Consider the following 57,671-nt stretch of genomic DNA (forward strand, 5'->3'; position numbering starts at 1 on the left):
GGTTGTTATTGAATTCCTCTTCACCATTGGCAAGGACTTCTGTTATGAAAAAAATCGGTATTAACGGCTTTGGACGTATCGGTCGACTGGTTCTGCGTCGCCTGCTGGAGCAAAAAGAACCCGTTGAAATTGTTGCCATTAACGATCTCACCTCACCAGAAATGCTGGCTTACCTGCTGAAGTATGACTCCAACTATGGCGCATTCCCGGCGACCGTGAGCGCGGAGGGGCAGAACCTGGTGGTCGGCGGCAACAACATCAAGGTGTTTGCCGAAAAAGAAGCGAAGAACATTCCCTGGGGCGATCTCGGTGTGGATGTGGTGATTGAATGTACCGGCTTCTACACCTCGGCGGAAAAAGCCCAGGCGCACCTGGATGCCGGGGCCAAAAAAGTGCTGATCTCAGCCCCGGCCGGGGAGATGAAAACCATCGTCTTCAACGTCAATGACGACACCCTGACCGCCGATGACACCATTATCTCGGTGGCATCCTGCACCACCAACTGCCTGGCTCCGATGGCGAAAGCGTTGAACGACAGTTTTGGTATTAAGGTTGGCACCATGACCACCGTGCACGCCTATACCGGTACCCAGGCGCTGGTGGATGGGCCACGGGGTAAAGATTTCCGCGCTTCCCGCGCAGCGGTGGAAAACGTGATTCCGCACACCACCGGGGCGGCTAAAGCCATTGGTCTGGTGATCCCGGCGCTGTCCGGCAAGCTAAAGGGCCATGCGCAGCGCGTACCGGTCAAAACCGGTTCTGTGACTGAGCTGGTGTCGGTGCTGGATAAAAAGGTGACGGTGGCGGAGATCAATGCCGCGCTGAAGCTGGCATGTGAAAACAACGAATCCTTTAATTACACCGAAGACCCGATTGTCTCTTCCGATGTGATTGGTCTGCCGTTTGGCTCGATTTTTGATGCCACCCAGACGGAAATCAGCGAAGCGGGCGATGTCCAGCTGGTGAAAACCGTGTCGTGGTACGACAACGAATACGGATTTGTCACCCAGTTGGTGCGGGTGCTGCATAAGTTCTCTAATCTGTAATTGCCTGACGCGCGATAAATCGCGCCGCTACAAACTGGCAGGCTTTCAACGCGCGATGCATCACGCCGCGACAGACTGGCAGGCTTTCAACGCGCGATAAATCGCGCCGCTACAAACTGGCAGACTTTCAACGCGCGATGCATCACGCCGCGACAGACTGGCAGGCTTTCAACGCGCGATGCATCGCGCCGCGACAGACTTGCAGGCTTTCAACGCGCGATGCATCGCGCTTTTTTATCACATGATTGTCCACTAAATCGTTACACTGATTGCAGATTGACGTAATTGTTCGGCAAATTTGTTTACCTTAATCTGTGTTCAACGAAGGGAAACAACCCCTTTATCCGGTTAAACACAGAAGATTAAGGAGCAAATCATGATTGAACAACGCCTGTCAGAACAACGTGGTGTCGGTGCCCACGGCTGGTTGCATTCACACCATACCTTCTCATTCGCCAACTATTGGGACCCGAAACAGGTGGGCTTTTCTGACCTGCTGGTGATTAATGATGACCGGGTGGCAAAAGCCCGTGGATTTGGCGCTCACCCGCACAGCAATATGGAGATCATCTCCTATGTGCTGGCAGGGGCGCTGGAACATAAAGACTCAATGGGTACCGGCTCGGTGATTGTCCCCGGTGATGTGCAACTGATGAGCGCCGGTAGCGGCGTGACGCACAGCGAGTTCAACCACTCCAGCGAAGACGGGGTGCACTTCCTGCAAATCTGGGTGGTGCCGGATGAGAAAAATACCCCGCCGGGCTACCAGCAGATCTCGGTGCCAGAGAATGAAAAACGCGGCAATCTGCGGCTGATTGTGTCACCAGAGGGTGAGCAGGGCGCACTCAGCATCCGTCAGGACGTGCGGATTTATGCCGGGTTATTCGATGCCGGCGAGCAGCAAACCATCACGCTGGATGATGATCGTTACGCCTATATTCATGTGGCACGCGGTAACGTTACCGTAAATGGCGTGACCTTCAAAGCCGGAGATGGCGCGCGAGTACGTAATGAGAAGACACTGACGTTTAGCGAGGGTGAGGCCGCAGAAGTGTTGTTGTTTGATCTGCGCCCGCTGGAAGTGAACCATCCTTCCCGTTGATAATGTTCCGTGGCGGCGCGATTTATCGCGCCGCCACGTATCAGACCTTAACGTTGCAGAAACGCCAGCAGGTCTTCATTCAACTGATCCTGATGGGTCACGGCGAAGCCATGTGGGCCATTGTCGTACACCTTCAGTTCAGCACCGGGAATCATCTCCGCCGCCACTTTACCGGTCGTCGCAAACGGCACAATCTGATCGTTACTGCCGTGGATCACCAGCGTCGGCACATCCACTTTGGCGATATCGGCGCGGAAATCGGTTTCAGAAAACGCCGTGACGCAATCCAGCGTGCCTTTCAGCGAGGCCAGCAGGGCGATATTCAGCGTCTGGGTCAGCACCCCTTCAGAGACAGTCTGGCCAGCATTGGTGCCATAGAAAGGTGCAGCAAAGTCTTTGATAAACTGGGCGCGATCTTTACGCAAACCGTCGCGAATACCGGCAAACACCGACAAATCGACGCCTTCCTGGTAATCTGCCGCTTTACCGAAAATAGGGGTCACCGCGCCCAGCAGCACCAGGCTGGTGACGCGCGCGCTGCCGTAGTTGCCGATATAGCGGGTCACATCGCCACCGCCCATCGAGAACCCCACCAGCGTCACTTTATCCAGGCCCAGATGGTTGATCAGATCGTTAATGTCGGAGGCGAAGGTATCGTAGTCGTAGCCCTGCCACGGTTGATCGGAACGACCAAAACCGCGACGGTCAAAAGCGATAACGCGATAGCCACGTTCGGCCAGGAAATTCATCTGGCTGTCCCACATATCTGCATCCAGCGGCCAGCCGTGACTGAACAGCACCGGCTTACCCTTGCCCCAATCTTTAAAATAAATCTGCGTACCATCTGTGGTTTTAAACGTGCTCATTGCATGGACCTCTTATTGCTGTTGTGGGTTGATATGTCAGGGTTGCGGCGTCATGCCGGAGCAACCAGATAACGAACTTCGGGCAAACTTTCGCCCTGATGGAAGGCGTAAACCCGGCTCTGGATTTTGCGGTCGTTCATGGTGTAGCGCTCCTTTTCACGCAGGTGCTCCATCCACGAACCGACGACAAAGGTTTCCACGAAAATGCCCGGTTGCAGCACGTCTTCATAAATCGACCAGTTGATGGCCCCGCCTCGACGGCGTACCCGGCGCATATCCTGCATACACACCGTGAAATCATGGGCATCTTCATTGCGGATCACATATTCATAGCTGACCATCACCGGGCCACGGTTGTGGTGGATCTCGGGCGTCGGGTTGTTGTCGGTGTCGTTAAGGATCTCCAGATTTAAATCCGGGTCCTGATCGAGCCGCCAACGCCAGACGGTCGCGCAGGAAAGAAACATGCCGACGGCGGCGAAGGTCAGCGACAGCGGAATGGAGAAATGGGCCGCCAGTTGTCCCCACACCGCACTGCCGACGGTCATTGAACCGAAAAACACCGTCAGGTAAACCGCCAGCGCCCGCGCTTTCACCCACTTTGCCGCGCTCCGCTGCGCGCCGAGGTTGAGGGTAGAAAGCACCGCAATCCAGGCAAAACCGGTAAAGAACTCACAGGCGTTAAGCCACCAGAAATGGCGGATAAAGGCCAGCGCCAGCATTGTCAGACCAAACAGCATGCTGGCGAGCACCATCAGGCGGTCGGCACTGAATTTTTTGCGTAAGCCTGGCAGCAGCACCGCGCCACAGATGGCACCAACGCCGATACAGGCCAGCATAATGCCGTAACCGCCAGGCCCCAGACCGAGTTCACGCCGGGCGACCAGCGGCAACAATGCCCATCCGGCGCTACCAAACAGGAAGAAGGCAAAGGTGCGTACCAGCACGTTACGAAACACCGGGGCAGCGTGGACGTAGCGCAATCCCACCCGCACCGCCGGGAAGAAGTGTTCTGGCGGCAGGCGTTGGATGCTGGCGGGCGCTTTCCAGCGATACAACACCCAGGCCACGCCCAGCACCGACAGGGCATTGAGCAGGAACACCATCCACGGACCGGCAAAGGAGAGGATCAGACCACCAAGCGCCGGACCAATGGCGCGGCTGATATTAATGCCGAGCGAGTTCAGCGCGATGGCCGGTCCCAGTTCATGTTTCTCCACCAAATCCGGCACGATGGCCTGAAAGGGTGGTGAACTCATCGCGGCACCGGTACTGAGCAGGAAAGCCGCCACCAGCAACACCCACGGCGTCACCAGACCCAAAAAGGAGAGCAGCGTCAGACCGGCGGCAGCGATAAACACCCACAGTTGCGAAAACAGCAGATATTTACGGCGATCGACGATATCGGCCATCACCCCGGAGGGCAGCGCGAACAGGAACATCGGCAGGCTGCTGGCGGCCTGCACCAGCGCCACCGACAGCGGATCGGCGCTTAACGTCAACATGCTCCAGTTAACGCCGACATCGTTCATCCATGACCCGATGTTGGAAACCACTGTCGCCAGCCACAGCATACGGAAAACCGGCTGCTGCAACGGTTGCCACGGCGAGGCGGCTTGTGCCGGGAGTTCCGTTACCACCGCGCTGTGCATATCATTAACCTGAGCCATGACGCAGCTCCTGTTTTGCTTTGACGCCGATACGCCAGCCACCCGGCCCGGTGAGCGCCAGGGTAGTGAAGATGATCAGCAACAACCAGCCAAACTGACCGTCAGCAATCGTCCAGTCCGGGTGCACCACCAGCATCGCCACCAGCAGCACGCCGATGATTGGCAGGCAAGCCAGTCGTGACCACCAACCCAGAATGATCAGGATCGGGCAGACAACCTCGGCGATGATCGCCGGGATCAGGCTCATATACGGCCCCATGCCGAACGGGTCTTCAATGCGCGTCAGTTCCTGCTGGAAATGAAACACCTTGGGCAGACCATGTACATGCAGCAGCAACAGGCTGCCGGTCAGGCGCAGGAAGAACAGCCCCAGATCGATCCGGGGCGGGAATGAGAAAACCGATGACGTTTTCATAAGTTTAAAATGCAAAGCAGCTGCAACCGAGCGCGCCCCAGAAGGCGTTGTCTTCGGCTACCGGAACGTTAGCGCCACGGGCGATATCATGCTGGTGGCTGTGCACACCGCAAGGGCCGCTGCAATGGTGCGCCTGCGGCATAATGCCAACGCGGGTGGTGGCACCGGGAGGCGCACTGCGGTAGTGGCCCGGTACCTTCACCACCGGCGACCACTCCGGCAGTACCGGCAGGGTCGGTGGCGCTTCGCTGCTGAACGTCCCGGCGGCATACACTACGTTACCATCCACCACCGTCAGCACGGATTCGATCCCTTTGATCTCCTCCTCGGGCACGCTGAAGAAGTCTTTGCTCAGCACCGCCATATCCGCCAGTTGGCCGACTTTGATCTGGCCTTTTTTGCCTTGCTCACTGGAGAACCAGGCACTGCCTTGCGTCCACAGCATCAGCGCGGTGTCACGGTCGAGACGCGCGTTGACGTCATACATCTGCATGCCGCCCACGGTACGACCAGAAACCAGCCAATACAGCGCGGTCCACGGGTTATAACTGGCGACGCGAGTCGCATCAGTGCCCAGGCCAACCGGTACGCCGGTTTCCAGCATGCGCGCCACCGGCGGGGTATGGCGGGTAGCTTCGATGCCATAACGTTCCGCAAAGTATTCCCCCTGGAACGCCATACGATGCTGCACCGCAATGCCGCCGCCGAGGGCTTTGATACGGTCGATATTTTTCTGCGTCACCGTTTCGGCATGGTCAAAGAACCAGTGCAGGCCGTTAAACGGAATCTCGCGATCCACCTTCTCAAACACATCCAGCATACGGCTGATGGATTCGTTGTAGGTAGCGTGCAGGCGGAACGGCCAGCGGTGTTCCACCAGATGACGCACCACGCGCTCCAGTTCATCTTCCATACCGGGAGCCAAATCCGGGCGCGGCTCAAGGAAATCTTCGAAGTCGGCGGCGGAGAACACCAACATTTCACCGGCACCGTTATGCCGGAAATAGTCGCTGCCCTGGCCTGGCGTCAGCATATCGGTCCATTTTTCAAAATCTTCCAGTTCATGACCGGGACGCTGGGTAAACAGGTTATAGGCGATTCGCACCGTCATCTGCTTTTTGCTGTGCAGCTCGGCGATCACTTCATAATCATCGGGGTAGTTCTGGAAACCGCCTCCGGCGTCGATGGCGCTGGTCAGGCCAAGACGGTTCAGTTCACGCATAAACTGACGGGTGGAGTTGATTTGCAGCTCCAGCGGCAATTTCGGCCCTTTCGCCAGCGTGGCGTAGAGGATCATCGCATTCGGACGCGCAATCAGCATGCCGGTCGGGTTGCCGTTGCTGTCGCGCTGGATTTCGCCACCCGGTGGGTTGGGGGTGTCTTTGGTGTATCCCACCACTTTCAGGGCGGCGCGGTTGAGCAGGGCGCGATCGTACAGGTGCAGGATAAACACCGGCGTGTCGGGTGCAGCTTCGTTGATCTCTTCCAGCGTCGGCATGCGGCGTTCAGCAAACTGAAACTCGGTCCAGCCTCCCACTACGCGTACCCACTGCGGCGATGGCGTGCGCAGCGCCTGTTCTTTCAGCATACGCAGTGCGTCGGCCAGTGAAGGCACGCCTTCCCAGCGCAGTTCGAGGTTGTAATTGAGACCGCCACGGATCAGGTGCAGATGCGAGTCATTCAGGCCAGGCACCGCAGTATGACCTTTAAGGTCGATCACCTTCGTACCTTCGCAGTGATGTTCCATCACTTCCGCCTGACTGCCCACCGCCAGAAATTTTCCTTCGCGAATCGCTACAGCGTCGGCTACCGGGTTGGCGCGGTCGACGGTGTGGAATTTGCCGTTGATTAAAATCAGCTCTGCCTTACCGAGCGTCACCATAGATCCTCCTGAACTGAGATGTCCGGGTTGGCCGGACGGGAAGTGCGCGGTCGCACCATCAGCTCAGGATTATGGTAAGCGGGGAGAAACACCGTCTAGTTATACAAAGGGATACCTATACGAACGTATACCTATACACAGAGATAATGGTCCGGCCCTCCCATGCCGCCTAAACTCAGATCGGACAGTGACCAGCCGGTGACTGCCACTTTTGCTCCGTATCTTTGTTCGCGGAAATCCAGTTACTAACCTCAATGGGTAAATTCATGTCCAACTCAAAACTTGAAGTTCTGACCCCGCTTAACAGCCAGATTATCTTTATCGATCAGCAACCGCAGATGGCGTTTGGCGTGCAGTCAATCGACCGTCAGGTGCTGAAAAATAACACCGTCGCGCTGGCGAAAGCGGCCAGGGTTTTTAACATCCCGACGATTATCACCACCGTCGAAACCGAAAGTTTCTCCGGCTATACCTACCCTGAGCTGCTGGACGTGTTCCCGGGGCTGGATATTCTGGAACGTACCTCGATGAACTCATGGGACGACCAGAAAGTACGTGATGCGCTGGCTGCAAACGGTAAGAAGAAAGTGGTGGTGTCTGGCCTGTGGACTGAAGTCTGTAACAACAGCTTTGCGCTGTGCGCCATGCTGGAAGGCGGCTACGAAATCTATATGGTGGCTGATGCGTCTGGCGGCACCTCAAAAGAAGCCCATGACTATGCCATGCAGCGCATGATCCAGGCAGGCGTGATCCCGGTGACCTGGCAGCAGGTGATGCTGGAGTGGCAGCGTGACTGGGCACACCGTGATACCTACGACGCAGTGATGAAGATCGCCAAAGAGCACTCCGGCGCATACGGCATTGGCGTGGATTATGCCTACACGATGGTGCACAAAGCACCTTCACGTCAGGAGAGCGAGCACCGCACCCTGGCACCGGTTCCGGCACGCTAATTCCCTGCGATTGACCGGCACCTGTTGTGCCGGTCACAGGAGGATCATGATGAATCCGTTGATCATTTCTCTTGGGGCGGGCGTGCTGGTGGGGCTGTTTTACGCGCTACTGCGGGTACGATCGCCAGCACCGCCTGCGATTGCGTTAGTCGGCCTGTTGGGCATGATTATTGGTGGGCAGATTATGGCGCATGTCAAGCCACAGCCGCAGGCCAGCACCATCACCACCCACGTTGATAAGGTCGGCTGAACATGTTGAAATCCTACGTTATCTCGTTGGGGGTAGGTGTTCTGGCCGGTGTGATCTACGGCCTGATCGATGTGAATTCCCCGGCGCCACCGGTGATTGCCTTGCTGGGATTGTTTGGCATGCTGGTGGGGGAGCAACTGGTGCCGCTGGCGCAACGGCTGATTCGCCGTCAGCCGGTGACTCTGGCCTGGTTCCGCCACGAATGTGTGCCAAAAATCAGTGGCACACCGCCGCCCGAAGGAGAGAAGGAACCCTAAGGAACATCCTCACGCTTGCGTGAGGATTATCGGAGGATTACAGCATGACGCTGCCACAGCATATTGTTATCGTTGACGACGAACGCTCAGTCCGTAATGGCCTGAGCAATTTACTGCATTCTGACGGATACACCACCAGCCTGTACGAATCAGGCGAAGAACTCCTCTGCGATGACAAAGCGTTAACCGGCGCGGCCATGTTGATCATCGACGTCAGACTGAAGGGGATGAGCGGTTTTGAGCTGTTCGCCATCCTGCAACAACAATCCGTGACCTTGCCCGTGATTTTTATCTCCGCGGAGCAGGAAGAGGCGGTGCAATGGTATGCCATTGCGCTCGGCGCGGTGACCTTTTTGCGCAAGCCTATTGATGTTGATACGCTCCTGACCATCATACGTAACGAACTGTCTCACGGGGAAACACGCTAATGGGCATTATCTCGCTCCCGCAGGAAGGCAACGAAGAACAGAAAATCACCTTGCCGGACGAGATGGTGCTGACCCCACTGGCGCAGGATGGCAGCATCGCCTGGCTAATGGGACGAGAGACGACCGGTGAAGCCTTTATAATCGCTACCGCCGCCAGTGACGAACTGGCATTTCAGGGGACGCAGCTACTTAAAAATGAGCTGACGCTGGCCCCGCATCTGGCAACCCGCTGGGCGGTAAAACCCCTCGGCCACACCCGCTATCAGGGACACTATGCGCTGGTGTACCCGGCGTTTCCTTATCGCACGCTGGCGGGGATAATTGCGATGCCGCCCGAGCAGATTGCCGATTACCTGCGTAATGCCATCCAACTCTGTCTGCCATTAAGCCAGGCGCATCATCAGGGCATTGTGCATGGCGATATCAAACCGGCGCATCTGTTCCTGAACAACGATGGATCTTTTCGTCTCGGGGGCTTTGGCCTTGCCTCGGTGACGCTGGATTCGCAACTGAAAAATTCGCTGCGCGCCTCCGGTGGCACGCTGGCATACATGTCGCCAGAACATACCGGGCGCACCCCTTTTCCGGTCAGCAATCTGAGTGATCTCTACAGCCTCGGCGTGGTGCTGTATGAAATGCTGACCGGAAAGTTACCCTTTGGCTCACCGCAGGCTGGCCAGGCGGAGTGGATCCATCACCATCTGGCCACCGCACCGCGCCCACCTGAAGCGATTCGCCCCGATGTACCGGCCATGTTGTCGGCCATTATCCTGCGTTTGCTGGCAAAATCGCCGCTGGATGGCTACCAAACCATTGATGGTTTACTGGCTGACCTGCGACGCTGCAAAGCGACCCTGACGCCACAAGGCACCATCGCTGCCTTTACCCTCGGACTTCAGGAGCGTTTCACCAGCAATTATCGTGTCGAAACGCTGTTTACCGGCCATGCCCAGGCTCGGGTGTTACTGGATGCGCTGGATGAAGTACAACGCAGCGGCACGCATCATCTGGTGATGATTGGGGGCGCGCCGGGGGCAGGGAAATCAGCAATTATCGCGTCGGCACTGAAAAAGCTGCAACACAAGCCGATTCTGCTCACGGTCGGCAAAGCGGATCAACATTCGCCGCAGGTGCCTTATTCGGCGCTCAGCGCCGCGTTCCGAACGCTCACCTTATATCTGCTTGGCTTGTCTGCCGCCGACGTGATGGTCTGGCGCGCGCGTCTGCTGCGCGCGTTGGGTGATGATTGCGATCTGGCTATCGAACTGGTGCCGGAATTGCGTCAACTGCTGGATATCCCTCAGCCGGTGCTGACCACCGATACATTAAGCGATGCGCGCGAACGTTTTCATCAGATGGCGTGCGCATTGATCAAGGCGTTTGCCTCATCTGGCAAAGCGCTGGTGATGTTAATTGACGATGTACACTGGGCCGATCAGGCCAGCCTGCAACTGCTGGAAAATGTGTTTCAGCGTAATGATCATCTGCCTTTTTTGCTGGTGATCGCCCACCGTGACGCAGAATCGATGCCTTGCCCACAGGTAGCGGATTTTCTCACACGTATCCGTGGCGCGGCCGCACGCCTGACTGAGATCACCCCTGAGCCGCTGAATGCCAAAATGGTGGCGCGCTGGCTGGCCGGGATGTTGCATACCCGCAGCAGCGGAACGACTGAACTGGCGCAGCTGATCCATGAGAAAACCGGGGGTAATCCGCTTTTTTTACAGGAATTTTTCAAGCAGGCGATCGCTGACGGGTTGATTTTCTATACCCAGGACCCGCTGAAGTGGCATTACGATCAAGGTGCTTTGCGGGCACGTCATTACACCGATAATGTCGCCAGTCTGGTGGTACGACAACTGGAACGGATGCCAGAGCCGACACGCCAACTGCTGGGGAGCATGGCCTGTCTCGGTGCCAAAGGGCAACTGGGACTGCTCAGCCAGATTCTCGGCACCCGCCCGCATCATGTTCAGCAACGGTTAAGACCGGCGCTGGCGGCACGGTTTATCACCATTACCGATAATGACTACGCCTTTACCCACGGGCGAGTTCATGACGCGGCGTTTTTATTGATCGGTCCCAGACAGAAATTGCTTATCCATCAGCAGGCGGCAGCGCTGCTGGCTGCATCCGCACCGCGTGCCGAAGGCAATGAGATGCTGTTCCGCGCGGTGCATCATATTGCGATGGCGACGGATATGCCGGTAGACGCGGTGCAACATCGTAACTACTTTCACCTTAGCCTGACGGCAGCGCAGCGCGCCAAACGGGCAGGGGATTATGCCTCTGCGTTACGCTATTTGCGCACCGCGCGTGTGTTGAATGATCAGCGCGGCGAGGGCGAGCATTTCCTGCTCGGCTTTGAAGAGGCGGAGTGCCAGTTTTTGCAGGGTAATCTTAACGAGGCGCAAACGCGCTGTACCGCGCTGCTCGGTATGCCCGGCAGTTTGACCGAGAAATCGGCCGCGGCCTGCCTGTCGGCGGAAATTCATATGCGCCAGTCGGACAACTTTCTGGCGCTGGAGACAGCCCTGGCATGGCTTTCGGTATTTGGTGTGCACTTTAATCGCTATCCCGACGAAGAGGAGTGCAATGCGGCCTGGTATGCCCTGAAAGCCCGGCTGGGGCCAGACCCGGCGGCCACACTGGGCGTATTGCCGCTGATGGCGAATCGCGAAAAAGAGTCGGTGCTGAACCTGATGGCCAGCACCATCTTTGCGTCGTCGTACGATTGTCCCCAACTGCACCTGCTGCTGGTGTGCAAAATCCTCGATATGACGCTGGATCATGGCATTGCCGGGGCCTCGGTGTTCGGCCTGTCGTGGTTTAGCGTGCTGATTACTGACCGCTACCAGGAATATCATTACGGCTTTAAGTCCGGGCTGCTCGCCAGCCAACTGGCTGAGAAACATAATTTTTTACGTTTTAAAGCCCGCACGTTGCTGCCTCTTGATCAAGTGGGGATCTGGACGCAACCGCTGGCCTTCGCAATCGATTGCGCGAAGAAAAGTTTCAATGTGGCGCTGGCGCATGGCGACAAATCCTTTGCCTGTCTTTCATTGCGTCATCAGGTGATGAACTACCTGACGCGTGGCGATCATCTGGAGTCGGTGCAGACCACCATTGAACGGGGGCTGGCGTTTACGCAGAAATCGTTTTATCCCGATGTGGAAAACGTGTTGTTGATGCAAAAGCATCTGGTGATGCATCTGCGCGGCAGCCGTCGGGAAAAATTTAGCGGTGTCGATGCCTTTCCAACTCACCTGGTCGGCAGCGAGCCTGGCCCCGTTTCCGGGCCAAAAGCGATGGTGTTGTTCTGGTCGTGGCTGTATCGCGGTATGGCGCATTTCTATGCCGGTGAATATACGCAGGCCACCCCCTGTTTTGCCGAAGCCGCGCACCTGGTCAACGCCGTACCGGGTTATATCTACCTGATGGATTTACATTTCTTCAGCGCCCTGACGCTCACCGTCCCACTGGCAAGCGGCCAGGCGAATGCTGCGTTGCACAAAACCGTCCACGCGCATTTTGAGCAGCTGGTGCAGTGGTCGGTGCTGAATCCCGAATTGTTTGCTGACAAGGTAGCGCTACTGGCTGCTGAACTGGCGCGTCTGCGTGGTGAAGTGGGCGAGGCGCTGAGTCAGTACGAAATGGCGATCAATCTGTCGCGCAAAGCAGGTTACGTGCATATCAATGCATTGGCTTACGAGCTGGCGGGGGATTGCGCCAAGACCTGGAACCTGAATGTCCCGGCCGATGCCTATTTAAAAGGGGCCATCAGCGGCTGGGAAAACTGGGGGGCGCTCGCCAAAGTGCGGCAGCTTGAGCAACGCTATCCCCAACTGGCGACGCAAAAACCGGGCAATGCCTTCACCACCATTCCGTTTGAGGATGAATCGATTCGCGACCTCGAGAGCGTGGTCACGGCGGTGCGCGCCCTGACGGAGGAGATCAATCTCGACCGGTTGATCCATATCCTGATGCGTATGCTGCTGGAACGCGCGGGCGCACAGCGTTGCCTGTTGATTCGCGTGCTGGATGGCAATATCCCGGAAACGGAAGCCTGGGCGGAAGCGAATGCCGATGGCGTCAAAGTCAGGATCGTTAAACAACGCCCGACAGCCAGCGATTTACCGTTGTCGGTGCTTTCCGCGGTGATCCGCACCGGGCAGGAGATCCGTACCGGCAAGCCGGAGGATTTCAGCCCCTTCAGTCAGGACCCGTATCTGGTTTCCTCGGGAGCGGCGGTGATGTGCGTTCCGATGTTCAAACAGGCCAATATGGTGGGGGTGTTGTACCTCGAAAACCGCCTGATGCCGGATGTGTTTACCGCCGAGCAATCGCATATCGTGAAAACCCTGAGCGCCCAGGCCGCCGTTTCAATCGAAACCGCCCGTTTATATGCGGAATTGCTGGAGGAGAACATCCATCGCCGCCGGGTGGAGAAGCAATTACGCGCCAGCCAGACCTCGCTGATGCTGGGGGAGAAAATCAGTCATACCGGCACCTGGAGTTGGGAGATCGAGCAGGATTTAATGTCGGTATCGGATGAGTACCTGCGTATTCTCGGCTTGCCGGAACAACCGAAAACGCTGTCGATGGCGGATTTTATGACCTTCGTGCACCCCGATGACCATCAATGTATCAACGACCTGGTCAGCGACAGCGTACAGAACGGCATCAGCATGCAGGCGGAATTTCGTATTATCCGCCCGGATGGTGAATGTCGTTACATCAAAGGGATCGGCGATCCGGTGAATAACTGGCCGGAGGTGAAAGAATATTTCGGCACCATTTCGGACATCACGGTACAACGCCGGGCTGAAGATGCCGCCCGGATGGCGCAGGCGGATTTGGCGCGGGTTTCGCGCGCCACCACCGTCGGTCAGTTAACCGCGTCAATTGCGCATGAAATCAACCAACCGCTGATGTCGATTGTCGCGCATGCCGGTGCCAGCCTGCGCTGGCTGAAACGTGAGCAGAGCCATATTGAGAATGCCTGCTTCAGCCTTGATGAGATTTTGCAGGAAGGCAAACGCGCCGGCGATATTATTCGCGGCTTGCAGGCGTTAACCCGGAAACATGACTCGGTGTATGCCAAAGCCAACCTGCATTTAATTGCACGCGATATCCTGGCGCTTTCACGGGCCGAGATTGAACGTAAATGGATCTCACTGGAGCTGAAGCTGCACGCCGAGCACGCGGAAGTCTATTGTGACCGTATCCAGATTCAGCAGGTGCTACTGAACCTGGTGGTGAACGCCATTGATGCTATGACCGGCATCGAAGATCGTGGACTGGTCCTGACGCTTGCCACCGCTAACCCCACACCGGATACCATCCGTTTTGAGGTGCGGGACACCGGTTCAGGTATTCCTGACGCGGTGAAGGAACATATCTTTGATTCGTTCTATACCACGAAAAAAGAGGGCATGGGCATGGGCCTGACCATCAGTCACGGCATCATTAAAAAGCACTGTGGTGAGCTGAAAGGGGAAAACCGGGCTGACTGCGGCAGTGTGTTCTGGTTTACCTTACCCACCGAACCGCCAGCCAGCGTATAAGATTAGCGACGGCGCGTGCTGAGAATATTCAGACGTTCGGCAGCACGCACCAGGTCGGATAACGAACGGACATTCATTTTTTCCATCACCCGACGTTTGTGTACCTTGGCGGTGATTTCACTGATACCCATCTCAGCGGCGATTTGCTTATTGAGCAGGCCGCTGATCGCCAGCAACATCACCTCACTTTCACGCGGCGTCAGCGATTGATGACGAGACGTGATATCGTATTTTTCCTGCGAGGAAGCCAGATTCTCTTCCGCGATCGCCAGCGCCTCGGCCACCGCTTGTAATATGCGATCCGGATCGACCGGCTTGGTCAGGAACTCACAAGCGCCGGTTTTCATCGCCCGCACCGTAACCGGAATGGTGCCGAAACCGGTGAGAAAAATGGTTGGGATAACATGACCACGCGCATTCAGCGCATTCGCCACGGCAAAACCATCGGCACCCGGCATATTAATATCCAGAATCAGACAACCGGGAACCTGTGGAAACGCATAGTCAAGAAAGGCCTGGGCGGTAGAAAAAACGATAACGTCATAATTTTCTGAGCTAAGCAGGTTACTCAGAGCAGAACGTACCGACTCGTCATCATCAACAACGTAAACTATGTGATTCATAGAAGGTCTCTTCTCAACCTGAATTTCACGGATGTTTAAAAGTCGTGCTCAATAGCCAATATAGTGCGAAAAAAGGCAGGTTCAACCTGCGCGAGATGTATGGTAGTTAGAATACCTGTGTATGTTAGCACAATTGTTAACATTATCATCAGGTAATGTTGATAGCGGCGTGAATTATCGCGCTGTTTTCTGGCGGGTTTTAATGCCCAGGATAAATCACGCATCAAAGGCCAGGGCGCGCGATAAATCGCGCCGCTACAGGGGAGGTCAACTGTTTTTACTGAGGGCCAGGAATCCGGATTTGAATTTCACTTTACCCACGGTGCGATTGTAATTAATGACCAGTTGCGCTAACTGAAATTGTATGGCGGCATTCAGGTTATCACTATCTTCTTGTGATGGTTTGTTTTTTTCAATTTCAATCGCCATCTTTTGCATTGCCTGAGAAATGTCATCAATACAAACCTGGAAAACGTCTTTATCCAGATTCAAATATTCAGCCTGCACTTTCGCCATATAATCATCAGCGAGTTTACTTAACTCCAGGACTTCAATATTGGTTATGGTTTCATCTTTTTCATATTCAGCAAGTTTTCCTTGCAATGCGGGCACGTCTGACTTGAGAGAAAGTCTCATGTTACACCTCTGGCTTCGGTTATATTTCAACAGCGACACATATTGAAATTTAGTCGGGAAAGGGTGTTTGTCAATCAGGCTTTTTATTGAAAAAATAGTCTATTTTTCATCTATTTAATCAGCTTGCCATGTATTGCAGGCTTATCATATCAATTGCTATTAATTCTTATCATGATAAATAAAATTTGATGCCATAGCGGAATGTTATTTACAGGAAAACACAATAAAAAACAGGCAGGGAAATATGATTAACTTCCTCTGCCTGATTCATCTGAATTAACCGCTTCGATAATAAAACTAGGCGCGAATAAACGCCAGCAGGTCGGCGTTGATCACATCAGCGTGGGTGGTGTGCATACCGTGAGGGAAGCCGGGGTAAATCTTTAAGATGCTGTTTGGCAGTAACTCATCCTGCAACAAGGCGGCCGCTTTATAGGGCACCACCTGATCGTCATCGCCCTGCAACACCAGGGTGGGAACGGTGATGGCCTTTAAATCTTCCGTCTGATCGGTTTCCGAAAAGGCTTTGATCCCTTCGTAATGCGCTTTGGCGCTGCCGATCATCCCCTGACGCCACCAGTTCTGAATCGTTCCCTGGGAAATCTCTGCACCTGGACGGTTGAAACCATAGAAAGGGCCGGAAGCGACATCAAGGTAGAACTGCGCACGGTTTGCCGCCAGCGCGGCGCGAAAACTATCGAACACCTCCAGCGGGGTGCCATTGGGATTGCTGGCGGTTTTTAACATCAACGGAGGCACCGCGCTGATCAACACCGCTTTGGCAACACGCCCCTGCGGCTGGCCATATTTGGCAACATAGCGGGCCACCTGACCACCACCGGTAGAGTGGCCGATATGCACCGCATTATGCAGGTCAAGATGTTCCGCTACCGCTGACGCATCTGCTGCGTAATGGTCCATATCATGTCCGTCACTGACCTGGTCCGAGCGACCATGACCGCGACGATCAATCGCAATCACCCGGTAACCTTGCGCCAGAAAGAACAGCATCTGATTGTCCCAGTCATCCGCCGTTAACGGCCAACCGTGATGGAAAACAATCGGTTGAGCCTCTTTGGGGCCCCAGTCTTTAAAGAAAATATTCACGCCATCTTTTGTCGTTACAAATGCCATAGAACAGACTCCTCATTGATACTTAAGGTTTTCTTCATCAGCCCCGGGGGTGGCACACGATTTTTCCCCCGCGAAAGTATAGTCAGAGAAGCCTGTCACTGTCGGGCCACAAGCCTGTCCCGGCGGCCTTGATTACCGGTTGGCTTAAGGATTTTTCAATTGCATTTCATAAGGTTGCATCGATTAATGCAGGGCGGGAGCACGGCTCAATTTGTACATGAGAGACGGTGTTACCGGGTGTATTTAATCAACTCTGCGCCAGGCTCGATATGATTCACATAACGCTCACTGTCGACTTTCCAGGTAGCTCCGGCTTCTTTCGACTGCATCACGACCCGAGCGGCGGCATCATCCAACAGGGTGCTGCGGGCCGGTGCGCTTTGTGCCACATTGACCACCAAAAATAGCAGGGCAAGACTGGCAATAATAATGTTGAAAGATTTCATGATGATTTCCTGTGTGATCCAATTTATAAGCAGGTTTGTCTGCGATTGGATAAATTGTAAACACCGGGGCGAAGTAACAAAATAGCGGATACCTGGCGAAGTCTTTCAGATAATTTGAAGGAATAACGGATCATCAGGGCAGCGTGAGCAATTATATCTTCGTATAACTATCCTTCTGTATAACTTACTTTTTTTCCATCCCCCTCAGATAATTGACGCGTTTCTTTCAGGGGAGGGGTAAATGAAGCTCACAACACTGGCGCTGTTAGCACCTTGGATTTTTATCGGCAGCCACGCCTCAGCGGCCGAAATTTATAACAAAGATGGCAAAAAATTAGACTTATATGGACTCGTGTCCGGCTTGCGCTATTTTAGCGATGATAAAAGTCAGGACGGCGATCAATCCTATATGCGCGTCGGCTTCAAAGGGCAGACACAGATTTCTGATCTGCTTATCGGCTATGGACAATGGCAAAGCCAGTTCAATACCAATCAGGCCGAAAGTGAAAGCGATTCGATGTTTACTCGCCTGGGGTTTGCCGGGATCAAAGCCGGTAAATATGGTTCCTTTGACTATGGGCGCAACGTTGGGGTGCTATACGACGCACTCAGCCTGACCGATATGCAGCCCGAGTTTGACGCCCTGACCTACAATACCGACCAGTTTATGTTCCGGCGCGGCAACAGCCTGGCGACATACCGCAATACCGGTTTCTTTGGTGTGGTTCAGGGGCTGGATTTTACCCTGCAATATCAGGGTAAAAATGATGGCGGTGAAGAACCCGGCGCGCGCGATGTCCTGCGACAAAATGGCGACGGCTACGGGATGTCAGTTGCCTGGGCGTTTGGCGATGGCTTTAAAGCCGTCGGTGCCTTCACTCATTCCGACCGCACCCGCGAGCAGAACAGCACCGCCAGCGGCATCATGGGGCGGGGCGATCATGCGGAAGCTTACTCGGCCGCACTGAAATATGATGCGCATGGCTGGTATGTCGCCACCATGTACACCCAGGCGTACAACGCTTCACGCTTTGGTTCCCGCAGCGGTTCTGACATCTATGGCTATGCCAACCAGTCGCAAATCTTCGAAGTTTTTGCTCAATACACCTTTGACTCAGGCTTTGTTCCGTTTATCGCCTATAACCAGGCTCGGGCTAAAGATCTCGGTCTGGCGGGTAATGGCAAGCTGTATGGCAATCAGGATCTGGTGAGATTTGTCGATTTCGGTACGTCATATCTTTTCAATCAAAATATGCTCGCCTATGTCGACTATAAGCTGAACCTGATCGATAGCAGCGATTTCACAACCGCAGCGGGTGTCTCAACTGACGATGTCCTCGCCATCGGTCTGGTGTATCAGTTTTAACCTTAAGGAGAAAACGATGAAGTTTGTCACATTAACCTGTAGTTTGCGCAGTGGTTCGGTGAATGCCGCCATCGCCAGTACCTTACCGGAACTGGCTCCCGAGGGCGTGGTGTTTGAGGCACTGGGTTCGCCTGGCGAATTCCCGCATTACAGCATGGACACCGAAATGGCCGGATTCCCGGCGGCGGTGGTCGCGATGGCTGAACAGATTAAGCAGGCCGATGGTCTGGTGATCATTACGCCGGAATACAACCATTCGATACCGGGTTTGCTGAAAAACGCACTCGACTGGCTGTCACGGGTCAATCCCCAGCCACTGGCCGGGAAACCGGTGCTGATTCAATCCGCTTCGCCGGGCAAATTAGGCGGGGTGCGGGCGCAGATGCATCTGCGGCAAATCCTTGGCTATTTCGACGCCAAAGTTCTGAATAAGCCAGAAGCGATGATCGGCGATGTCGGCCATAAGGTGATTGACGGTGTGCTGGTGGATGAAGACACCAAACGCTTCCTGACACGGCAACTGGTGGCCTTTACCGAGTTTGCCGGACACTAATTTTCGTCAATGATGGGTTATGTTGGTGCATAATCCCTGATTTCCTGCCCCATATTGGTTCAATCCCGCCTCCGTTTTTCAACTGCGCCGGTTCTTTCTGACGTGAATTATCAGCAAAGATAAAATTGGCACACTTAATGCTTAATCATTGTTGAACAAACAACACCAGAGGCTCCACTATGAAAACGATGTTACGCATGGCCTGTCTTGCCGCACCTGTGTTTTTCAGCGTGGCCCAGGCTGCCACCCTTGTGCCCGGTAGTCTGACCATTGGCTCTGACCTGACGTATCCGCCGTATAACTTCCTCAAACAGGATAAACCAGCGGGCTTTGATGCCGAGTTTATTGACCTGATCGCCTCACCGATGAAGCTCAAGCCGGTGGTGAAGGACACCCGTTTTGCCAGCCTGATCCTCGGTCTGAAAAGCAACAAATTCGACGTCGTGGCTTCCACGCTTTACGTCACACCTGAACGGGCGCAGCAGGTGGATTTCCTGCCGTATATGAAGACCGGGGGTTCGCTGCTGGTGACCGCCAGCTCCAGTTTTGCTCCGCAGAAACCGGAAGATCTGTGCGGTAAGCGGGTGGCATCGATCAAAGGCGGAGCCTGGATCGCCCGGTTGAATAAGGTGTCTGTTGACTACTGTCAGCCTAAAGGGCTGGGGGCTATTTCGGTACGTGAATTCCCGACCTCGCCGGAAGCCACTCAGGCGTTGCTGTCAGCCGCGGTGGATGTGCAGTACGAAGATGCTGCCGTCGCCAAAGCCACCGTCGAAAAAACCGGTAACCGCCTGAAAATCTCTTCTCAGCAGATGATTTATCCCGTGGTGGTGGGACTGGCGGTGAATAAAGACAATCCACAGCTGTTAAGCGCGCTGAAAGCCTCGTTTGCACAGAAGGTGAGCGACGGTAGCTATCGGGCGCTGTTGCAGAAATACAACCTGCAAATGCCGGATGCCGATGAAAGCGCCAAAGCGCTGGCAGGCACGCTGTAACAAGGGTTAGCACTGGAGGAAGCATGCAATTTGACTGGCCTTACCTGATAAGTTTATTTCACTACGCAGACTTCTGGCGGGCCAGTTGGCTGGTGGTACAACTCAGTGTGCTGACCTGGTTAGGCGGAATCGTGCTGGGGCTGGGAGTCGCGCTGGCAAAACAGTCGCGCAATGCCGTGCTGCGTAACGCCGCTGCCTGTTACATCTGGCTGTTCCGCAGTTTGCCACTGTTGGTGCTGCTGATTTTTATCTTTAACCTGCCGCAAATTTTCCCGGCAACCAGCGGCGTGCTTTCTAACCCATTCGCCGCCGGTTTGCTGGCGTTGATTATCAGCGAAACCGCTTATATCGCTGAGATTCACCGTGGCGGCTTGCTGTCCGTGCAGCGCGGGCAGTTTGAAGCGGGCAGGGCGTTAGGACTCAACAACGCCCAGATCCGTTTGAGCATCATCATTCCCCAGGCGCTACGCATCTCACTGCCAACGCTGGTGAACGAGTTTATCACCATCGTGAAGATGACCTCGTTGGTGTCGGTGATCTCGCTGTCAGAAATTCTGATGGTGGGTGAGCGTCTGTATACCGACAACTTCAAGGTGATGGAAACGCTGCTGGCGGTGGCCTGTTACTACGTTCTGATTGTCACCCTGTTCGAACGGCTGTTCGGCTGGCTGGAGCGTCGTTGGGATGTGCAGAATCGCACCCCGGCAGCCTTTGATGTCGCCCAGGCCAGAGCCCGTTTACCGGCACCGCAGGTGCAGACACGTAAAAGCCATAGCGCGTCAGCCAAACCGATTCTGCAATTAACCGGCCTGAGTAAAGCCTTTAATGGCAAGACGGTGCTGCGGGATATCAACCTTAGCGTCCAGCCCGGCGAAGTGATCTCAATTATCGGTCCTTCAGGCTCCGGCAAAACCACCCTGATCCGCATGGTCAATGGTCTGGAGACGATGGACCAGGGCAGCGTTGAACTGCTGGGGCAAGAATTTATCCGTGCCGGTCAGCGTGAAAATGCCTTGCCATATCGGGCGCAGATCACCCGACTTGGCATGGTATTCCAGGGCTTCAATCTGTTCCCGCACAAAACGGTGCTGGAGAACCTGATGTTGGCTCCGCGTCTGCACAACCTCGATAGCCGTGAAGATCTGCATCAACGCAGTCTGGCGATGCTGGATAAAGTCGGCATGCTGGAGCATGCCACCAAATATCCGCATCAGTTATCCGGCGGCCAGCAGCAGCGAGTGGCGATTGCCCGTACTCTGGTGATGAAACCGGCGGTGGTGTTATTTGATGAGCCGACCTCCGCGCTGGACCCGGAGCGCGTCAGCGAAGTGTTGCAGGTGATTGAAAAGCTGGCAGAGGAGGGGATTACCATGCTGATCGTCACCCATGAGATGAAGTTTGCTTTTGCCATTTCCGATCGTGTGGTGTTTATGGAGCAAGGGCGCATTGAAATTGACGCTTCACCGGCTGAGATTCGTCAAATGCGCGATCACCGCATCTTCCGTTTTATTGACGATATGGCCACGGCCTGAGGGCAAAGCATGAAAGGTTCTGCCGGAGAAACCCGCACCTTAACCATTGAAATTCCAGAACATCTTGATTTGTCGGGTTTGCCTGCTTTTGAGCGGATTTCGATTTTGCTGCGAGAAAATATCATCAGCGGCAACCTGGTTGCGGGACAGGCATTGGCGGAGATCGAACTGGCGGCATTATGCGATAGCTCGCGTAACACGCTCCGCGAAGCGCTGCGCTTTTTACATGGCGAAGGGCTGGTGAATTATCACCAGAATCGCGGGGTGTTTGTTCGTCAGCTCGATAAGCGCGATGTGCGTGACATTTTCAAGGCGCGTCGTCATCTCGAGGTGCTGGCGCTGACGGTTAACAGCCCGATCAGTGATTTTCACCTGGCGCGTATGGCGCAGCATCTGGATAACGCCGCCCAAGCTGCGGCGAATGAGGCGTGGCGCAGCGTCGGTACCCACAGTCTGCGTTTTCATCAAAGCATCGTGCAGATGCTGGGTTGTGCGCGTTTTAATGATTTTTTCAGCGTGCTGCTGGCGCAATTACGTCTGCTGTTTTGCAGCGGAGCCGGCGAACGTGACTTTCAGTTGCCGTGGATTGCGCGTGACCGCGAAATCCTGGCATTACTGAGCCAACAACAAAGTGAGGCGGCGTGTCGTGCGCTGATTGACTATCTCGATTACTCGGAGCGTCAACTGACTGCCACCTTCAGCCATCCTCTTTCTCAAGGAGAATCATACTGATGTCGAATTATCCTGCCGCTTATCAGAGCACATCCGGCTCTGCACTGGATGTTGATCGCGCGTTTTATCAGGCGCTGGCCGAAGGGCCACGCGAGTTGACCGCATCCCATTTGATCCCGATCCGTACGGGTTTTGCCTGGGAAGTCCCGGCCGGGCATCTGTTCCGTATCACCACGCCAGAAGGCCCGCAGGTAGGGGATTTGAATATCTGGAACCGCCGCGATCCGCGTGAAAGAATGTGGGTTTCCCGTACACGCCAGCTACAACGGGCGCATCTTTCTACTTATGATCGTCTGTGGTCAAACTTGCCGTTTATCCGGCCTATGGCGACCATTACCGCAGATTCACTGGCGGATTATGGTATCGATAACGACGGTGGGCGCGTGCATGATCTGCTGGGCACGCGTTGCGATCCTTATGTTAACAAGCTGCTGACCGGTGAGGATTTTGATTTCCATTGTCATTCAAACCTGGTGCGTGCCGTGCAGCCGTGGGGGCTGACGGAATTTGATGTTCATGATGTGATGAACGTTTTCCAGTGCACCGGTCTGAATGATGATGACCAATATTTTATGAAAGCCTGTCCGGCGCAGAAAGGCGACTACCTTGAGTTCTTTGCCGAGATCGATCTGTTATGCGCGCTGTCAACCTGTCCGGGTGGCGATCTGTCATTGCCAATGTGGGGTGATGAAGCAGAGGATACGCTGAAAGTGTGCCGTCCGTTGGGGGTAGAAATCTATAAACCGCAGGAAGCGTTACTGGCAAACTGGAAGCCATCAGAATCGCCGAATTACCAGGGTAATCATGGTATGCAGTTGAAGCCGGTGAGCTGGTAATTGCCACAAGCAAGAGCCAGCCGCGGGGGCTGGTTCTTAACATAATCTGAATTTCTGGTCTGGGGATAGAATTACGATTAATGGCGCATAATGTATATTATGTTAAATACGATATCCGGCTAACCCCGCAACACCACCCCATCCCGTAACGGCGCGATTTATCGCGCGGATTTTACGTCACCACCGCTGGATGATGCGCGATGAATCGCGTCGCTACGCAAAATCTCCCGCCCAATCCCTATGCGCTTCTCTCAGAATTCACGTAGCGACGCCTGATCTAAACCTTATATCTCATCACTTCCCTGATATTTTTCTGAACGGCAATGGAGACAACTCATCCTCATGCTATGTTTTCATGTCTCTACATAAACCAATGGAGAAAAATAATGAGGTCATCATTTCAATTCCTCCTGATGCCCCTTTTGGCTGTTACACGTATTGCCAGTCAGCCCAATGAGAATAATGATGGCAATATGGTTTCATCTATGAAGTTTATAAATAATGATCGTGGTAACAGCATGGTGTCTAATCAGGGCGTGGCTTCCTGCTCCACATCATATTCCGAATTTATTAAGTCTTTTGGTATACCCCAGGATGTTTGCGAACAAAACATTAAAACCACCCAGGAATGGGTGTCGCGTAAAGAGTCAGCAAAAGTTGACGCAACGTCAGGCATCCTGAAAAAAGCCAATAAGATAGTAGAAAATGAGATAACGCAGCGCTGCACCAGGTCAACAAAAAATGAAAGGGATGTCTTAACCACCGCAATGCGACATAAGACAATAGCCTGCGATATCTTACGGGAAATCATTAGCGAAATAAAAAACGTCAGACTCACCAACGTCAGGCTTCCTGACGGGGAAATTGTAAATGCCAGTCCGGACTTAAAAAGCATCTCATTCGAAAGATGTTTCAACACCTCAGGCGATGAAATTAATAATAAAATACTGGAATGCAGGAAATACCTTCAGACATTCAAAGCGAATAATAAGTATGGCGACCAGTCCATCGTAAAACAAAACAATGTTTTCATAAATAATATTATCGATGACCTTGATTTATTGTCGAATCTATTTCGACAAGTTGAGAGTAAGGAGGCGGATATCGTGAGCAATTTACAGAGGCATTGCAACAGTGAAAGATTTAGTCCCGTCTGGGATCAATTCGACGCGGCGACACTCACGCTTAACAAGCTAAATAAGGTTGTTACCCAACTGGAAGAGAATCTCCAGTCGTTAAACACCCTCGTCATCCCACCTCCTGGCCCAATACGTGCGTAATCCCCTCGCCCACTTCCGGCGCGATCAATCGCGCCGTTACCCATCAGCGCAATTACGCAGTAGCATCAAAAATCACATACAACTTACGCATTGGCGTCTCCATCACCCAGGTGCCCTGCGTGTTGGCTTCAAAGAAAAAGCTGTCGCCCGGTTTGAAGGTTAAAGTAGCCTCACCGTCTGGCGTAAAGCTGCCAATCCCTTCGAGGAAATGCATGACCTCCGCCTGTTTCACGCCACGGCGATAACTTCCCGCGGTGCAGGCAAAGATGCCGCAATCAATGTCTTCCTTACCAGCAATCACCGTCTGAATACCGGAAAGCTGAATGGCGGCAGTGCCGGGTAAACCCTCAACGCTGCCCCAATCTTCCAACTGTTTAATGGACGCTGGCTGCGTTAATTTTTGCACTTTCATATAAAAAATTTCCTCATTTTCAACTTGTTAGGCTGAAGTCAGCTTAAACAATGCATGCGCGAAATGGCGGCAGTTTTCACGCGCCAGAAGAAACTTTTGGGTGTAAAACCGCAGGGGTTTAGCAGAAACTTTTGTCAGGCGACAAAAAAGTCATAGCCCTCGAGCTATGACTTTATCAATGACGTTTACAGCGAAGAGATTACGTCAGTGCGCAGGTTAATGATGTGCTTACGAATTGAAGCGAGGCTTTTTTCCCGGTCGCCCTCACGCATGGCATTCAACAGATCAAGGTGCTCAGCGTGATTTTCCTGCTGCCGGTGCAACGGGCTGTGCAGACGAAACAGACGCACGTTAACCCGCAATCCCTTCAATACCTGCGCCAGCACCAGATTGCCGCTGGCTTCGGCAATGGTGTTATGCAGCTTTTCATCGAAGCGCCAGTAAAGATGCTCCTGCTCAGTTTCGCTGGCGATCAACTCCTGCAACTCTTTAATCAGGTTGTCGAGGGTGGCGGCACTGATTTTGTCCAGCGCCTTACCCACCGCCTCTGCCTCCAGCACCTCACGCAGCGCCATAGTATCCAGATACTCTTTGATATCGATGGTGCGCACGGTATAAGAACGGGCACCGCGGCGTTCCAGCAGATTTTCACCTGCCAGGCGCACCAGTGCCTCACGCATCGGCGTGCGGGATACCTGTAACTCTTCCGCCAGGCGCGACTCCAGCATTTCACTGCTGCCAGGGATCTTACGCTCCAGAATTAACTCTTTCAGCAATGCATAAACCTGTTCAGACAGACTGGCTGATTTCATATACAACGGCTTCGCAGCCATAATCGCAGCAAGAGTATGATCCTGATAGTCGGTCATCTTTATGCAGTTTCCAGGAGTAAAATTGGGTGTGAGTTTACCGGATTATCCTCTCACAGGGAAAGGCACCGCGCAGGGCAGAAACGCCCCACTGCCCGCTCTGCCGTGATATTGCCCTTCTGACCAGACTTTTTCACCGCGCGAAAGCGTGATGGCGGGCCACGCCTGCACCCGTTTGCCTTCATACGGGGTGTGATCAGCATTGGTATGCAAATCATTGTTAGTAATGGTTTTATCGAGATCGGTATCCCAGATAACCAGGTCCGCATCTGAACCCACCGCGATGCTGCCTTTCTGCGGATAAAGTCCGTAGAGTTTTGCCGGTGCGGTGGCGGTCAAATCGACAAAACGCTGTGCCGAGATACGGTTTTGCAACACGCCTTCACTCATCAACAGCGGCAAACGCGTTTCCAGCCCGGCAATACCGTTCGGCACCAGGGCGAAAGAGGCATTGTCGCCGTGTAATTTCTTGCCGCGAGGATCATCAAAATTAAACGGGCAATGATCCGAGGAAAAAATGGTAAAGGTGCCGTTGGCTAAGGCATTCCACACCGCCTTCTGGCTATCGGTATCCCGCGGCGGCGGGCTACAAATGCATTTCGCGCCGTGGAAACTGTCATCAATACCGAGATCTTCAGCGGTCAGAAACAAATATTGCGGGCAGGTTTCCGAGAAAATATTGATGCCCTGACCCCGCGCCCAGTAAATCTGTTCTATGGCGGCACGGCTTGATACATGAACCAACAGAATTGGCACATCAACCAACTCCGCCAGAGAAATTGCGCGGTGCGTCGCTTCGCGCTCACCAATGGGCGAATGCGCCAGCGCATGATAACGCGGTGCAGTTTTCCCCTGTTTTTTCAGGCGTTCCGTCAGCCAACTAATGCAATCATCATTCTCTGCGTGAATCATCGAAATCGCACCCGCCTCGCGTGCGGCTTCCAGCACATTGAGGATGTGATGATCGGTCAGTTTTAACGCGTCATACGTCATATAAATCTTGAACGAGGTATAACCCTGCGCAATCACTTCCGGGATCTCGTCAATCACCGCCTGGCTGGCATCGGTAATAATGACGTGGAACGCATAATCGATACTGGCTTTGCCTTCCGCCCGTTGATGATAATCGGCGATCGCCTGCTTCAGGCTCTGCCCCTTAAACTGCATAGCGAACGGAATGATGGTGGTGGTGCCGCCACAGGCTGCTGAACGGGTACCGCTGATAAAGTCATCGGCCCCCACCGAGCCATCGGTGGAAGGTTGGTCGAGATGGCAATGGGCATCGACACCCCCTGGCGTCACCATGCGGCCTTCAGCATCAATCACCTGCTCTGCCTGCGCGGCATCCAGCTCAGCCGCGATCACGCTGATGCGACCATTATTGATCCCAATATCACCGCGATAGCGATCGGCTGCCGTCACGATATCGGCATTTTTCACAATCAGATCAAAGGATTTCATGGCTGCGTCTCCCTGGTGTAAGCGCTGGACACTTCTTTAAAGCTCGGCTGTGCCGGTTCACTGGTGTGGGTGGCACTCTGGTAGGCTTTGGCGTAATGACGTTCGATCTTGCGCTGAATAAAGTCCCACAAGGTGGTGAGGAGCAGGTAATAGGTGGCGGCAACCATAAATAGCTCCAGCACCATGAACTGTTCCTGCATCAGGATTTGCGTACGACGTAACAACTCCTCCACGGAAATCACCGAGGCAATCGAGGTGGTTTTCAGTAACCCGTTAAAACTGTTCCCTAAAGAGGGCAGAATTAAGCGCATGGTTTGCGGGAAAATCACATAGCGCGCCACATTCAGATGGTTAAAACCAAGCGCTTTGGCAGCATTGATTTGCCCTTTCGGCAACGCCTGCACACCACCGCGAATGATCTCCGCCAGGTAAGCGGCTTCATTCAATACCAGGCCCATCACCACCGCCTCAATCACGCCAAAGCGGATACCGATTTGTGGCAGGCCGGTATAGATAATAATCAGCTGCACCAGTAACGGCGTGCCGCGAAAAACCCAGATATAAGCCCGTGCGATCTGATTAATCCAGGACCAGGGCGAGAGCCGGGCAAAGGCCAGTAATATTCCCAGTACCAGCCCGCCAGCCATACCCGCCAGGGTTAACAGGACGGTGTTCACCGCCCCCATGAAAATGAAATAGTTGGTGAGATAATGGAAGTACCCTTCCCAGCTCCAGCCCTGAATCATAATGAAATTTCCTTCGCTTAAGAGTTAGGACCCTGAACACTAAAGGTTCCGGTGATCATCTTCGCGCCATACTTATTAAACAGCGCAGGTAAGCTGCCATCGGCATTCATCTGGTTCAGCACTTTGGCGGTGGCGTCAGCCAGATGGGCATCTTTAAAGGCGATGGCCACCGGCGTGGGTTCGAGGCCAGAGAGCACCTGTTTGAACATGCCTTTGTGCTGATAATCGGCTGCGACTGCATCGATACTGATCACCGCGCTCACCTGTTGTGCACGCAATGCCTGGAACGCCACGGTAAAGTTATCGAAGGTATGGATATCTACCGGTTTCAGGCCTTTCGCTTCCAGTTCTTTGCTGATCTTACGGATGGTAGTCTCTTCAAAGCCGCCGATTTCTACCCCGACGCTTTTACCTGCCAGATCTTCAACCTTCTGGATCTTGCCGCTATCGGCTGGTGCCACCGAAACGCTGATGGCCTGGCTTTCATACGGGATCATGTACATCATTTTGGCGCGCGCCGGGGTGAAGAAAATGCCGGTGTTGATCATGTCCCAGCGGCCACCCTGCAAACCGGGCACCATTGCGGAGAATTCGATGCGGGTATAGTCAGGTTTCAGGCACAGGCGCTTGGCAATCTCCTCGCCCAGCTCAATACGCATTCCTTTTAATTGTCCTTCACCGTCAACATATTGCAGTGGCGGTAGTGTCGGGTTGGTGGACATTTTTAACTCACCCGCGGTCACCAGCGTTGCGCCCTGCACCGGGGTACAGGCGGCAAAACTGGTCTGTGCAAACAGGCTACCGGTCAGAAGAGACGCAGCCGCAATCAGGGTTAATTTCGCGTTCATTTACATTCTCCGAATAAGTAACAATCAGGCCGGTTATCAGTGCTTGAAGCTGTTCAGCACGTTGAGTTTTTCTAATTCATGTCGCAGCACCTGTTCCAGGTTGCTGGCGAGCGGCAGACGTGGAGCGCGCGGGATCCCCACCTCCAGTCCCATCATCGCCAGACCCGCTTTGCTGGCGGCCACGTAATGTGGCCCGCCAACGGCACGCACCACGGGCAGAATTTTGTGGTACAGCGCCAGCGCTTCATTGCGGTCAAGACGATCGCACGCGGCTTCAAACATCTGTGCGCATTGCGCCGGTAACAGGTTGGACGCCACCGCCACCCAGCCGCAGGCACCCAGCCAGAAAGATTCGTAACCCAGAATGCCCGCGAAAACGTTCATGCGATCGCCGCACAGTTCGATGATGTCGCGTACACGCGTCACCTCAAGGGTGGATTCCTTGATGTAGCTGACGGTGTCGATTTCCGATAAACGCGCCACGGTTTTCGGCAGCAGATCGACATTGGCGGTGGCCGGGTTGTTGTAAATCATGATCGGAATCGAGATGGCCTCACCCACGGCACGATAATGGGCAAACAACTCATCTTCGTTCGGGCAGCTATAAAACGGCGGGATAATCATCACGCCATCCGCGCCCATCGCTTCGGCTTCTTTACTCAATTCAACGCATTCCGGCGTCCATTCTGCGCCAGTACCCATCAACACCGGCACACGCCCTCTGGCGGTGCGAATCACCGTTTCGGTGACCAGTTGTCGTTCCTCACGCGTCATGGATAAAAATTCACCGGTACTGCCCAGCGGGATAAGCCCATGAATTCCTTGTTCAATTTGCCAATCGACTAATTTTTCCAGGGCTGGCACGTCAATTGCTAAACCATCCTGAGTAAAGGGGGTAATCAACACCGTATAAGTACCGCGAAACGCTGCCATATTGAGTTCCTTAAGAAAATACTTGATGCATACCGTTTGTATACCGTATACATACTGTATACACAAGCGTTGCTGGATCACAAGCGTTATGGAACTCAAATCACCAAATATCACTCCTGCGGGCGACCGCCTGACCATCTGGTTTGATGGCAAAGCCGTACCGGCGCTGCCTGACGAAACCATTGCCGCTGCCCTTGCGCGGCAAAATATTGTGGCAATCCGCGAGGAAACACCGGGCGAAAAACGCGGCTTATGGTGTGGCATGGGGGCGTGCTACGAATGCGTGGTACAGGTGGATGGCAAAGGATCGCAACGCAGTTGCATGACGTTAGTGCAGGACGGTATGCAGGTGCACAGCCAGCGCGCCGACCAACCCCCGGCCATTCCTCTGACATCGGTGCCAGACAACATCGCACCGGAAACACGCGAGTACGATTTGCTGGTGCTGGGTGCCGGACCCGCCGGACTTTCAGCCGCCCGCGTCGCGGCCAGTGCGGGTGCAACGGTGCTGGTGATTGATGAGCGACCACAAAGCGGCGGCCAGTTTTTTAAACCGCTGGCCCCTTCTCATACCTTGCACGGCAAAGCGCCGCAGCAGTGGCGTGATGGCGAGCAGTTATTGTCAGCAACCCTGGCCGCCGGGGTTGAGATCCTGCAACAGGCCACGGTCTGGGCCGCCTTCTCCGCACAGGAAATTGGGGTTATCTGGCGTGACACGTCATTATTGATTCGCCCGAAGCAATTGATTATCGCTACCGGTGCGTATGAACGCCCGGTGCCCTTTCCCGGCTGGACTTTGCCTGGGGTGATGACCACCGGCGCAGGTCAGACGCTGGCAAAAGCTTATCGGGTGATCCCCGGCGAAAAAGTGGTGGTAAGTGGCAACGGGCCGCTGAATCTCCAGTTTGCCGCTGAACTGGTTGCCAGCGAAGGTCAGGTGGTTGAGGTGCTGGAACGCGCAGCAAAACCTGGCATCCGCTTGCTGCGCCAGATCCTCACCATGACCAAAGTAGCCCCTGAGTTGTTGCTCAAGGGCCAGCACTATCTCTCCATCCTGAAGAAAAACCGCGTGCCGGTAAGCTGGGGTTATGAAGTGGTTGCCGCACACGGGCAGGATCGCCTCGAACGCATCACCGTGATGCAGGTGGATGCAGCCGGGCAACGCATTCCCGGCTCCAGTCGCGAAATCCCGTGCGATGTGCTGTGCCTGGGTCACGGTTTTATTCCCTCCACCGATTTAGCGCGTTCGCTGGGTTGTGAACAGCAACTCGCCAGCACACCTTTCAGCACCCCGACGATCAAAACCGACGCCGAGGGCGCAACCAGCGTGCCCGGCGTGTACGTTGTCGGTGACGGCGCGCGGCTGGGTGGCGCGCAGATTGCCCAGGCTCGCGGTCAGTTGGCCGGTTATCGCGCACTCAGCGCGCTGGGGAAAACGGCGAGCGGCATCGATACGCATAAGTTGAAAAAACAGGTTGCCCGTGCCGAATCATTCCAGCAGGCATTGTGGCAGGTTTACCAGGCACCGCCGGTCAGTCTGCAAGCGCAGCCCGATGAGACGGTGATTTGCCGTTGTGAAAATATCACCCTTGGCCGTTTACGCAGCGCGATCCGTCAGGGTATCGACACGCCCGCCGCGCTGAAACGTAACCTGCGCGTCGGGATGGGGTTATGCCAGGGGCGCACCTGCGCCGGGATGGTGGCGCAACTGGTGAGCGAAATGACCGAGCGTCACCACCACACCGCCGGGTTTTATGCCCCGCGCTTCCCGGTCCGTCCGGTGCCGATCGCCGCGCTGACGTTTGAGAAACAGGAATGGGGCGGCCACAAACCGGCTATCACCCCTAACCTGGCGCGCCCGGTCGAAAATTCACCAATAGCGCCGCAAAAAACGGATGTGCTGGTGATCGGCGGCGGCGTCATGGGCAATTGTCTTGGCTATTACCTTGCCGCTGGCGGCGCGGATACCCTGGTGGTGGAGCGCGACGACATCAATTTACAGGCTTCCGGCGCCAACGCGGGCAGCCTGCATGTCCAGCTGCTGTCGTTTGATTTTGGTGCCAAAGCCGAGCAAGGCGGTGGTCCCGCTGCGCAAACGCTGCCACTTGGGCCGCTCTCGGTGCGGCTGTGGCAGGAACTGGAAGCGGCGAGCGGTGAGTCGCTGGAGATCAAAATCACCGGTGGTCTGATGGTGGCGGAAACCGCGCAGGAGATGCGTTTTCTTGAGCAGAAGATCGCGCTGGAACGCCGCTTTGGCATCGACGCGACGCTGCTGGATGCCAGTGAACTGGCACGGCTTTCCCCTCACCTTTCCCCGCAGCTGATCGGCGCTGAATTCTGCCCAATGGAGGGCAAAATCAACCCACTGCGCGCCACTTATGTGGTGAACAAACTGGCGCGCGCCCAGGGGGCACGCTTTCAGCGCGGCACCGATGTGACGGCGATTGAACGCATGACGCATGGCGGGTATCGGGTACAGACCAGCCGTGGCGTGATTGAAGCCCAACGCGTGATTAACGCAGCCGGTGCCTGGGCGGCCAAAGTGGGTGAAATGGTTGGCATCAATGTGCCGGTGAAAGGCGCTCCGCTGCAAATGATCGTCACCGAACGTGCCGTGCCGCTGGTCGATCATCTGATTGCCCACGCCGGGCGTCACCTCAGCCTGAAGCAAACCGCCCACGGCAGTTTATTAATTGGCGGCGGCTGGAGCGCGCAATTTAACCCGGCGATGCGCCTGAATCAGCCGTGCCGCGAAAGTATCGAAGGCAATTTATGGGTCGCCAATCGCGTCCTGCCTGCCTTAAGTGGCCTGCATATGGTACGTAGCTGGGCCGGGATGAATATCAATATTGATGGCGCGCCGATCATTGGCGACGTCCCCGGCCTGCCCGGTTTTTACAACGCCGTCACTTCTAATGGTTACACCCTGTCGCCAGTGGTGGCCCACAGTCTGGCGCAGCTCATTTTGCGCGGCAGCAGCGACATCGATCTGTCGCCTTTCCACCTTTCCCGTTTCGATAATCACAGGACCGCAGTCAATGAGTAAACAACGTGTCGCCACATGGATTGAAAGTCACTTCTCCCAACAGGTTGAGATGTTAAAACGTCTGGTGCAGACGCCTTCCGACAACCCACCGGGCGATTGCACCCCACATGCGCTGGTCACCGCGCAGCTACTGCGCGACGTTGGACTGGAGGTTGAAACCTTTACCGTGCCGGATGAGGTGGTACTGGCAGCCGGGATGCGCAGCGCCACTAACCTGATCGTGCGCCATCGTTTCGGACCGGGGCCGACGGTCGCGCTGAATGCGCACGGCGATGTCGTGCCGCCGGGCGGTGGCTGGAGCAAAGATCCTTACGGTGCGGAAATTGAAAATGGCTGGCTGTATGGACGCGGTGCGGCGGTGTCTAAATCGGATATCACCACCTACACCTATGCCTTGCTGGCGTTGATCCACAGCGGGGCGGCGTTAAACGGCACCATCGAACTGCACATCACTTACGATGAGGAGACGGGCGGCGCCACCGGTCCCGGCTGGCTGCTGGAGAATGGCATCAGTAAACCCGATTACGCGGTGTGCGCCGCGCTGAGCTACTTTGTCGTTACCGCACATAATGGGTGTTTGCATCTGGAAATTGCCGTGCAGGGCAAATCCGCCCATGCCGCCTTCCCGTCCAGCGGCTGTGACGCCATTGAAGCCGGTAACCGTTTAATGACCGCGTTGTATCGTTATCGCGACACGCTGGCGGAAAAACATTCGGCGGTAGCGGGTATCGATTCCCCCACGCTGGTGATTGGCCTGGTTGAGGGCGGCATCAACACCAACGTGGTATCAGATAACCTGATGATCCGCCTCGATCGTCGCATTATCCCGGAAGAACAGCCGGAAGCGGTTGAAGCGGAGTTGCTGGCGCTGATTCGCGAGGTGGAACAACAGCTCAGCGGTATCACCTGTGATGTGAAACGTATTTTGCTGGCGCGTCCGTTCACCTCATCGCCTGCCAGTATCGAACTGGCGAACATTTTCAGCCAGCAGGCCGAAGCTATCCTGCAAGAACCGATCCCGTTAGTGGGTCTGCCGCTGTATACCGATGCCCGTCTGTATAGCGCCGCCGGTATTCCCACCATTATGTACGGGGCCGGGCCGCGCAGTTTCCTTGAGGCCAACGGACATCGCGCCGATGAGCGCGTACACCTGGATGATTTACATCGTGCCACGCAGATTGTGGCGAATAGCCTGTTAACCCTTTTGCAGGAGAAATCTGCATGATCGCCATTAATAATCTGTCGAAATATTATGGTCAGTTGCCGGTGTTGAAAAATTGCACCCTCAATATCAAAAAAGGCGAAGTGGTGGTGATTTGCGGCCCGTCCGGTTCCGGTAAATCGACCTTAATTAAATGCATCAATGCGCTGGAACCGTTTCAGCGCGGCGAAATCAATGTTGATGGCATGATGTTAAGTGATAAAAAAACCAATCTCACCAGCCTGCGTCAGCAAGTCGGTATGGTGTTTCAGTCGTTCGAGCTGTTTCCACATATGACGGTGCTGGATAATTTGCTGGTGCCGCAGATGCGGATTTTGAAACGCCAGCGCGCGGAGGCGTTAAATAAGGCCCAGGAATTATTGCAACGCGTCGGACTGGAGCGGCACGGCCACAAATACCCGGCGCAGCTCTCGGGCGGTCAGCAGCAGCGTGTGGCAATTGCCCGCGCGCTGGCGATGAACCCTAAAGTGATGCTGTTTGATGAGCCAACCTCAGCGCTGGACCCGGAAATGGTCGCCGAAGTGCTGGCGGTGATGGCGGAACTGGCGGCGGAAGGCATGACCATGTGTTGTGTCACCCACGAACTGGGCTTTGCGCGTAAAATTGCCGATCGCGTTATCTTTATGGACGGCGGCGAAATTATTGAAGATGCTGAGGCAGAAACCTTCTTCACCGCACCGGTATCACCCCGGGCGAGGAACTTCCTCGATCAAATCATCCAACATTAAATAGCACAAGGATCAGCATGAAAGTACGCCACTTGCAGGAAAACTCGGTACGTTACTTCCTTGAAGTGGTGCGCTCCGGCTCACTCAGCCTGGCGGCTCAGAAACTGAATGTCGCCGCTTCGGCGATCAGTCGCCAGATTAGCGGGCTGGAGGATCGGCTGGGCGAAACACTGTTTGAACGTCGCAAGGAAGGGATGATCCCCACCGTTGCCGGTGAACTGCTGGCGGCGTGGGCGATCCGCACGCAACTGGAAAGTGAAAAAGTGCTGCACGAGCTGGCGGAACTCAATGGATTACGGAAAGGCGAGGTGCGTATCGACAGCTCCGCCGGTTTCAGCGTCGATTTTTTGCCGATGATGATCGCCTCCTTTCGCCGCCACTATCCCGATATCCATTTTCGCCTGCATGTTACCCACGCCGAAGAGGTGGTGCGGCGATTACGCGAGGGGGAAAGCGATCTCGGGCTGACCTTCAGCCAGATCCCGGAAGAGAATATTCACGTTGCCTGGCGTTTGCAGTCACGGCTGGTGGCGGTGATGCCACCGGACCATGTGCTGGCGAAACGCAGCGGCCTGCAATTGTCGCAGCTCAGTGGCTATCCGCTGGGTTTGCCGGAACGTCCGATCATGTTGCGCCGCCTGTTTGACGCCTGCTGTAGCCGCCAGGGCATCACCATCTCCCCGGTGTTTGTCACCAACTCCATCAGCGCCCTGCTGGCTTTTGTGCGTTATGAGCAAGGCGTGGTGGTGGCCTCCGAAATGACGGTGCGGGAATATATTCGTACCCATAATTTGTGTGCCGTACCGCTGGTGGGTCAGGATCTGCACGGCATCAATATCGAACTAAATACCCTCGCGGGACGCAGTATGCCGAAAGCGGTAACCGCGTTTATCGATCATTTTATTCGCGAAATGGACGCCTTTCCGTTTATTTCCGCCGTCACATCATAACCGCCACTTATTAAAAACCGCGCTGAGGGGCTGATTTTACCCCTTCAGGATAACCATGACTTATCATGGCGTTATCTTTGCCTTTTTGATATCGCTGGCGTGAAAAAGTTGAAATGGTGATAACCCTGAACGCATGGCAGGATGAATTTGCGTTGCGAAATTCAATTCACCGGTTATTAAGGAACAGCCATGCGAGATTCATCGTTCTACCGGCACTGGGTGGTTATTTTGCTGTATATCGCCTGGTGTATCGCTTTTATTGATCGCGTTGTCTTGAGTATGGGCGCACCGGCGCTCACCGCTGAGATGCATCTCAGCCCGTCTGAGCTGGGTTTGGTGTTAAGTGTGTTCTATTTTGGCTTCTGGCTGATGCAACTGCCGGGCGGCTGGCTGGCCGATCGCTACGGAGCCAAGATGGTGGTGATTATGGCAATTGGCTTCTGGTCGCTGTTCACCCTGCTGACCGGACTGGCCTGGTCACTGGCCTCGCTGTTGGTGATTCGCCTGCTGTTTGGTCTGGGCGAAGGTGCCTTTCCTTCTGCGGCGATCAAAAACGCGGCGGAAAACTACACCACGGAACAAAAACCGAAAATCACCTCGCTGCTGGTCTCGTCAAATTACATCGGCAGCATGATCGCCCCGCTACTGATTGCCCCACTGCTGCTGCATTTTCACTGGCGTCACACCTTTATGCTGATTGGGATTTTGGGCCTGGCGTTTGTCCTGATATACAGTCTGACGGTGCGTAACACCCCGGCCAGTGACAGTCAGCAATGTAGCCGCATCAACCTGAGTGACGTCAAAAGCGTCATGAAACATCCGCTGTTGTGGAAGATTGCTGCGGTGTGGTTTGGCCTCAGCCTGATCAACAAAGGCCTCGACTCCTGGATGCCGGTATATCTGATGACGGAACGCCATCTTGACCTCAAAGCCGTCGGCGTATTGTTGCCGATCCCCTATCTGATGGCCGGTATCGCCACTGCCATCGGCGGTTGGGTGATGGTGAAATTCTTCAATGGCCGCGAAAACCTGATGTTGCTGTTCAGCGCGTTATTTACCGCCATTGCCATCGGCTGCATGTACCGGGCGGAAACCCTCACCGGGGTGATTATCGCCCAAGCGTTTACCTACTTCTTTAAATCCTTTGTGCTGGCGATCGCCGTCGCGCTTCCGACCAAAATTCTGGCGCCGCGCATGGTGGGTTCGGGCATCGGGGTGATCAACTTTGGCGGCCAGGCGGCCGGATTTATCGCCCCACTGGCGATCGGCCTGATGGTGCAACATTTCAGCTTCGGGTCGGCATTTCTGTTCCTGATGGGTGCAGCGCTGTTCTCAACCCTGATGAGCCTGACCATCCGCACCGAGAAAACAAGCACCCAGGCAATTATGCCGACTCCGTAACGGCGCGATAAATCGCGCGGGTTTAATTGATAAAGGATCTGACGATGGAAACGTTATGCGATCTCCCGGCGAGCGAAGCCCGTCGGTTAATAGGGGAAAAAAGCATTGCCCCAAGTGAATTACTGGAAAGCTGTATCAACCGTATTGAACAGGTCAACCCCGCGGTTAACGCGATGGTCGCCTGTGATTTCGCCGCCGCGCGTGCCACGGCGCAGGCGCAGGACAAGGCGGTACTGCGCGGCGAACCGCTTGGCCCGCTGCACGGTTTACCGCTCGGCGTCAAAGATATGATTGATGCGGCCGGCCTGCCTACCACTTTTGGCAGCGTGGCGAAGCGCCACAACCTCGCCCCCCAGGATGAACGTCTGGTGGCGGTGCTGCGTGCCGCCGGTGCCAACGTGGTGGGTAAAACCAACGTTCCAGAATGGGGTGCAGGCGGTAACTCGCGCAACGCGGTGTATGGCACCACCGGCAACCCGTTCGATACCACCCGTTCAGCGGCAGGATCGTCTGGCGGTTCAGCGGCCGCGCTGGCCTGCGGCATGGTGTCGCTGGCGACCGGTTCCGATACCGGCGGTTCGCTGCGTAACCCGGCGGCGTTTAATGGCGTGGTGGGATTTCGCCCCACGGCAGGTTTGATTCCGGCAGAAAAACGCGGCTGTGCCTGGCTGCAAATCTCCACCCTTGGCCCGATGGGACGCACGGTAGCGGATGCCGCACTGATGTTAAGCGTGATGCAGGGCGAGGATGCGCGCGATCCGCTCTCCCATGTGGTGCCGGGGCGTCAGCTACGCCAGCCACAGGAGTTTTTCCCGCTACCCGCAACCGATTTGTCGTCGCTGCGCCTTGCCTGGAGTAGCGATTTTGGTTTCGCGCCTACTGAGCAAGGCGTTGCTGACAGCTTCCGTCAGAAGATGACGCATATCGCCCCACTGTTCGCCAGTGCCGAGCAGGCGACGCCCGATTGTCACGGCACCAATGAAGCCTTTGAAACGCTGCGCTCGCTGCTGTTTCTCACCGGCACGCGGGAGCTATATCAGCAGAATCCCCAACTGGTGGGGGAAAATGTTCGGATGAACATTGAGGAAGGCTTGCGCTACAGCGCGCTGGATATTTCCCGTGGGCTGGATCTGCAAACCCAGTTGTATCGTCGTTGGGAAGCCTTCTTCCACGACTATGATTATATGGTGTCACCGGCGGTGACCATCAGCCCGCGTCCGTGGACCGAACTTTACCCGCGAGAAATCAACGGCCAGCCGACGCGCACCTATTATCACTGGCTGGCGTTGGCCTATGTCACCTCGCTGGCGGGGCTGCCTTCCCTCTCCTTACCCGTTGGCAAGGATGCACTGGGAATGCCATTTGGTTTACAGATTATCGGCAAGCGCGGTGATGACAGCGGTGTACTCCGCGTGGCGCAGGCGCTGGAACAGAAGTTTAAGCACGATACGCAGTTGGCGCGGCCAGTGCCGGACCTTGACGCACTGCGTCAGGCGCGCCCCATCGCCAGCATGGCGGATTTTTATCTCCCTTTAGGCCAGTAAACGAGGATCGTATGAATTTACCTTTTTCCAAAGTGCGTCTGGTCGGTGACCAGGTGTGGTTATCCGGCGTGATCGGTTTTGAAGAAGATGGCACGCTGGCGGCGGAAGTCAGCCGTCAGACCGACCGCGTCATGTCAACTATCGAAGCCACGTTGCAAGAACAGGGTTGCACGCTGGCGGATATCTTCTCCTGCACCGTTTATTTAACTGACGCGGACTTGTTTGCCCCCTTTAACCTGGCTTATGCCAAATGGTTTAGCGATCCATTGCCAGTGCGAACCACGGTACTGGCTGGATTAGTGTTGCAGGAGGCGCTGCTGGAAATTACCGTGGTGGCACAGAAACCCAAAACGGAGTGAAGCGATGGCACATGATGTGTTAGTGCTGGGCGCGGGAATGGTCGGCGTCAGTTGCGCCCTCCACCTGCAACAGCGCGGCTACGATGTGGCGCTGCTGGACCGGCGCGAACCCGGCGAGGAAACCTCTTACGGTAACGCGGGGATCATCCAGCGGGAGGCGGTACATCCTTACGCCTTCCCGCGTGATATCAAGACGTTACTTAGCGTGGCAGGTAACCGTCGGCTGGATGTACGCTATCATCCGCGTGCCATCCCGGCGCTGGCGTCACCGCTGCTGCGCTACTACGCTCGCTCAGCACCCCGCGCTTATGCCCCGATTGCGGCGGCTTACGCCTCGTTGATTGCGTTGTCGATCGACACCCATGAAGCCCTGCTCGATGCGGCTAATGCCCGCCATCTGTTAGGCGAACGTGGCTGGCTGATGCTGTTTCGCAGCGATAAACAGCGTGATGCGGCCTTTGTTGAGGCTGATAACCTGCTGGCGCTGGGGGTGAATCATCGCAAACTGGATGCAGCCCAGCTGCGCGCCACCGAGCCCGCGCTGCGGGCTGAACTGAGCGGTGCGGTGTACTGGAGCGATCCCCTGACGGTGCGCGATCCGGGCGCGTTGGTAAAAGCCTATGCCGCCTTATTATTTGCTCGTGGCGCAGCCTGGCATCAGGGCAACGCGCAGACGTTGCGTCCGACAACTGAGGGCGGCTGGCAGGTTGATAATCAGCATGGCGAAGCGGTGAAAGCGCGTCAGGTGGTGGTGGCACTCGGTCCCTGGAGTCCACAACTTACCGGTGATTTCGGCTACCGTCCGCCGCTGTTTGTGAAGCGCGGCTACCATCAACATTTCCAGCCGGTCGCTGGCGCTACGCCACGTCACTGGATGCTGGATGAAGAGCGCGGCTATCTGGTGGCCCCGATGGCACGCGGGTTGCGTATCACCACCGGGGCGGAACTGGCGCATATTGATGCCCCCGCCACCCCTCATCAGCTCAGAGCGGTGGAACAGGTGGCGCGGCAGTTGTTGCCGCTGGGAGAGGCGGTCGAAGCGGAACCCTGGAAAGGTGCCCGTCCCTGCATGCCGGATATGAAACCGGTGATTGGCGCAGTTCCAGGACAACGCGGCATGTGGTGCGCCTTTGGTCATGGACATCAGGGATTTACCCTCGGCCCGGCCACCGGGATGCTGCTGGCAGAGATGATGCACGGTGAACGCAGCAGCATTGCGATGGAGCCGTTTAGCCCGGCCAGACGCTTCTGAATCCGTCGCGGCGCGATTTAACACTTCACCACTTCCGTAGCGGCGCGATTTATCGCGCGGTTTTTTCTGGCAGCGCGCTCAGAATTGCGCCGCTACATTGGGGGGAATGGCTTTCAACAATTCCCGCAGAATATTCCTGACCCCGGCCACCGCCGGGTCCCTCAGGCTGTCAGTTCGCCAGGATAACTCGATCGGATAATCGGGTAAGGCAATTGGACAGTGAACCAGCCGCAAATCAAACATCGTCGCCATAGCCTGAGCGGCATGGCTGGGTAACGTCACAATCGAGCGCGAACCTTTGATCAGATAAGGCACCGCCGAAAAGTGGGTCGCCGCCGCTTCAACCGTGCGTTTCAGGCCCAGCTCAGCCAGCACTTCATCAACGATCCCCACCACGCCCCCCGAAGAGATCAGAATATGTTGCAGTTGGGTGTAGTCACTCAGCGTCAATTCACCCGTTGGTGGTGCAAAGTCCAGTACACAGGCGTAACCATTGACCCCGACCAACTCTTTACTCAACGCCGCTGAGTTGCCACTGCCAGAAGTCACGGCCAAATCGACCATCCGGTTCATCAACATCCCGGCAGCGATGCGGCTGTGAATTTGTCGGAAGATCAGCCGCAGTCCGGGATACGCCTCTGCCACACGGTTGATCAGCTGGCGTGCCAGCGCGATTTCATAATCGTCGGACCAGCCTAACACCAGGGTTCTGCCCTCGAATTCCGCCTGTTCCCGCTGCGCCAGCGCCAGACTCTGACGACAGCGATTTAACGCTTCACTGACGATGGGTTTTAATTCCTCCGCACGACGGCTCGGGCGTAAGCCGCGCCCCGTGCGTTCAAACATAGGGTCACCATAAATTTTCCGCAACCGGCCCAGCGCGGCACTGACGGCCGACTGGGTGATGCCAAGACGCAGCGCAGCCCGGCTGGCGCTGCCCTCTTCATACAACGCTTCGAAAACTTTAAACAAATTCAGGTCAAGCGACTCGATATTAATTGTATTCATATCTGATAGTTATTTTTGAGGATTGATTCATAGCACTATACCAAGGTATATCTTGGCTTCAACTCCCCGCTCACAGGTAAATTGCCATGACATCCTCAACCGTGGCGGTGCTACAAATTGGCTCCGCACCTGAAGGTAAAGCGCAGACGTTAGAGAAGATTCTGTCTTATGAACAACAAATTACTGCCAGCCAGGCGCGCCTGGTAGTGATGCCCGAAGCCCTGCTTGGCGGCTATCCGAAAGGTGAAACCTTTGGCACCCAATTGGGCTATCGTCTGCCACAGGGACGTGAAACCTGGGCAGAATATTTTGCCAACGCCATTGATGTGCCGGGTAAAGAAACGGAGGCGCTGGCCGCACTGGCACAACGCACCCAGGCCGCACTGGTGATTGGTGTGATTGAACGTGAAGGCAGCACCCTGTATTGCAGCGCGTTATTTTTCGAACCGGAACATGGTCTGGTGGCAAAACATCGCAAGCTGATGCCAACCGGAACCGAACGCCTGATTTGGGGCCAGGGCGATGGTTCTACGCTGCCGGTGGTGGATACTCAGGCTGGACGTATCGGTGCCGCCATCTGCTGGGAAAACCATATGCCGTTGCTGCGTACCGCCATGTATGCCAAAGGGGTAGAAATCTGGTGCGCGCCCACGGTAGATGAACGTGATGTATGGCAGGCATCAATGCGGCATATCGCCCACGAAGGTCGCTGTTTTGTGTTAAGCGCCTGCCAGTTGCAACCCTCGCCAGCCGAATTGGGTATAGAGATCCCCGGCTGGGACAGCCAACGCCCGCTGATTCAGGGAGGAAGCGTGATTATCGGTCCACTTGGGGATGTACTGGCAGGACCGTTGCGCGGCAGCGAAGGATTACTCACGGCCCAAATCGACACCGATGAGTTGATTCGCGCCCGCTATGATTTTGACGTGGTCGGACATTATGCCCGCCCGGATGTGTTCTCGTTGGCGGTTGACCAAAAACCCAAAAAAACCGTCACTTTTCAATAAATCACCGTAGCGGCGCGATTTATCGCGCGATCTTTTTCCGGCATCGCGCACGGATCTGCGCGATAAATCGCGCCGCTACGCCAGTTGTAGGCAACCGTTCTGCGCCATAAACTGATCCACTGCCGTATGCACCAACCTGCGCAACGGCAACGCTTGATCCACCTTAACTGCATTGTGCGCATTGCGTCCTCCCTGCGGCTGAACCGGCAGCATAACAAAACCGCCCGGTTCATTAAACCGCAGGGAATGTTATTCGCTAGTAGTCAAGCCACTCCAGGGGGTGAGGCAACGCATGTCCCATAATGCGCTCGATCGTCTGCGTCAAAATGTCAATATTGTTATCAAACGAACCGTGAGTCGCTGCACTTTGATCATTAGCACGCGTAATTCGCACTTTCGGATCGCTTATTTGTATTGCTAATTTATTGCCGCTACCGAGCACCCCCCAACGATTTTGCCATATCTCGAGCGATGCCATCTCCTCTTCCGCCCATTGCTTTTTGTTGGCGTTAAATTTCGGATCTAATGCCCGACACATGCCCAGAATCGGCATATTAGGGTGATCATCAAGCGCCCGTGAAACCAGATAAAGAAGTGATTTTCCATACATCGGTACGTCGGCAGTTGGTAATCCATCCGCCTTTTCATTGTCGTCGCTCAGGTAATAGAGCCACAAATTAGATAATGAAAACAGCGCGTTATCCGCCGCAGGTAAAAACTTTTCTACAGCGAAACGCACCGAACAGGCTGCGGCATAAAGTGTCAGGGTAGAAATTGGAGGGGCTTTAGCCAGCAGATCATCACGTATAAACCGTTCCAACAGATGGCCCAATAAAATTGAACCCGCAGAATGTCCGATGCAGTGAATCTCCAATTTTGTATTAGTGCTGTTGAGGTTTTCCTGCAATATGATTAACTTTCTTGCCAATAAATCCAGTAACCGATCATTCTGCACGCAAGAAACTGCTGCCTCTTCAGCATTTTCACGCATTTCACTCCAGACACCTTTGCCTAACACCCGGGCCAGTGCTTCGAGCGCTAAATCCTTTGTTTCACCCAACTCATTAAGCCAGCCTGATGAGCGCAACCAGTTATCCGGTAAAACCTTTTTAGCCCAATCTTGCATGATATCGGTTAATGTTTCACCCGCCCCCGTTTTCCAGGTAAGAAATAACGGATAAATCCCATTGACAACGAAGTAAGGGGCCAAAACCCGAATACGCGTGATGGAATCGTCCTGATTATTGAGACCACCATGCGCATAAATTACCAGTTTCAGCGTGTGTTGATTAGGTTGCGATTTCAGCCATGTCAGAGGGTTCTCAACCACAAGTTGATGCGCATAACCGTCGTTATCTATGGCGGAGCGCGTCATATCACTAACATCCAATTTTCCATCGTTGCCTGATATCAGAGTGTGCTGGTATGCCTCTGTCGTTGTCCAGGGTTGATAAGCCTGAGTCAGAAAGGGATGGGCCAGGGGTCATTCGGGGGATTACCAGGCTGACGAGTAGCTCGGTCCAGTTCTGTCAACGAACGACTGCTGAGTCGGAAGGGTGAGGGCTTAACGGTCTGCAATATCCCGTTAAGTCTGACTTTTATCGGAACGCCTAATGCACAAGCCCAGCAGTCTGTTCCGTTAACGATCCAGTCATCATAGGTCAGAATAGCGAAGCCGCCCGCTCCCCATTTCTCACCCCAGGAGTTTTGTACAACAAATCCACTGTCGTTGTAGCCCACCATGGCGAACGAATGGCCGGAGAAAATCGGCTTCTTTGCCTGGCCAATTACCGGTATCTCCGCATGGCTTTGTGGGGCGGAGATTTTACGTTTTTTCAACGAGTTGAGATTTTCCCAACCATCGTGGACTTTGCAAGAGACATAGATGGCCCCAATTTCACTTATTGCTGCCTGCATATCTGCAATAGTCTGTCGGTCAACTCGATAATAGATACCTAACGGACGTCGCGCAGCGTTGTCTGCCCAATCCTCAGCCGGTCGTTGGAAAACCGCATTACCTTCCTGATCCAGCGTAAACGGCCAGCATTGTTCGCTGCATACACCGTGTTTTTGCCACCCCTTTAATGCTCCCCGACAGCTCGACCCCTGATACTCAGTTCCTGGCCACTCGTCATATCGCTTAGCCATCTCATAAAACATACGCGGACTGACTTTTTCAAATTGCTCACTTTCTCCATTTTCCTGGTGACGAGTCCACAGTAGATAATTCGCGACACAGGCCAAACCAAAACCAGTACATGCCCCTTCCCTCCCCTGATTAAGGATCAAACCTTGTTTAACATATGCCGGCAATCGCTCTTTGATGATCGCATCATCTGGGAAAATGGTGTTGAGGGACTTCAGTTGTGGTCTGAAGGGTAAATCACGAAAGTCGAAGCGGTCTGCCCGTGCATCAAGGGAGTGTAATGCGCTTTTATTAACATCCTGCGGTACATCTGTATCAGTTAACCCAGATTTATCGGGCACAACGGTATGTGTAACCATTTTTATCTCCTGGTCTGACTGCTATGTGTGATTAATTACTTTTAGATTGGCTTGAGCAGTGAAATCCCTTAGCTAAGAAAACACTCATTTACATAATCAACTAAATAAATGCATGGCTCTAAATAACAATCAAAACGCATATTGGAAGGCAGTAAGCGCACTATTTAGCAATCCAGGGGCGTGTAAAAAATTATCAACCTGGAGAGTGGCGATATAATAAAAAGGTTAGTCGGTTAATCATTCATATTAAAATCATTATCCATGCAATGACTTTTCGTGGTCAACACAGGCAGGCGAGCATCTATTTTTACATGTCCATGATGCAATGCTTGTAATTTAAATTACAAGCACATTAATTAACACCCCTCTGAGAAGAAATCGCTAAAAATTATTCATATAAATAAAAGAGGTTTATATGCAGATTAGTAATGAACGGTTGATGTTAAGCATCGGTGTTATAGGCATCGCCTATTTGGTCTACCTCTCCGGTGTCCAGGTTTGTGAGCCGAGTTCCTTTCAGGCCGCGACAGTGCGAATCGTACTGAGTTTATGCTCTGCCCTTATAGCAACAGTGATCACTGGTCGGGTAATCGTTAATGCACCTATCCCGGGTGTTGTGAACATCAGAGCCGGAGGAGCAATTGCAATTTTTGTATTAGTTTTTATTGTGAACCCACTCAAATTATCTGAAGCAAAAATGGACGCTTCATTCTCAAATGAAACATGTCACGGAAAACTACCACCGGGTAAAAATGTTAATGGGAAAGAAATTATTAAAAAAGACAGCCTCCCCGAAAATCTTAATCCCGACACGAATCAATTATCCCCTGCCGATGCACTTGGACGACCTGTCAGATTTAACTTTTATTATCAATTCGACCCCTATCCAGGCACCCGAAACTGGGTGCAGGTGCAACGGGGAATATGGATAGAAATGTATCCCAACCCTGAGATCACAACTATTTTTCGCGAGATTGGTCGGGAAACTGTCGATGGCTGCCCGGGTACAATCGTTACACAGATTAAAACACAGCTATTTAAAGTGTTTATTCCTGATCTGGGATGTAAAATGATGTGGTTACGTTTTCAATATGATGATATTCAGTGGCGATGGTTAGGACATATGAACGATGTTACATAAAGGCTAAAAGGCGTTGCTACACGAAATCCCCGTTGTATGCGTAGCATACGCCTTAATATCAACGTAAAGCTAACTCAATAGCTTTATTAATTTCAGCACGTAGCTGCAATAACTTCTGCGCATCGGCCGGCCACGCTTTGAAGGTAATACGCATCCCCATCACGTCATCAACCAACGCCTCAACGGCCGCACGACCTTGCAACGCTTCCAGACATTGCAAGGCGCGCAAATCCTGCATCGCTTCCAGCAGCACCTTAAGGCGAATCGAAGGCAGCGGCGTGAAGTCTTTGCCGGGATAAACAAGGAATGGATCACCTGCCGGGAATGCCTGCAAACCATCGGTAACGGCAAAAGGATCGATTGCCTCACGCGACAATTCGCTGTTGTAGAAGTTAAAGCCCCAGTGCAGAAACCCTTCAATCCGGTATAGCCAAAGCTGCACCCCGAGGATACGGTTACGCAGCGACGGTTGCGCCATAAAACGGTTAGCCACATCGAGATACTGGGCGCAGCAATAATACGTCCACAGGCCTGGCACCTGATTTTCGAGGAACGGCTCCAGATGGTCAGAGGCGGTGACCGGTTTTTCCACCAGGCCAAGGCGATAAAAGTCATAATCGGACAAGGCATCCAGCGTACGGTAGCCGGGAATTAACGGCCGCAGCAGATCGCTGGCTTTACGGTAATTTTCCAGATGTTGATCGGTCGGTTCATCGGAAATATGGAACCACACCCGATCACGCAGACCCTGCTTGTCAAACCACGCCGTCAGTTGTGGTATGAAGGCGCTGAGGAATTGCCGCCACTGCTCACCAAAGGCATCGGTATGCCAGCCAAAACGTGCCTCACGGCTGCCATCCGGCAGTTGTACCGCAATATGCGGCGCATGCGCCGCTCCCCATTGGGTAAAAAAGTGGGCGATCTCAAAATCGCGGATGCCCTCGGTACGGCATAAATCTACCCAGCGGGCCAGCCGTTCAAAGCCAAAGCGATAGCCACCCTGCCCGTCATCAAAGACGTCAATCAGTTGCACCTCAGTACGCACCGTCCCTGGCGCGGTATCGAGCGGTGGCGTAAACAGCGGCGTCAACATCATATTGACGCCATGCGCCACGGCACTTTGCACAAATTTGCGCACCGCCTGCCAGTACTCCTCGCTGAACACTGTCAGTTGATAGTAATTCGCCAGGCAATCGGTATGAATCCATTCGGTATGGTAAAGCTGTTGTGCAGGAAGAGTGGCAGGTAACACCGTCACCACCAGTGCCGCTTCACTCATCACGCTGTTCTCGGCTTCTTCATATAAGCGCAGCGTCATTGTATGTTCGCCAGGCGGTAAACCTTCCGGCGGCGGTGTCAGGCACAGCCACAACGCGCCCTGATAATTGCAGGTGATTTGCATGGTCGGGCCGGTCACCGGCATCAGCAGATCGGGAAACAGACCTGGCTCCGTGGTCAGATAATGGTCATCCACGGTGTTGTAGCAGGGTAAATGTCCCGGCACAGACGTGACCTGATACACCTGCAACCACGGTGCTAACTCCCCTTCAACCGACCAATGCAAAGTGCGTCGCGTTTTGCGCTCGGTGGAAGGTAGAAAATATTGCGCCTGAAATGAGAGTGTCTCATTGGCGAGAATGCTGGTTGTTGCCAGTTGCTTTACGTCGGCAATTGTTTTTTGGTGAAACATTTTTTCCAGCGACGAAGTCAGCCGCAGATGTAACGTCATGGTTCATCCCTTACAGTGTCAGAAATTTTGCAATTTAATAACACGCAAACAGACAAGAAAAAATAGAAAAAAAAGGTAATAAGAAAATAAGATGACGCAGCTCGCAAAACATAATATTTTCCTGCCAATAGCGAAAGCAGTGCGGAAATAAAGGCGTCAGCCTGGTTTTAATTACAATTATCAACCTCCGGTAAAACCTCTTAACAGCGTCAAAAAAAAGCCTTGCTAATTAGATCATTAGCTGTCTCCAGACCTTTCGATTCATTCTTTTTGTTACGAAAACAGGGCTCAAAACCCGCAAAAAACCTTTCGATTTCGAAAGATCGAAAGGAAAATCATGGGTTGTGCTTACACTTTTTCGTTGTTGACAGCCAGATTACGGATGGTTTACAAAATCATTTATCCACACCGGGTCTTTCCAGAGAAATACTTCTTATTGATGAGGGTTGTGTCATGCTGTCTGCTAAAAACAATAAGTCTCACGCCAGACCAGTAATTTCCGGAATTGCATTAGCTGTCGCACTTTTAATTCCTGCACTCAGCCACGCCGCAGATAAAATAACCTTACGTTATGCAATATGGGATCGTAATCAACTTCCTGCGGAAGAAAAAATTGCGCAATCATTTGAGAAGGCCAACCCGGATATCAATATTGATATTGAAGTGGTGCCTGCATCTCAGTATTTCGTCAAACTGGACTCTGCCGTCGCAGGGGGCGTCGCACCGGACATCTTTTGGGTCAACATGCCCTACTTTATCCAGTATGCGCAGAACCACGTCCTGGCCCCGCTGAACGGCTACCTGAACGATAAATCGGTCGATCTTAACAACATCGTTGCCAGTTCGGTGAAGGCCTATCAGTTTGACGGCAACCAACTGGCGATTCCGCGTGATGTGGATGCCATCGCTGTCTGGTACAACAAAAAGCTGTTTGATCAGGCTGGCGTCAGCTATCCGAAAAAAGGCTGGACCTGGGATGATCTGAAAACCACCGCCACCGCGCTGAAAGCCAAACTGAAGGGCGATGCTTTCCCGCTGTATATGGACCTGAGCAATGACGGTCAGGAAAGCTACCTGAACCTGCTGTATCAGAAAGGCGTCCATATTGTTCCGACCAATGGCCAACCGACGGATATCGCCAGCGATAACGCCATTTGGGTTTACCAACAGTTGCAGCAAATGATGAAAGGCGGCCTGCTGCCGACTGCCAACCAGATGAGCGAGCTGAAAACCGACTCGGTGTTTACCTCCAACCGCGCGGCAATGGTGTACGCCGGTTCCTGGCAGGCGGCCCCATTCGCCAGCAACCCACAGATTAATGATCATATCGGCGTGATCGAAATGCCACGCATCGATAAAGAAGCGGGTGTGGCGCACAGCCTCGGCTTCGCCCTGTATGCCAACGGCAAGCATAAAGATGCCGCCTGGCGTTATGTCTCCTTTATGGCGCAGAAATCCTCACAGGAGGAGCTGGCCGCCGCGGTGATCCCCGCCAACAAACAGGCGATGCCTGCCTGGGCCGCCAATATTAAGCAGGTCGATGTTACCGCCTATCTCACTGCGCTGGACCACGCCACCGCTTACCCGACGGCAGGCACCAATACACCGAAGTGGCAAAACATGTGGATCAGCAGCCTGAAGAAAATCTTTATGGGTGCGGATGCCAAAGAAGAGATGGATAAATCGGTGAAGAAAATTAGCCGGGTGATGGAAAAGTAAGACGCAATCCGTAACGGTGCGATTTATCGCGCCGTTACGACAACCTGCGCGTTAAATCGCGCCGCTACCGAGCCGATAAAGATGGAAAATATCTCTCCCGTCACCGTAAATATTTCTGCGGTTAAAACGGTAAAAAATGTCAGTAGTCTGGAACGAGCCGAGCGTTTCTGGGGCTGGATAATGATCGCTCCGCTGGTTATCGGCCTGCTGGTATTTTATTTCATCCCTTTTCTCCAGACGCTATTTTACAGCTTTACCGACCTCAACCAGTTTATGAACTGGACTGAAGTCAGTCTGGATAATTATCGTGATCTGTTCAGCGATGATGATTTTTATACTGCTGCCTTCAATACCCTGTTCTATGTGGTGGTGTGCGTACCCGTCAGTCTGGCGCTCTCGCTGCTGCTGGCGATTGGCCTGAATCAACCCATTCGCGGCAAGACGCTGTTCCGCACCCTGCTGTTTCTGCCCGCCATCACCATGCCTGCGGCGGTGGCGATGGTGTGGCAATGGTTGTTCAACGGTGATTTTGGTCTGGTGAATCATCTGCTGGGATTTATTGGCCTGCCCTCGGTTGACTGGCTGTCCGACCCCAAAGTGGTTCATCTTAGCGTGTCGATTATTATCATCTGGTCATCACTGGCGCTAAAAATCATTATCCTGCTGGCCGGTTTACAGAATATTCCCCGTCAGGTCTATGAAGCCGCCGATATTGATGGCATTGGCACCTTACGCCGCTTCTTCTTTATTACGCTGCCGCTGATGCTACCCACGCTGTTTTTCGTCTCGATTATGAGTTTTATCGAAGTGCTGCAAATCTTCGACGTCATCTTTCTCATGTTCGACCGCTCGATGATTGAAAGCGATGCCATGACCGTGACCTTCCTGTTCTACAAATACGCGTTTTATTTACAGGAAAAAGGCTATGCCTCAGCGATTGCCGTGGTGCTGTTTGTCGTGACCCTGGTGATTAGCCTGGTTCAGATGTTTATTGGCAAAAAAATTAAAGTGACCTGAGGAAGCCAGTCATGAGCACGTTACCCCAATCCGAAGAACTGGCGTGGTTCCGCCGTCAACATCAGGAAAAATTGCGCCGCCTGACCGTCTATGCCCTGATGACGCTCGCCAGCCTGATTTCACTGGTACCCTTTATCTGGATGCTGCTGACCTCACTGAAAACGCAGCCGGAAAGCATTCAGATTCCTATGGCGATCCTGCCTGCACATCCCTCGATGCAGGCTTATCACCGCATTTTGACCGAGGTTCCGTTCACCACCTTTTATATCAACTCGTTTCTCTACACCTTCTTTACCGTCACGCTGCAAATGTTGATTGCTGCTATGGCCGCCTACGGCTTTTCGCGCCTGACCTTTCGCGGGCGCGATACGGTGTTTATGTTGTGCGTCTCGATTCTGATGGTGCCAGCACAAGCCTTTCTGATCCCACAGTTTCTGATTGTGCAAAAGCTCGGCCTGGTGAACACCCTGAGCGGTCTGATCCTGCCTGGCATTTTCAGTATCTACGCCACCTTTCTGCTGCGACAGTTCTTCCTTGGCGTACCGCGCGAGCTGGAAGAGGCAGCGTTACTTGACGGCTACAACCACTTCACCATTTTCTGGCGCATTTTGTTGCCGTTGATTCGTCCGGGTTTGATTGCCTGCACCATCATCAATGGTCTGTGGGCGTGGAATAACCTGATGTGGCCACTGATCGTCAATACCAGCGTCAATAAACTCACGTTACCCGTTGGCCTGGCGTCCCTTGCCAGCCGTGCCGGTGTGCCCTATCCGATGTTGATGGCAGGTGCACTGATGGCGGTATTACCGATGTTGATTTTATTCATCTTTTTCCAACGCTATTTCATCCAGGGCATCGCCAGCGCCGGTGTGAAAGGCTAATTCACCACTCAGAGGAAGCAGCTATGTCTGGTATTCAATTACATGATGTGAAGAAAATTTATCCCAACGGCTTCCAGGCGCTGCACGGTATTGAGCTGTCGATTCAGGAAGGCGAATTTATGGTGTTTGTCGGGCCATCAGGCTGCGCCAAATCGACGCTGCTGCGCATGATTGCCGGACTGGAAAGCGTCAGCGAAGGCGAGATCGTGATCCAGAACCGGTGCGTAAATCAGGTATTACCCAAAGACCGCGAAGTGGCGATGGTGTTCCAGAACTACGCGCTCTACCCCCATATGACGGTGTACAAAAACATGGCGTTTAGCCTGCAAGGCAAAATGCCGCGTGATGAGCTCGATCGCCGGGTGCGTGAAGCGGCAGAAAATCTGGAGATCAGTCACCTGCTGGAGCGTAAACCGGGCCAGTTATCTGGCGGCCAGTGCCAACGTGTCGCGCTGGGCCGCGCCATCGTACGCCGCCCCCGCGTGTTTTTATTTGATGAACCGCTTTCCAACCTCGATGCCAAACTGCGCGTCTCGATGCGCTTGCAACTGATCAATCTGCATCAGCAACTGAAAGCGGAAGGACTTCCCTCTACCATGATTTACGTCACGCACGATCAGGTGGAAGCGATGACGATGGGCGACCGTATCTGCGTCCTGGATCGCGGGGTGATTCAGCAGGTTGATAAGCCGGTGACCCTCTATCATCAGCCAGCAAACAAATTCGTGGCCGCGTTTATCGGCAGCCCGGCTATGAACCTGCATGATGTAACTATTATGCGTAATGCGGAAGCGTTAACGCTCTCCTTTGGCGATGCCGGACATTTACCGCTGCCAGCCAGCGTCGCCGAGCGTCTTAACGACTATCACGAGGAACAGATTTGCCTCGGTATTCGCCCGGAACATGTGGCAATCACCACGGCAGATGCCCCCGCCGCGCTGCCCGCAACGGTGCAGACGCTGGAACATATGGGGAATGAGGAGATCGTTCATTGCGATGTCGCCGGTCGTCACTTTGTCGCGCGCTTCCCCTCCTCGCCCGGCTGGTCGCTGCAACCCGGTGAGCGTATCGGCCTGCACCTGGCGCTGGAGCACGCGCATTTGTTTGATATCAATCACGGGCGCGTGCTCCGCCCGATGGCGAGATAACACCGATGCGCTACGGCTTTGATATCGGCGGCACCAAAATTGAAATCGCCGCCTTTGATGACAGCATGCAACCGCTGTTTCGCCAACGGGTGCCGACCCCTGGCGAGGATTACTCCGCCTTTATGCATTGCCTGGTGAAGCTCACACAGGAGGCGGATCAGCAATTTGGCGGGAAAGGGAAAGTGGGTATCGGTTTGCCGGGTATCACTGACCCGCATACCCGGCAGCAACTGGCAGCCAACGTTCCCTGTCTGACCGGACGCAACCTGAAACGCGATATCGAGACGCTGCTCAACCGCCCCGTGGCGATCGCCAATGACTGCCACTGCTTTGCCCTGTCAGAGGCGCATTCGCCGCAGACGCAGGATTATGCGGTGGTGTTTGGCGCGATTATTGGCACCGGCGCCGGTGGCGGTCTGGTGGTGGATAAGCAGTTGTTCCGCGGTAAACACGGCCTGGCCGGTGAGTGGGGGCATTTGCCGGTGCCCGCGCAGTTGTTCCGACGTTACGCACTGCCCTCGTTCAGCTGCAACTGCGGCCTGACCGATTGTTACGAGCGCTATGTCTCCGGTCGCGGCCTGCTGGCGCTGAGTCAGTACTTTGGTCATCCGGCCAGCAACCTGCCGGAACTGATGCATAGCTATCGTGACGGTGATGCGCTGGCGCAGCAGATATTCCAGCGCTTTATCGCCGTGCTTGCCAGTGCGTTGGCGGGGTTACAAATGCTGCTGGATATTGACGCCTTTGTGCTGGGCGGCGGTTTGTCGAATATTCCTGAAATCTACCCGTTGCTGCCGGAAGCGATGCGCGAAAATTTATTTGCCATCTGTCCTCCGGCGGCGATTCTGGCCCCGGTTTTTGGTGACAGCAGCGGCGTACGCGGTGCTGCCCTCCTCAACGATGCTGAAAGAGAGTCCCTATGATCAATACCGAGCAACGTCGTGAATCGATTATTGAGCAGTTGAGGCGCGAAGGTGTGGTACGGGTGGAAGATCTCAGCGCCCTGTACAACGTCAGTTCCGTCACCATCCGCAATGATTTGCGCTGGCTGGAGAAAAGTGGCTGCGCCATTCGCGGCTATGGCGGCGCGCAGCTCAATCGCCAGTTTGTCTTTGATCGCCCGCTGGAAGACAAAGGCAAAATCAATCGCGACGTCAAATTCGCTATAGCTAAAGCCGCCGCCGCCCTGATCAACGATGGAGAGGCGGTGATTATCGATTCCGGCTCCACCACCAGTCTGATGACCAAGCATCTGGAGAGCAAAAAGGAGCTGGTAGTGATGACCAATGCCATCAACATCGCTTATGAACTGGCCAGCCGCGAGAACATCCATCTGATGGTGCTGGGTGGCAACGTGCGCAGCGCCTCATGGTCAATTGATGGCCCCACCGCCGAGCAACATATCCGTCAGTACCGTTTCGACAAACTGTTTCTCGGTGTCGATGGCTTTGACCTCGCCGCCGGTATCACCACGCCACAGTTGGGCGAAGCGCAGATTAACCGGGCGATGTGCGATGTCTCGCGTGAAATCATCGCCGTAGCCGACTCCAGCAAGTTTGGCCGTACCAGTTTCTGTCTGATCCGCGAAGTGGAACGCATTCACCGGCTGGTCACTGACAGCGCCATATCCGAACAATACGTGCGCGCCCTGGAGAAAATGGGCGTCGACATCATTATCGCCGATCGCTAAAACGCGGGAGAACGTCATGAAAGTGGGCATTATTGGATTAGGATTTCGTCTCGGCTACCTCGGGCATGTGTTCAGCAGCCTGTCGCCAGACTTCACTATCGTCGGCTATGTCGACCCGGCTCCTGCCGGGCTGGCAACGCTGCAACAACATGGCATTGATGCCGGTGTTGCTTATGACACCCCCGAAGCCTTGCTGGCGGCGCAACAGCTTGACCTGCTGATGATTGGCTCCCCCAACCATCTGCATCTTGAGCATATCCGTATCGGGCTGGCGGCAGGTGTGAAGGTGTTCTGCGAAAAACCGGTGGTCGCCAGCATGGAGCAAAGCTTCCAACTGGCGGAGCTGCTGGCCCGGTATGGTCAGGAGCAGTTGTTGATCGGCCTGGTGCTGCGCTATGCCCCCATGTATCGCGATGTGATGCAGGCTCGTCAGTCAGGGGCGTTAGGCAATATCGTCTCGGTGGAAGCGTCGGAACATATCTATCCGTACCACGGCGCGTTTTTTATGCGTGACTGGCGACGCTACTCGCGCTACTCCGGCAGTTTTATGCTGGAGAAATGCTGCCACGACCTCGATCTGTACAACAGCCTGATCGGTTCGCGCCCGATGCGCGTCGCCAGCTTCGGTGGTCGCCGCAACTTTGTGCCGGAAAACGATCCGCGTCAGCAAGGGGTGGACGATATGGCGCTGTTTCACCAAAAACCCTCGGGTTGGCTGGGTGATGACAAGGTGTTCGACAGCGATGGTGACATTGTCGATCACCAGGTCGCGATTGTGGAATACGCCAACGGCGTCGCGCTGAATTTCCACACCAATCTCAACGCGCCGGACCAGTTCCGCCGCTTCTGTATCATGGGTTCACGCGGTCAGGCAGAGGGCGATTTTATTCGCGGCTTCCTGTGGGTGCACGACGTGATGAGCGGCAAGAAAACCGTCGACAACACCTATGCCACCCGCACCGCATTGTCGCAACATTATGGGGCCGATGAACAGATGGCGCAGGAAGTGATGGATCATGTGCTGCGGGGCGGCCCGCTGCCGGTGTCGCCGCAGGATGCGATCGAAGCGGGGATTCTGGCACTGGCGATGGATGAAGCACGCGAACAGCATAAGTTGGTGGACCTGGCACCGGTGTGGGAAACACTCGATCGTTTGCTGACTGCACCGCAGCCAGCCTGAGTCGTGACGCGGGCAGATCCATGCCCGCGCCATTTACTGGCTGACCAGCACTACATCAATCCCCGCTTTGCGCAGCCCTTCGAGGCTGTTTTGCGGAATGCTGTCGTCAGTGATGATCATATGGATGCGTTGGGTATCAATGATTTTGTGCAGGCTGGAGCGGTTAAATTTGCTGGAATCCGTCACCACGATGATGCGTTCTGCCACTTCACACATGCGGCGGTTCAGACGCGCTTCGTCTTCATTGTGGGTACTGATGCCGCGCTCCAGGTCGATGGCATCCACGCCAAGGAACAGCAGATCAAAATGGTAATTCTGCAACGATTGATCGGCCTGGTCGCCATAGAAGGACAGCGACTGGCGACGCAAATGGCCGCCGGTCATCAGCACCTCGACCCCTTCCGCTTCAACCAGCGCATTGGCGACGTTCATACCATTGGTCATGGCGATCACATCCTGATGCTGACGCATATGACGCGCAATCTCGAAGGTGGTGGTGCCGGAATCGAGGATCACCCGGTGGCCCGGTTTAATCAGCTCAGCGGCAACGCTGGCGATGCTGCGTTTCGCCGACACATTAAGCGCGCTTTTATCTTTGACCGAAGGTTCCGCCGCCGTGCCGTTATCGCAGATCAGCGCACCGCCATACACCCGCACCGCGATGCCCTGCTTCTCCAGAAACGCCAGATCGTTACGGATGGTCACGGTCGAAACACCGTATATGGTGGCGAGGTCATTCACCTGCACGCTGCCATGCTGGCGTAATTTCTGAATGATCTGCTCGCGACGCTCGCTGGTGGCCGCCACGCTTTTTTCCATTGGGTTATCGGAATGCTGCATTGAGTTTACCTGCCAGTTTGGTCTTTTAAGACTGGTAGCGGAGCGATTTATCGCGCCGCTACGGATTGTGCCATTAGTCAATCCAGTCTTTCGTTTTATTTCGATTGCGCTATTAACACCTTTCTTTCGGTGAAATGCAACCTCTGTCAGCGCAACAGTAAGCCACAATAACCTGCACACCTTGCGTTATCTTTTCCTTGCCTTTCTTCTGCGACCTCTGATAGCTTTCATTTTGTTTTCATAAGTCGCTACCCGGCACACAACGAAAGATTATGAAAGGTGAATGGGTGGCATCTGACCCTGTGGAGCCTAAAGTGAAACTATTAACTGAAATCATCGAACGTCACCACCAGGGTGAGCAGAACGGAATCTTCTCCGTCTGTTCCGCCCATCCGTTAGTACTGGAAGCGGCGCTGTGCTTTGCCCGTGACCATCAGCAACCGCTTTTGGTTGAAGCCACCTCCAATCAGGTCGATCAGACCGGCGGTTACACCGGGATGACCCCCGCTGACTTTCGAGATTTTCTCTGGCAACTGGCGGATAGCTGCCAGTTCCCGCGTGAGCAGCTGATTCTGGGTGGTGATCATCTTGGCCCGAATCGCTGGCAAAAACAGCCTGCCGAGGTTGCGATGCAGCACGCTGAGGTGTTGATTGCGCATTATGTGCAGGCGGGGTTCAAGAAGATCCACCTGGATTGCAGCATGTCCTGCGCTGATGATCCGGTGCCGCTGACCGATGCAATCGTGGCACAGCGCGCCGCCCGCCTGGCGGCGATTGCCGAAGCCACCTGCCAGCAGCACTTTGGTTGCCGCGACCTGGTGTATGTAATTGGCACTGAAGTCCCGGTACCCGGCGGCGCGCACGAAACGTTGACCGAATTAGCCGTCACCACCCCGGAAGCGGCACAGGCGACGCTGATGGCGCACCATCAGGCGTTTGAGCAGCACGGGTTGTCAGCGCTCTGGCCACGCATCATCGGCCTGGTGGTACAGCCTGGCGTCGAGTTTGACCATACCCATATCATTGATTATCAGCCACAAAAAGCCCAACAGTTGTGCCAGTGGGCGGAAAACGCCGGACGCCCGTTGTTTGAAGCCCACTCCACCGATTATCAAACCCCGCAAGCCTTGCGGCAGTTGGTGATCGACCATTTCGCCATCCTTAAAGTTGGGCCAGCGCTGACGTTTGCCCTGCGTGAAGCGCTGTTTGCCCTGGCGGGTATTGAAGAAGAACTGCTGAGCGCCAAAGCCTGCTCTCACCTGCGCACTGTTCTGGATGGCGTAATGCTCGACAAACCGGACTACTGGCATAGCCATTATCACGGCGACAGTGCCACCCGCCGTCTGGCTCGTGGCTTCAGCTATTCAGACCGCGTGCGTTATTACTGGCCGGATGCGCAGATTGCCGAGGCGTTTAAGGTGCTGATCCGCAATCTGGCCGATAGCGCGCTACCGTTACCGCTGATC

Annotated in this window: 51 protein-coding genes (1 of these 51 running past the window's edge); 32 read left to right on the forward strand and 19 right to left on the reverse strand. The window is 54.4% G+C overall.

Going from position 1 to position 57,671, the window contains the following annotated elements; all coding sequences use genetic code 11:
- Window positions 1-44: 44 nt before the first annotated feature.
- Together gap and L579_RS05190 are read left to right on the forward strand one after the other, a co-directional pair.
- A complete protein-coding gene (gap, locus tag L579_RS05185) occupies window positions 45-1,046 on the forward strand; it encodes a type I glyceraldehyde-3-phosphate dehydrogenase (RefSeq protein ID WP_021183224.1) in 1,002 nt (333 codons plus the stop codon).
- Window positions 1,047-1,422: 376 nt separating this feature from the next.
- Entirely contained in the window at window positions 1,423-2,148 is a 726-nt protein-coding gene (locus tag L579_RS05190) for a pirin family protein (RefSeq protein WP_021183225.1), read from the forward strand.
- A 47-nt stretch (window positions 2,149-2,195) separates the two neighbouring features.
- Here L579_RS05190 and L579_RS05195 read toward each other — a convergent pair whose 3' ends face one another.
- The 4 genes from L579_RS05195 to L579_RS05210 are packed head-to-tail and all read right to left on the reverse strand — an operon-like array spanning window position 2,196 to window position 6,981.
- Entirely contained in the window at window positions 2,196-3,014 is an 819-nt protein-coding gene (locus tag L579_RS05195; RefSeq protein WP_021183226.1) for an alpha/beta fold hydrolase, read from the reverse strand.
- 50 nt (window positions 3,015-3,064) lie between these two features.
- Complete coding sequence (locus L579_RS05200; protein ID WP_021183227.1) at window positions 3,065-4,684, reverse strand: MFS transporter; 1,620 nt, start codon at window positions 4,682-4,684, stop codon at window positions 3,065-3,067.
- Window positions 4,671-5,099 carry a DoxX family protein gene (locus L579_RS05205; protein ID WP_021183228.1) on the reverse strand — a complete coding sequence of 143 codons (429 nt, stop codon included), beginning with the start codon at window positions 5,097-5,099 and terminating at the stop codon, window positions 4,671-4,673. Before L579_RS05205 ends, L579_RS05200 begins: the two co-directional genes overlap by 14 nt.
- A gap of 4 nt (window positions 5,100-5,103) precedes the next feature.
- Window positions 5,104-6,981, reverse strand: coding sequence for an amidohydrolase (locus L579_RS05210; protein ID WP_021183229.1), 1,878 nt, complete (start codon window positions 6,979-6,981; stop codon window positions 5,104-5,106).
- Window positions 6,982-7,247: 266 nt separating this feature from the next.
- Between L579_RS05210 and L579_RS05215 the strand changes: the two genes are divergently transcribed.
- From L579_RS05215 to L579_RS05235, 5 genes are read left to right on the forward strand one after another with little or no spacing between them, the layout of a single operon-like run.
- Window positions 7,248-7,934 (forward strand): hydrolase, encoded by a 687-nt coding sequence (locus tag L579_RS05215; protein ID WP_036625330.1) that lies wholly within the window; start codon window positions 7,248-7,250, stop codon window positions 7,932-7,934.
- Window positions 7,935-7,983: 49 nt separating this feature from the next.
- The gene (locus L579_RS05220) at window positions 7,984-8,184 is read left to right on the forward strand and encodes a DUF1427 family protein (protein WP_036625194.1); all 201 of its coding nucleotides are present in this window, start codon (window positions 7,984-7,986) and stop codon (window positions 8,182-8,184) included.
- Window positions 8,185-8,186: 2 nt separating this feature from the next.
- Entirely contained in the window at window positions 8,187-8,441 is a 255-nt protein-coding gene (locus tag L579_RS05225; RefSeq protein WP_021183232.1) for a XapX domain-containing protein, read from the forward strand.
- A 44-nt stretch (window positions 8,442-8,485) separates the two neighbouring features.
- On the forward strand, window positions 8,486-8,869 hold the full coding sequence (locus tag L579_RS05230; RefSeq protein WP_021183233.1) for a response regulator transcription factor: 384 nt from the start codon (window positions 8,486-8,488) through the stop codon (window positions 8,867-8,869).
- Window positions 8,869-14,436 carry an ATP-binding sensor histidine kinase gene (locus L579_RS05235; protein ID WP_021183234.1) on the forward strand — a complete coding sequence of 1,856 codons (5,568 nt, stop codon included), beginning with the start codon at window positions 8,869-8,871 and terminating at the stop codon, window positions 14,434-14,436. Before L579_RS05230 ends, L579_RS05235 begins: the two co-directional genes overlap by 1 nt.
- A 2-nt stretch (window positions 14,437-14,438) precedes the next feature.
- Here the strand turns inward: L579_RS05235 and L579_RS05240 are convergent, their stop codons facing one another.
- The 4 genes from L579_RS05240 to L579_RS05255 all read right to left on the reverse strand — a co-directional run bounded on the left by L579_RS05240 (window position 14,439) and on the right by L579_RS05255 (window position 17,275).
- Entirely contained in the window at window positions 14,439-15,059 is a 621-nt protein-coding gene (locus tag L579_RS05240) for a response regulator transcription factor (RefSeq protein ID WP_021183235.1), read from the reverse strand.
- Window positions 15,060-15,326: 267 nt separating this feature from the next.
- Window positions 15,327-15,695, reverse strand: a complete 369-nt coding sequence (locus L579_RS05245; RefSeq protein ID WP_021183236.1) for a hypothetical protein — start codon at window positions 15,693-15,695, stop codon at window positions 15,327-15,329.
- 297 nt (window positions 15,696-15,992) lie between these two features.
- A complete protein-coding gene (locus tag L579_RS05250) occupies window positions 15,993-16,829 on the reverse strand; it encodes an alpha/beta fold hydrolase (protein WP_036625200.1) in 837 nt (278 codons plus the stop codon).
- A gap of 230 nt (window positions 16,830-17,059) precedes the next feature.
- Window positions 17,060-17,275, reverse strand: coding sequence for a hypothetical protein (locus tag L579_RS05255; RefSeq protein WP_021183237.1), 216 nt, complete (start codon window positions 17,273-17,275; stop codon window positions 17,060-17,062).
- 241 nt (window positions 17,276-17,516) lie between these two features.
- On the opposite strand from L579_RS05255, the gene L579_RS05260 reads away from it, so the two are divergent.
- The 7 genes from L579_RS05260 to L579_RS05290 all read left to right on the forward strand — a co-directional run bounded on the left by L579_RS05260 (window position 17,517) and on the right by L579_RS05290 (window position 24,569).
- Window positions 17,517-18,641: a porin gene (locus L579_RS05260; protein WP_021183238.1), complete on the forward strand. Its 1,125-nt coding sequence runs from the start codon at window positions 17,517-17,519 to the stop codon at window positions 18,639-18,641.
- 16 nt (window positions 18,642-18,657) lie between these two features.
- Complete coding sequence (locus L579_RS05265; RefSeq protein ID WP_021183239.1) at window positions 18,658-19,194, forward strand: NADPH-dependent FMN reductase; 537 nt, start codon at window positions 18,658-18,660, stop codon at window positions 19,192-19,194.
- Window positions 19,195-19,373: 179 nt separating this feature from the next.
- Window positions 19,374-20,189, forward strand: coding sequence for an ABC transporter substrate-binding protein (locus L579_RS05270; RefSeq protein ID WP_021183240.1), 816 nt, complete (start codon window positions 19,374-19,376; stop codon window positions 20,187-20,189).
- Window positions 20,190-20,212: 23 nt separating this feature from the next.
- Complete coding sequence (locus L579_RS05275) at window positions 20,213-21,721, forward strand: amino acid ABC transporter permease/ATP-binding protein (RefSeq protein WP_021183241.1); 1,509 nt, start codon at window positions 20,213-20,215, stop codon at window positions 21,719-21,721.
- Window positions 21,722-21,730: 9 nt separating this feature from the next.
- On the forward strand, window positions 21,731-22,453 hold the full coding sequence (locus L579_RS05280) for a GntR family transcriptional regulator (protein ID WP_021183242.1): 723 nt from the start codon (window positions 21,731-21,733) through the stop codon (window positions 22,451-22,453).
- Complete coding sequence (locus L579_RS05285) at window positions 22,453-23,289, forward strand: urea carboxylase-associated family protein (RefSeq protein WP_021183243.1); 837 nt, start codon at window positions 22,453-22,455, stop codon at window positions 23,287-23,289. The genes L579_RS05280 and L579_RS05285 overlap by 1 nt, the downstream gene beginning before the upstream one ends.
- A gap of 386 nt (window positions 23,290-23,675) precedes the next feature.
- The gene (locus L579_RS05290; RefSeq protein WP_021183244.1) at window positions 23,676-24,569 is read left to right on the forward strand and encodes a hypothetical protein; all 894 of its coding nucleotides are present in this window, start codon (window positions 23,676-23,678) and stop codon (window positions 24,567-24,569) included.
- Between the two features lie 52 nt (window positions 24,570-24,621).
- Here L579_RS05290 and L579_RS05295 read toward each other — a convergent pair whose 3' ends face one another.
- The 6 genes from L579_RS05295 to L579_RS05320 all read right to left on the reverse strand — a co-directional run bounded on the left by L579_RS05295 (window position 24,622) and on the right by L579_RS05320 (window position 29,838).
- Window positions 24,622-24,981: a cupin domain-containing protein gene (locus L579_RS05295; protein WP_021183245.1), complete on the reverse strand. Its 360-nt coding sequence runs from the start codon at window positions 24,979-24,981 to the stop codon at window positions 24,622-24,624.
- A gap of 185 nt (window positions 24,982-25,166) precedes the next feature.
- Window positions 25,167-25,850: a GntR family transcriptional regulator gene (locus tag L579_RS05300; protein WP_021183246.1), complete on the reverse strand. Its 684-nt coding sequence runs from the start codon at window positions 25,848-25,850 to the stop codon at window positions 25,167-25,169.
- Between the two features lie 45 nt (window positions 25,851-25,895).
- Window positions 25,896-27,311: a dihydropyrimidinase gene (gene hydA, locus L579_RS05305; protein ID WP_021183247.1), complete on the reverse strand. Its 1,416-nt coding sequence runs from the start codon at window positions 27,309-27,311 to the stop codon at window positions 25,896-25,898.
- Complete coding sequence (locus L579_RS05310) at window positions 27,308-28,057, reverse strand: amino acid ABC transporter permease (RefSeq protein WP_021183248.1); 750 nt, start codon at window positions 28,055-28,057, stop codon at window positions 27,308-27,310. Before L579_RS05310 ends, hydA begins: the two co-directional genes overlap by 4 nt.
- A gap of 17 nt (window positions 28,058-28,074) precedes the next feature.
- Entirely contained in the window at window positions 28,075-28,905 is an 831-nt protein-coding gene (locus L579_RS05315; protein ID WP_021183249.1) for an ABC transporter substrate-binding protein, read from the reverse strand.
- Between the two features lie 36 nt (window positions 28,906-28,941).
- The gene (locus tag L579_RS05320) at window positions 28,942-29,838 is read right to left on the reverse strand and encodes a dihydrodipicolinate synthase family protein (protein WP_021183250.1); all 897 of its coding nucleotides are present in this window, start codon (window positions 29,836-29,838) and stop codon (window positions 28,942-28,944) included.
- Between the two features lie 88 nt (window positions 29,839-29,926).
- Between L579_RS05320 and L579_RS05325 the strand changes: the two genes are divergently transcribed.
- The 8 genes from L579_RS05325 (at window position 29,927) to L579_RS05360 (ending at window position 40,340) form a co-directional block, all read left to right on the forward strand.
- Entirely contained in the window at window positions 29,927-32,884 is a 2,958-nt protein-coding gene (locus L579_RS05325) for an FAD-dependent oxidoreductase (RefSeq protein ID WP_021183251.1), read from the forward strand.
- Window positions 32,877-34,109, forward strand: a complete 1,233-nt coding sequence (locus tag L579_RS05330; RefSeq protein ID WP_021183252.1) for a M20/M25/M40 family metallo-hydrolase — start codon at window positions 32,877-32,879, stop codon at window positions 34,107-34,109. The genes L579_RS05325 and L579_RS05330 overlap by 8 nt, the downstream gene beginning before the upstream one ends.
- Window positions 34,106-34,834: an amino acid ABC transporter ATP-binding protein gene (locus tag L579_RS05335; RefSeq protein ID WP_021183253.1), complete on the forward strand. Its 729-nt coding sequence runs from the start codon at window positions 34,106-34,108 to the stop codon at window positions 34,832-34,834. The genes L579_RS05330 and L579_RS05335 overlap by 4 nt, the downstream gene beginning before the upstream one ends.
- A gap of 17 nt (window positions 34,835-34,851) precedes the next feature.
- The gene (locus L579_RS05340) at window positions 34,852-35,784 is read left to right on the forward strand and encodes a LysR family transcriptional regulator (protein ID WP_021183254.1); all 933 of its coding nucleotides are present in this window, start codon (window positions 34,852-34,854) and stop codon (window positions 35,782-35,784) included.
- Between the two features lie 189 nt (window positions 35,785-35,973).
- Window positions 35,974-37,185 carry an MFS transporter gene (locus L579_RS05345; protein ID WP_021183255.1) on the forward strand — a complete coding sequence of 404 codons (1,212 nt, stop codon included), beginning with the start codon at window positions 35,974-35,976 and terminating at the stop codon, window positions 37,183-37,185.
- A 44-nt stretch (window positions 37,186-37,229) separates the two neighbouring features.
- Window positions 37,230-38,729: an amidase gene (locus L579_RS05350; protein ID WP_021183256.1), complete on the forward strand. Its 1,500-nt coding sequence runs from the start codon at window positions 37,230-37,232 to the stop codon at window positions 38,727-38,729.
- 11 nt (window positions 38,730-38,740) lie between these two features.
- Window positions 38,741-39,088, forward strand: a complete 348-nt coding sequence (locus L579_RS05355; protein ID WP_021183257.1) for a RidA family protein — start codon at window positions 38,741-38,743, stop codon at window positions 39,086-39,088.
- 4 nt (window positions 39,089-39,092) lie between these two features.
- Window positions 39,093-40,340, forward strand: a complete 1,248-nt coding sequence (locus L579_RS05360; RefSeq protein WP_021183258.1) for an NAD(P)/FAD-dependent oxidoreductase — start codon at window positions 39,093-39,095, stop codon at window positions 40,338-40,340.
- Window positions 40,341-40,418: 78 nt separating this feature from the next.
- On the opposite strand, the gene L579_RS05365 is transcribed toward L579_RS05360, so the two are convergent.
- On the reverse strand, window positions 40,419-41,348 hold the full coding sequence (locus tag L579_RS05365) for a LysR family transcriptional regulator (RefSeq protein ID WP_021183259.1): 930 nt from the start codon (window positions 41,346-41,348) through the stop codon (window positions 40,419-40,421).
- Window positions 41,349-41,434: 86 nt separating this feature from the next.
- Here L579_RS05365 and L579_RS05370 point away from each other — a divergent pair, with 86 nt between their 5' ends.
- Window positions 41,435-42,355, forward strand: coding sequence for a carbon-nitrogen hydrolase family protein (locus tag L579_RS05370; protein ID WP_021183260.1), 921 nt, complete (start codon window positions 41,435-41,437; stop codon window positions 42,353-42,355).
- A gap of 256 nt (window positions 42,356-42,611) precedes the next feature.
- Here the strand turns inward: L579_RS05370 and L579_RS05375 are convergent, their stop codons facing one another.
- Window positions 42,612-43,745, reverse strand: a complete 1,134-nt coding sequence (locus tag L579_RS05375) for a hypothetical protein (RefSeq protein WP_152521869.1) — start codon at window positions 43,743-43,745, stop codon at window positions 42,612-42,614.
- A gap of 71 nt (window positions 43,746-43,816) precedes the next feature.
- Window positions 43,817-44,860 (reverse strand): C1 family peptidase, encoded by a 1,044-nt coding sequence (locus tag L579_RS05380; RefSeq protein WP_021183263.1) that lies wholly within the window; start codon window positions 44,858-44,860, stop codon window positions 43,817-43,819.
- 439 nt (window positions 44,861-45,299) lie between these two features.
- On the opposite strand from L579_RS05380, the gene L579_RS05385 reads away from it, so the two are divergent.
- Entirely contained in the window at window positions 45,300-46,001 is a 702-nt protein-coding gene (locus tag L579_RS05385; RefSeq protein ID WP_036625206.1) for a hypothetical protein, read from the forward strand.
- A gap of 58 nt (window positions 46,002-46,059) precedes the next feature.
- Here L579_RS05385 and L579_RS05390 read toward each other — a convergent pair whose 3' ends face one another.
- Complete coding sequence (locus tag L579_RS05390; RefSeq protein ID WP_021183264.1) at window positions 46,060-47,730, reverse strand: DUF4091 domain-containing protein; 1,671 nt, start codon at window positions 47,728-47,730, stop codon at window positions 46,060-46,062.
- 453 nt (window positions 47,731-48,183) lie between these two features.
- On the opposite strand from L579_RS05390, the gene L579_RS05395 reads away from it, so the two are divergent.
- From L579_RS05395 to L579_RS05425, 7 genes are all read left to right on the forward strand, one after another.
- A complete protein-coding gene (locus tag L579_RS05395) occupies window positions 48,184-49,449 on the forward strand; it encodes an ABC transporter substrate-binding protein (protein ID WP_051337939.1) in 1,266 nt (421 codons plus the stop codon).
- Window positions 49,450-49,530: 81 nt separating this feature from the next.
- Window positions 49,531-50,466 carry a carbohydrate ABC transporter permease gene (locus L579_RS05400; protein WP_021183266.1) on the forward strand — a complete coding sequence of 312 codons (936 nt, stop codon included), beginning with the start codon at window positions 49,531-49,533 and terminating at the stop codon, window positions 50,464-50,466.
- Between the two features lie 98 nt (window positions 50,467-50,564).
- Window positions 50,565-51,347: a carbohydrate ABC transporter permease gene (locus L579_RS05405; RefSeq protein ID WP_051337942.1), complete on the forward strand. Its 783-nt coding sequence runs from the start codon at window positions 50,565-50,567 to the stop codon at window positions 51,345-51,347.
- 23 nt (window positions 51,348-51,370) lie between these two features.
- The gene (locus L579_RS05410; protein WP_021183268.1) at window positions 51,371-52,495 is read left to right on the forward strand and encodes an ABC transporter ATP-binding protein; all 1,125 of its coding nucleotides are present in this window, start codon (window positions 51,371-51,373) and stop codon (window positions 52,493-52,495) included.
- Window positions 52,496-52,500: 5 nt separating this feature from the next.
- The gene (locus tag L579_RS05415; protein WP_021183269.1) at window positions 52,501-53,418 is read left to right on the forward strand and encodes an ROK family protein; all 918 of its coding nucleotides are present in this window, start codon (window positions 52,501-52,503) and stop codon (window positions 53,416-53,418) included.
- Window positions 53,415-54,185 carry a transcriptional repressor AgaR gene (agaR, locus tag L579_RS05420; RefSeq protein ID WP_021183270.1) on the forward strand — a complete coding sequence of 257 codons (771 nt, stop codon included), beginning with the start codon at window positions 53,415-53,417 and terminating at the stop codon, window positions 54,183-54,185. The genes L579_RS05415 and agaR overlap by 4 nt, the downstream gene beginning before the upstream one ends.
- 16 nt (window positions 54,186-54,201) lie before the next feature.
- The gene (locus L579_RS05425; protein WP_021183271.1) at window positions 54,202-55,365 is read left to right on the forward strand and encodes a Gfo/Idh/MocA family protein; all 1,164 of its coding nucleotides are present in this window, start codon (window positions 54,202-54,204) and stop codon (window positions 55,363-55,365) included.
- 33 nt (window positions 55,366-55,398) lie between these two features.
- Here the strand turns inward: L579_RS05425 and L579_RS05430 are convergent, their stop codons facing one another.
- Window positions 55,399-56,205 carry a DeoR family transcriptional regulator gene (locus L579_RS05430; RefSeq protein WP_021183272.1) on the reverse strand — a complete coding sequence of 269 codons (807 nt, stop codon included), beginning with the start codon at window positions 56,203-56,205 and terminating at the stop codon, window positions 55,399-55,401.
- 314 nt (window positions 56,206-56,519) lie between these two features.
- Here L579_RS05430 and kbaZ point away from each other — a divergent pair, with 314 nt between their 5' ends.
- Window positions 56,520-57,671, forward strand: partial view of a tagatose-bisphosphate aldolase subunit KbaZ gene (gene kbaZ, locus L579_RS05435; protein WP_036625354.1) — the 5' portion only. It continues 129 nt past the right edge of the window; the window shows 1,152 of its 1,281 coding nt (coding positions 1-1,152); it begins with the start codon at window positions 56,520-56,522; the stop codon falls past the right edge of the window.

This window comes from Pantoea sp. AS-PWVM4 (assembly GCF_000468095.1).
Classification (GTDB): Bacteria; Pseudomonadota; Gammaproteobacteria; order Enterobacterales; family Enterobacteriaceae; genus Pantoea; species Pantoea phytobeneficialis.

Bases quoted from the DNA above. Each gene is read 5' to 3' on its own strand.
- gap (WP_021183224.1), top strand. From the start codon at position 45: ATGAAAAAAATCGGTATTAACGGCTTTGGACGTATCGGTCGACTGGTT.
- L579_RS05190 (WP_021183225.1), top strand. From the start codon at position 1,423: ATGATTGAACAACGCCTGTCAGAACAACGTGGTGTCGGTGCCCACGGC.
- L579_RS05195 (WP_021183226.1), bottom strand. From the start codon at position 3,014: ATGAGCACGTTTAAAACCACAGATGGTACGCAGATTTATTTTAAAGAT.
- L579_RS05200 (WP_021183227.1), bottom strand. From the start codon at position 4,684: ATGGCTCAGGTTAATGATATGCACAGCGCGGTGGTAACGGAACTCCCG.
- L579_RS05205 (WP_021183228.1), bottom strand. From the start codon at position 5,099: ATGAAAACGTCATCGGTTTTCTCATTCCCGCCCCGGATCGATCTGGGG.
- L579_RS05210 (WP_021183229.1), bottom strand. From the start codon at position 6,981: ATGGTGACGCTCGGTAAGGCAGAGCTGATTTTAATCAACGGCAAATTC.
- L579_RS05215 (WP_036625330.1), top strand. From the start codon at position 7,248: ATGTCCAACTCAAAACTTGAAGTTCTGACCCCGCTTAACAGCCAGATT.
- L579_RS05220 (WP_036625194.1), top strand. From the start codon at position 7,984: ATGAATCCGTTGATCATTTCTCTTGGGGCGGGCGTGCTGGTGGGGCTG.
- L579_RS05225 (WP_021183232.1), top strand. From the start codon at position 8,187: ATGTTGAAATCCTACGTTATCTCGTTGGGGGTAGGTGTTCTGGCCGGT.
- L579_RS05230 (WP_021183233.1), top strand. From the start codon at position 8,486: ATGACGCTGCCACAGCATATTGTTATCGTTGACGACGAACGCTCAGTC.
- L579_RS05235 (WP_021183234.1), top strand. From the start codon at position 8,869: ATGGGCATTATCTCGCTCCCGCAGGAAGGCAACGAAGAACAGAAAATC.
- L579_RS05240 (WP_021183235.1), bottom strand. From the start codon at position 15,059: ATGAATCACATAGTTTACGTTGTTGATGATGACGAGTCGGTACGTTCT.
- L579_RS05245 (WP_021183236.1), bottom strand. From the start codon at position 15,695: ATGAGACTTTCTCTCAAGTCAGACGTGCCCGCATTGCAAGGAAAACTT.
- L579_RS05250 (WP_036625200.1), bottom strand. From the start codon at position 16,829: ATGGCATTTGTAACGACAAAAGATGGCGTGAATATTTTCTTTAAAGAC.
- L579_RS05255 (WP_021183237.1), bottom strand. From the start codon at position 17,275: ATGAAATCTTTCAACATTATTATTGCCAGTCTTGCCCTGCTATTTTTG.
- L579_RS05260 (WP_021183238.1), top strand. From the start codon at position 17,517: ATGAAGCTCACAACACTGGCGCTGTTAGCACCTTGGATTTTTATCGGC.
- L579_RS05265 (WP_021183239.1), top strand. From the start codon at position 18,658: ATGAAGTTTGTCACATTAACCTGTAGTTTGCGCAGTGGTTCGGTGAAT.
- L579_RS05270 (WP_021183240.1), top strand. From the start codon at position 19,374: ATGAAAACGATGTTACGCATGGCCTGTCTTGCCGCACCTGTGTTTTTC.
- L579_RS05275 (WP_021183241.1), top strand. From the start codon at position 20,213: ATGCAATTTGACTGGCCTTACCTGATAAGTTTATTTCACTACGCAGAC.
- L579_RS05280 (WP_021183242.1), top strand. From the start codon at position 21,731: ATGAAAGGTTCTGCCGGAGAAACCCGCACCTTAACCATTGAAATTCCA.
- L579_RS05285 (WP_021183243.1), top strand. From the start codon at position 22,453: ATGTCGAATTATCCTGCCGCTTATCAGAGCACATCCGGCTCTGCACTG.
- L579_RS05290 (WP_021183244.1), top strand. From the start codon at position 23,676: ATGAGGTCATCATTTCAATTCCTCCTGATGCCCCTTTTGGCTGTTACA.
- L579_RS05295 (WP_021183245.1), bottom strand. From the start codon at position 24,981: ATGAAAGTGCAAAAATTAACGCAGCCAGCGTCCATTAAACAGTTGGAA.
- L579_RS05300 (WP_021183246.1), bottom strand. From the start codon at position 25,850: ATGACCGACTATCAGGATCATACTCTTGCTGCGATTATGGCTGCGAAG.
- hydA (WP_021183247.1), bottom strand. From the start codon at position 27,311: ATGAAATCCTTTGATCTGATTGTGAAAAATGCCGATATCGTGACGGCA.
- L579_RS05310 (WP_021183248.1), bottom strand. From the start codon at position 28,057: ATGATTCAGGGCTGGAGCTGGGAAGGGTACTTCCATTATCTCACCAAC.
- L579_RS05315 (WP_021183249.1), bottom strand. From the start codon at position 28,905: ATGAACGCGAAATTAACCCTGATTGCGGCTGCGTCTCTTCTGACCGGT.
- L579_RS05320 (WP_021183250.1), bottom strand. From the start codon at position 29,838: ATGGCAGCGTTTCGCGGTACTTATACGGTGTTGATTACCCCCTTTACT.
- L579_RS05325 (WP_021183251.1), top strand. From the start codon at position 29,927: ATGGAACTCAAATCACCAAATATCACTCCTGCGGGCGACCGCCTGACC.
- L579_RS05330 (WP_021183252.1), top strand. From the start codon at position 32,877: ATGAGTAAACAACGTGTCGCCACATGGATTGAAAGTCACTTCTCCCAA.
- L579_RS05335 (WP_021183253.1), top strand. From the start codon at position 34,106: ATGATCGCCATTAATAATCTGTCGAAATATTATGGTCAGTTGCCGGTG.
- L579_RS05340 (WP_021183254.1), top strand. From the start codon at position 34,852: ATGAAAGTACGCCACTTGCAGGAAAACTCGGTACGTTACTTCCTTGAA.
- L579_RS05345 (WP_021183255.1), top strand. From the start codon at position 35,974: ATGCGAGATTCATCGTTCTACCGGCACTGGGTGGTTATTTTGCTGTAT.
- L579_RS05350 (WP_021183256.1), top strand. From the start codon at position 37,230: ATGGAAACGTTATGCGATCTCCCGGCGAGCGAAGCCCGTCGGTTAATA.
- L579_RS05355 (WP_021183257.1), top strand. From the start codon at position 38,741: ATGAATTTACCTTTTTCCAAAGTGCGTCTGGTCGGTGACCAGGTGTGG.
- L579_RS05360 (WP_021183258.1), top strand. From the start codon at position 39,093: ATGGCACATGATGTGTTAGTGCTGGGCGCGGGAATGGTCGGCGTCAGT.
- L579_RS05365 (WP_021183259.1), bottom strand. From the start codon at position 41,348: ATGAATACAATTAATATCGAGTCGCTTGACCTGAATTTGTTTAAAGTT.
- L579_RS05370 (WP_021183260.1), top strand. From the start codon at position 41,435: ATGACATCCTCAACCGTGGCGGTGCTACAAATTGGCTCCGCACCTGAA.
- L579_RS05380 (WP_021183263.1), bottom strand. From the start codon at position 44,860: ATGGTTACACATACCGTTGTGCCCGATAAATCTGGGTTAACTGATACA.
- L579_RS05385 (WP_036625206.1), top strand. From the start codon at position 45,300: ATGTTAAGCATCGGTGTTATAGGCATCGCCTATTTGGTCTACCTCTCC.
- L579_RS05390 (WP_021183264.1), bottom strand. From the start codon at position 47,730: ATGACGTTACATCTGCGGCTGACTTCGTCGCTGGAAAAAATGTTTCAC.
- L579_RS05395 (WP_051337939.1), top strand. From the start codon at position 48,184: ATGCTGTCTGCTAAAAACAATAAGTCTCACGCCAGACCAGTAATTTCC.
- L579_RS05400 (WP_021183266.1), top strand. From the start codon at position 49,531: ATGGAAAATATCTCTCCCGTCACCGTAAATATTTCTGCGGTTAAAACG.
- L579_RS05405 (WP_051337942.1), top strand. From the start codon at position 50,565: ATGACGCTCGCCAGCCTGATTTCACTGGTACCCTTTATCTGGATGCTG.
- L579_RS05410 (WP_021183268.1), top strand. From the start codon at position 51,371: ATGTCTGGTATTCAATTACATGATGTGAAGAAAATTTATCCCAACGGC.
- L579_RS05415 (WP_021183269.1), top strand. From the start codon at position 52,501: ATGCGCTACGGCTTTGATATCGGCGGCACCAAAATTGAAATCGCCGCC.
- agaR (WP_021183270.1), top strand. From the start codon at position 53,415: ATGATCAATACCGAGCAACGTCGTGAATCGATTATTGAGCAGTTGAGG.
- L579_RS05425 (WP_021183271.1), top strand. From the start codon at position 54,202: ATGAAAGTGGGCATTATTGGATTAGGATTTCGTCTCGGCTACCTCGGG.
- L579_RS05430 (WP_021183272.1), bottom strand. From the start codon at position 56,205: ATGCAGCATTCCGATAACCCAATGGAAAAAAGCGTGGCGGCCACCAGC.